The following is a 56,298-nucleotide window of genomic DNA, read 5'->3' as shown; positions in this document are numbered from 1 at the left end:
GTCGACGGCTGCAAGCTCTTGGGCGGAGAGGGTTCCATCTCCCTCCCAGGGACGCCGGGCCTTTCCCTTCCGGCCGGTGTGTCCAAGCTGGATGCCGGCTGCAGCGCCGTTCGACTTGATGAAGCTCGCGATGTCGCGAAGCGGCGCGATGAACTTGTCGTCCCAGATGCCGAGGTCCCCGACCGTCCCGCAGCCGCGGCGCTCGACCTTGGTCGACTCGACGATGACAAGGCCCGCGCCGCCTGCGGCGAACTTGCCCGCATTGGTGATGTGCCAGGGGGTCGGAAAGCCGCGGTCTGCAACGTATTGCAGCATCGGCGGGACCACGATCCGGTTCTTGATCTCGACATCACGGATACGTAGTGGTGAGAACAGCAGCGTCTCGTTCATCCGGCCTCCCTTGTTGATTTCAGATTAGGGAGCTGGCCCACATATGCCAATGCACGTCAGGGACGGCATCGCATTTCTATGGATGTGAAAAGAGGGGCTGACGATACCTTGTTGGCTGGACGGCGTCGTTCACGCGACCGTTGACCTCCGCTATTCTGTGTCCGGATGGTCTGCAAGAATTGTCGCCAACGCTTTTCCCGATTTCGCGAGAATCTTCTGCCTTGCTTCCGCGATCTGCTCCAGGGGGTGTGCGATCTCCCGCAATCCCATCTCGACCCCAAGATCGTTGAGGGCTCTCTGGTCGAACGCGATCGAGTCGTCGGCCCAGCGGTTCATCTGCTCCGCCCAGAGCTTGCAAAGATCGTTGGCGGAGAGTTGTTCGTACCGGCGGCCGCGTACGAGATAGGATTGCCGATTGTCCAATTGCCGATTCTTGAGCAGCAGCTCGACAGCTTCTCGCGCCTGATCGGTCATGGACCACCATTTCCCGAAACGTGTCGTCGAGATCCTCAATTCGGGTTCGTTGCGAGATAAGCATAAACTCTGCGGGACCGGAAGCCAAGCCGGCCACTTCATCCCGATCGAGCGGTGGAAGCCGCGCCCTGAGCGGCAGCCCAGTGCTGCCGCTCAAAGATCCTTCACGAAGCCTGGAGATCAGGACTTCTTCATCAGCGAACACTTGCTCTGTTCGCGGGGAATGTTGGCGTCTTCGGCCGGGACCGTTGCGACGACGTCGTAGAAGTCCCACGGCCCCTTAGACTGCTCCACCGTCTTTGCCCGCAGCAGGTAGTAGTCGTGGATGTGCATGCCGTCCTCGCGAACGTAACCCTTCTCCGAGAAGAAGTCGCTCACGGGCATCGAACGGAATTTTGCGAGCACGGCTGCGGTGTCGAGGGTTCCAGCAGCTTCGACGGCCTTCAGATAGTGCAAGGTGGCCGAGTAGATGCCGGCCTGAACCATGGTCGGCATGCGGCCGACCTTGTCGAAGAAGCGCTTCCCGAACGCGCGCGAACCGTCATTCCGATTCCAATAGAAGGCTTCCGAGGTGTACAGACCCTGCAGATTGGGAAGACCCACCGACTTGGCATCTGTGATCTGGAACAGCAGAGCCGCGACCCTCATCTTGCTCTTCTGTCCGAGCAGGCCGAACTCGTGCGCCTGCATCAGCGAATTGGTTGTGTCGCCGCCGGCATTGGCGAGAGCCAGCACGTTGGCGCTCGAGTTCTGCGCCTGCAGCAGGAACGACGAGAAGTCGCTGGTGTTGAAGGGGTGCCGCACCGAGCCGACCACCTTGCCGCCGGACTCCTTGAGCACGGCGGACGCATCGTTCTCGAAAGCTTGTCCGAAAGCATAGTCGGCCGTCAGGAAGTACCATTCGTTGCCACCCTGTCCCAAAAGCGCCTTCGCGGTGCTGCGCGCCAGGGTGTAGGTGTTGTAGGTCCACTGGAAGGTGTTAGGAGAGCATTTCTCGTTCGTGATGGCGGATGCGCCGGCCGACGACACGATCATCATCTTGTTCTTGTCCCGGACCAGATCAGCCAGAGCCAGCGCGACCGCGGAGTTTCCGATATCGAGAATGACATCGACGTTCTCCGTGTCGATCCATCGCCTGGCGATGCCCGAGGCGATGTCCGTCTTGTTCTGGTGATCGGCGAACACGAGCTCGATCGGCCGTCCCAGCAATTTTCCGCCGAAATCGGCGATCGCCATCTTGGCAACTTCAACGGCTGCAGGCCCCGCGGCATCCGCATATTGGCCCGACTGATCGTTGAGAACGCCGAGCTTGACCGGCTTCGACGCAGGCGTCTGCGCGTGAGCCGAAGCAAGACTGAGGAAAACCATCGACGCAGCCAGTACATTTCTCATTTTTCACTCCCCTTTGAATTTTTTTTAACTTTCGAGATCAGGATTGATCTTGCGACACCAGCCGCGCTGGCGGCGGATCTATTCGGCCGCCTGGCGGTATCGCTCGACCCCGTCCAGACTTTCTCCGGCGGCACGAAGGGCTCCGCCCCATTTGGCAAGCCACCAGCTATATTGCTCAGGCCATTGCTCGAAATGACCGGTCAGCCCGAAATGCTCCGCGGCGTGAAGCGCCCAGAACGGATCGTAGAGCATCTGGCGGGCCATGAAGATGAGGTCGGCCCTGCCGTCCTGCAGAACCTTCTCTGCAAAGTCCGGGGTCCGGATCATGCCAACCGCGCCCGTCGCAATGTCGGCCTCGCGGCGAATGCGTTCGGCAAACGGCACCTGATAGCCTGGACCGCGACCGAGATTGGCGTTGGTCGATCCCGCGCGAAGATTGCCGCCCGTCGAACAATCGACCAGATCGACACCGAGCTCCTTCAATTTGCGGGAGAAAATGATGCTGTCTTCGATTTCCCAGCCGCCGTCGATCCAATCGGTCGCGGAGATGCGCACGAAGAGGGGCGTGGACGAGGGAAGTGCAGCCCTCACGGCACGCGTCACTTCGAGCGGAAACCGCATCCGGTTTTCGAGGTTGCCGCCGTATTCGTCGGTGCGGAAATTGGCGAGCGGCGACAGGAACGATTGCAGGAGATAGCCGTGAGCCATGTGAAGCTCGATGATGTCGAAGCCCGCAAGCACAGCCCGACGCGCCGTGGCGACGAAGGCATCGCGTACGCCGACGAGTCCGTCCTTGCTGAGAGGGATGGGAGGCTGGAAGCCATCAGAGAATGCCACATCCGACGGCCCCGTGGGCACCCAGGTTTCCTCTCCCATTTCGATATCGCGGTCCGTCAAATGGCTATTGCCCCGGAACGCGCGCTGCTGGCTCGATTTGCGTCCGCCGTGATTGATCTGGATCGCTGCCTTTGAGCCGTGCGACTTGATGACATGAACGATCTGACGCATGCCGTCGATCTGGCCGTCCTCCCATAGCCCGGGATCGCCGTTGGTAATGCGCCCCTTCCGGGAGACCGACGTCTGCTCGACGAAGACGAGCCCGGCCCCGCCCTGGGCAAATTTGCCATAGTGAACCAAGTGGAACGGCGTGACGTAGCCGTTCACGGCCGAATACATCCCCATCGGCGAAACGACGATGCGGTTGCTCAGCTCGACGCCGCGGAATGCAATGCTTTCAAACAGCTTGACCATTGTGATCTTCCCCTGAATTGGCGGACCGGGGCATTCGCCCCTCGACGTTCGTCATTGTTGTGCAATGGCGCCGGAGCGGCGTAGCTCATCAATCTCGCTGCTGGACAGGCCGAGATATTCCGACAAGACCTCGCCATTGTGCTGACCGAGACGCGCGGACGGAACGTACTCGGGCGTCGCCGTATCGTGCAGCACCAGCGGGCTGCGATGAACGAGGATGTCGCCGTATTCCGGATGCGAGATCTCGCGCAACATGCCGCGGGCGTGGAGGTGTTTGTCCTCGGTTACTTCGCGCAGGTCGCGAACGGCGGCGCAGGGCACCCTGTTGACGCGGCAAAGCTCGGTGATCTCGTCGCGCGCGAGCTGCGAGGACCAGTCGGACACGATCTGGTCCGTCAGATCGATGTGCTTCAAGCGGTCGAGCACGGTCTTGAACCTGATATCGTCGGCCAGCTCCGGCCGTCCCATCGCGCGCGTTAGTCCGGTCCAGTGGGATTCGTTGACGCTGATGATGGCGACATAGCCGTCGGATGCCGGATAGACATTGTAGGGCGCTTCGGCGAGCCCGCCGTGACGATTGCCGGTGCGGGGGGCCGCCGCCTTGCGGTTGAAGACATCGGCCAGGTTCGAGGCCATCGCCGGATAGACGGTCTCGACCATCGCGATCTCGACCAGCCGGCCGCGGCCACTTTTCTCCCGATCGTAAAGGGCCGTGAGGATGCCGGCGTAGAGATGCACGCCGCTGATGAAGTCGGTGATGGCTGGACCAGCCTTGACCGGAGGACCTTCGGCAAATCCCGTTACGCTCATGATGCCTGACACGGCCTGGATGGTGAGGTCCATGGCCAGATTGTCCCGGCTGGGCCCGGACAGGCCGTAACCGGTGGCCGAGCCGTAGATCAGCCGCGGATTAACGGCGCTGAGTGCAGCATAGCCGACGCCCAGTCGATCGAGCACGCCGGGGGCGTAGTTCTCGATCAGCACGTCGGCCTTCGACGCGAGCTCCTTCAGGACCCTGACGCCGTCGGGCGACTTCAGGTTCAGGCTGATGTTGCGCTTGTTGGCGTTCAGCATTGCGAACGGGACGGCGTTGCCCTTGCTGATGCGGGCGCGATGACGCACCGGCTCGCCGTTCGGCGGCTCCACCTTGATGACGGTCGCGCCGGCCTGCGCCATCAGGAAACCGGCATACGGGCCCTGATAGACCTGGCCGAGGTCGATGACGATCACGCCGTCGAGCGGCAGCTTCTTGTTGTTGTCCAAGGTGTCCTCGGTCCTGTCAGAAATTGTAGAGCCGCGCCGGGTTGGCGATCAGGATCCTGCGGCGGGTGGCTTCGTCGGGAACGCAGTCGTGCAGCAGACGAAGCAGGTCCTGGAGATCGGGCATCGTCTCGGCGCTGTGGCCGACATGGGGCCAATCGCTGCCCCACACGACCTGGTCGGGCGCTGTTTGGACGATGGCGCGCATGAAGGGCGCCGTGTCCGCATAGGGGCGGCCGACGCGCGTGTTGCGGTCGGCACCGGAGATCTTGGTCCAGTAGCGCCCGGTCTTCAGTCGGTCGGTGAAGGCGCGGAAATCCGGATGATCGTGTCCCTTGTCGGCCATGGTCCGTGACATGTGGTCGATCACGTAGTTCAGTGGCAGTTTCTCGAGCTCGGCCGCGGCGGCGGCAAGATCCGAGCTCTCGATCCAGAGCTGCGCATGCCAACCCCGCTCCGCGATGCGGGGGGCGAGCTTGACCAGATCGTCGTAGCTGGTGCCGAGCGTTGAGACCGGCTTGCCGTCCTGCCGGATCATGGTGACGCGCACCGCCTTGAAGCCGATGTCGGTGAGTTCATCGAGCCGCCGATCCGAGACATCGGGCCGCAGGATTGCGACGGCACGAAGCCTGTCGGGGTAGCGGCGCAGCGCATCGTAAGTGACGGCGTTGTCGTCTCCCGATCCGACCGCATGGACGATGACACCGCGCGTGATGCCGAGCTTGTCCCAGATGGCAAAGGCGTCTTCGATTGTGAATGGCTTTGCGGCGGTGAAGCGGCCCTCATTTCCAGGCGGAAAGCGATCGAAGGGGCCGTAGATGTGAAAATGACAATCGCAGCTGCCTTCAGGCAATCGGTAGTTCATGGAAGCAAATCCCTGTTCGGTCTAGGTGTTGCCGCCGCTGCACACGATGGCTTGCGAGCCGTCGCCGAGCGCGATGGTTGATCTCTGGAAGCATGGTCGCGAAGGGGTTGGGTTCAGCGGCGGGAGCCAAGCGAAGACAGGTCGAACCGGACGACATCAGTCGATAGCGATGGACAAATTCATTCCCGGCTTCATCACGCCCTCCCTGCAAGCGTGCGCCACCTTGGCGGGGCGCTTTTCATTTCTTGAACGGCTGCTACGCCGCGGCCTTTCCGGCCGCTGCAAGACTAGAGGCAGGGCGTTTCTGAGTCCATCATGTTACATATGCATAGTTCTATTTCTATATATGTATAAAATGCTTGTTGTCATAGGAGGGAGGGGCTAAACTGCGGCCGATTTCTGCAATCGGCTCGACCCATCAAGGTACCTGTCAGCCAATTACATTCCAGATATGTGTAAATGATGAGCTCCAGTATCAAATCGGCCAAGCGGATCTTTGAAGTCCTCGAGTACTTCGAGGAAGTGAAGCGTCCGATTTCGCTGAAGGAAGTGGCGACGAAGTGCGACTATCCGACGTCGAGCGCCGCGGCCTTGCTCAAGAGCATGGCGATGCTGGGGTACCTGTTTTACGACAGCTACAATCGCACCTACATGCCGACCATGCGCATCGCCCAGATGGGCCGCTGGCTGGACAGCGGGTTGTTCGGCGACAGCGCAATCCTTGCGCTGGTCGATTTCGTCCATGGGAAACTGGACGAGCTCGTCAGCATCAGCACGCAGTCCGATCTGCATGCGCAGTACATTCACGCGTTACAAACCAGCAAACGCCTGCGGTTCGAAGTTAAATCCGGCGACGTCCGGCCGCTTGCGATCAGCGGCATCGGACGCACGCTGCTCAGCGGCCATACCGACGTCGAGATTGAGCGGCTCCTGCGCCGCATCAACGCTGTCTGCCCCCGGGAAGAGCACTTCGAGCTGAATGCGCTGATGAAGATCGTCAACGGCATCCGGCGCGACGGCTACATGTTCTCAAGACACATCATCGTCCAGGACGCTGGCGTGATCGCCGTCCTGCTGCCGAAGCGCGATTTCGGCCGCGACCTGGTCCTCGGTGTCGGCGGCCCGGTGTCCCGTCTCGAGGAGCGGCAGGACGAAATTTTGGCTTGTATCCGTGAAGGCATCGCGCGTTTCCTGTCGTGACGTCTGCCCTTCGGCCGAGCCCAACTTGCTCACGACACAAACGGACCTCAAGCCGAGCCCGCCGGTCAAGTCACCACCGGGGCGCATCGGCGGCAGCAGGACCAAATCAGATTAGACTGCCTTCGGCGTTGGAAGGATACCTACACTTCGAAGTATGCTGAGTGCTGTGTGGGACTGGCGTCACCAGACGAATCGAGCATCCCCGTGGGGCAGCCGCTTGGCCCGTGTGACTCGGGCACGCACGCGAACAGGTTGGTCCTAAGTCTCCCAAGCTTGTTCTGTTTTGATGATGCTTCGAGATTTCGCCCGCGTCCTGGCCCCGATGGAGTCAGTTCGCGACTGATAAGGTTTGGCAGAGGGAGTCGGTCTGCGAACTGGTAAGCTTTGGTCGCAAATGGAGTCAGTTGGCCGACTGATATGGTTTCATACGATAGCTTATCAGTCGGGGCTGGCGTGGATCGGGACGTATTGGGGCGCCCCCAGGCACTTGGCAGAAGGGCCAGAAGCGAACAACGTGCGGGCGCGTCCGTGGTACGCTAGCCTGCGATATCGGCTTCTGGTCCTTGTTCGGATTAGCACAGCGGCATCAGCGGCGTACGCGTACGCGTAAGATGAGACGTAAAGCTCTTCACGGCTATAGCGTGCGATGGTTGCGAATGGCTCGCCAAAGCTTTTCGCTAGTGAATGGCGGATCGAGATGCAGGATTCCGAGCGGCGCGAGCGCATCGATGATGGCATTGGCGACTGCGGCCGGCGATCCGGTAGCGGCGGCTTCCCCGACCCCCTTGACGCCGAGCGGATTGTCGAGCGCCCGCGAGGGCTGGATGTCCGTTGCGATATATGGCAGGTCAGTCGCCCGTGGCAACGCATAATCGCTGAGCGAACCGGAGAGGAGTTGGCCGTCGGCCTCGTCATAGACGATCTGCTCCATCAGGACCTGGCCTACGCCTTGGGCCATGCCACCATGAAGCTGGCCGATGAAGATCATCGGATTAATGACAACTCCCGAATTCTGCGCGATGGCATAGGTGAGCAGGCGAGCCGTCCCTGTTTCCTTCTCGATCTCAATCTCGCAAGCATGGCACGAGCCGGCGACATTGTGTCCCGACCCGGCGAACGCCGCACCTGCCGTGAAGTCCGGCGCGTGAGCGAAGATATCGTCCCAGCGGACGTAGCGATCCGTGCCGGCCACGCGAAATCGACCCTCGGCAAATTCGATGTCGTTAGGCGAGACCTCGAGGAGTTCGCCGGCGATCTCGCAGGCATTCTCGATAGCTGCGGCCGCTGCCAAATGCACGGATGAACCGGCGAGGGTAGTGGACCAGGACGCGGCCGTTCCGACGCCTTCGCTCATGCGTGCCGTATCGGACTGCACGAAGCCGAGACGCTCCATTGGCAGTCCCAGACGCTCCGCGGTCATCTGGAGAAACGTCGTTTCGTGTCCATGACCGGCCGAGCCCGTCCCGACGACTAGCTCCAGTCGCTCGCCGCTCCACTCAAGGCGTGCGGGGATCGGCTCGTTGGAGCCGTGGAGATCTTCCGCGAACAGCGCGACACCGAACCCGCGCAACCACCCTGAGCTAGCACTCGTTCGCCGCCGTGCGCGGAAGTGATCGTAATCCAGCCGCGCCAGCGCCGCTTCGAGCAGGCCGTGGAAGTCGTGACCGTCGAAAGTGGTACCGAGCGGCGATGTCAATGGCTGCTGCTTGCTGCTTAGGCAATTTGCACGCCGCCATGCGATCGGATCCTTGCCGCAGGTTCTTGCGACGACGTCGACAAGACGCTCGCAGGCATAGACATTCTCGGGGCGGCCAGCGCCGCGATACGAGCAGGTCGGCGCAGTGCTGGTGAAAACACCATCGACACGCACGTGAGCTTGAGAAACAGGGTAGACACCCGTCAGGTGCGTCAGGCCGTTCTGCACCGGCACCATCGATCGCGACGATGCGTAGGCGCCGAGATTCATTCGTCGAGTCGCCTCAATTGCCAGGATGCGGCCTTCATCGTTGAGGGCAGCGGCAAGATGAAAGTGATTGTCGCGCGCGTGACACCCGGAGCTGATCGCCTCGCTGCGCTCGGGTATCCATTTCACGGGACGAGAGAGGCGGCGCGCAGCCTCAAGGCACAGGACGTATTCAGGGTAGACACCGTTTTTCTGGCCGAAGCCGCCGCCAGTGTCAGGCGCGACCACGCGCATGCGTTCACGGGGCACATGGAAGATCCGGTCTGCCAATGAGCGCTGCAGGATTTGAACGCGTTGTGTCGAGACGTGCAGCGTAAAGGTATCATCCTGAAATTGGCCGAGGCAGCCGCGCGGCTCCAGCGGTAGCGCGTCGACCCGGTGCACAGGAACGTCGAGCTCTACAATGCGCCGGGCAGTTGCCATCAGCGCTGTTACAGCCTTGGCATCGCCTTCCTCGTACGAAAAGTCCGATGCGCCGGCCGACAGGCTCGGCAATGGGTCGCATGCCTCCATGTCGATGATGAGCACCTCGGCAGCGTCTTTTGCCGCCGCTATGCTCTCGGCAACAATGAAAGCAAGCGGGTCGCCGACGTAGCGTACCTCCTCGATGGCCAGAACCGGTTGCGGGCGAGCGTGCCACGTGTCGAAAGTCGCGCCCGGCGGCGGTAGGTCAACCGGAACATGTGCCAGGCCAGCGGTCGCGAGATCGCTCCCGGTGAGGACAAGATGCACACCGCACATTGTCCGCGCCGCAGAGGCATCGATTGACAGGCCGCGACCGTGTGCGCGGAGAGAGCGGACGACAACCCCATGCAGCATCCCTTTGGGCCATAGATCGTCAGTATAGCAGCCCCGCCCAGTCACGAAGCGAAGGTCCTCCCGGCGCCGCACGGGGGTACCGATCAATGACCCGGTCGGCGGGCTGGTCATGCTTCGCTCGCGAGCGTCCACACGGTATCGGCAAGGACACGCGTGCCGGCGGTGAGGTCGTCTGGCTCGCTCCATTCGGCCGGGTTGTGGCTGATGCCGTCGCGGCATGGCACAAAGATCATGCCCGTCGGGCAGACATAATGCAGCTGTCGCGCGTCGTGACCGGCTGCCGAATGAATATCCTGATGCGGAATCCCGAGCACCTCCGCGCAGCGCGCGATTGTGGCACGGACCGCGGGATCGAAGGTCAGCGACGGCGAGTGCTGGATTTGTTTCAGCTCGACGGTACAGGGGCCGCGCTCACGCTCGACGATCTTGCGGATCTCGGCATCGAGCCGGTCGACTACTGCATTGTCGGGATGACGCAGGTCGATTGAAAACAAGGCGTCCGCCGGTACTACCGAGGGGGCATTGGGCTTGATCTCGAACAGGCCGACAGTGAGCTTGGTGTCGGCAGGGCTCGATGCGGCCGTATCGATGGCGGCGATCATGCGCACTGCAGCCATTAACGCGTCCTTGCGCTCGGCACGGTCGGCGGTGCCCGCGTGCGCCGGCTCGCCGTGGACGCGCACGCGGTAGCGCCGGGTGCCCTGGATGCCCGTGACAACGCCAACCGGAATGCCGGCGCGTTCGAGGAGGGGGCCCTGTTCGATATGGGCCTCGACGAAAGCTGCGACCTCAAATTGGAACGGCCTGTGCGGGATATCGACATCGGCACCAAGAACGCCGGCGAGTGCGTCGCCGAGCCGGACCCCCGCGGCGTCGGCGTCGCTTTCGATGATGGTGAGCTGACGCGTGCCGGTAAAGAGATCCGAGCCGGTCATGCCGGGCGAGAAACGAGAGCCTTCCTCGTTGGTCCAAGCCACCACCTCGATGGAGCGTCGGGGCTGCAAGCCGGCGTCACGAATGGCTTGCACTGTCTCCAGCGCGGCGATCACGCCGTAGGCGCCGTCGAACTTGCCACCGGTCGGCTGGCTATCGATGTGGGAGCCCGTGAGGATCGGCGGCAGTGACGGCTCCGCGCCGTCGAGACGCAGAAAGAGATTGGCGGCGGCGTCAGTGTAGGGACGAAGGCCGAGTTCTCGTCCCCAGCGCACCAGCTCGGCGCGAGCGAGAATTTCAGCGGCTGTGAGTGCCTGGCGATCGACGCCGCCATCCTCGCGCGCACCAAAGCGGGCGAGATCCATCAGCCGTGCCAACAGCCGCGCGCCATCTACGCGATCGGACGGGCGCATCGCCTCAGTCCGTCCGCATGATCTGCGCCGGATTGGCGCGTGGGTCGCGCTCTTTCCAGCGACCACTTTCGACCTGACCTAGGAATTCCGACAGCAAATGGTTGAACAGCGCCGGCTCCTCAAGATTCAGCGTGTGGCCGCTCTTCGGAAACACGGCAAGGCCACAGGCCGGCACGGTCTTCTTCAGGAAAACGCCAGGTTGGAGGCAGTGGTCGTCCTCATCGCCGACCATCACGAGCAAGGGCGGCTTCATTTTTCTGAACTCGGTCTCCAGGTCATAAAGCGAAGGTCGCTGCATCTGGACGCCGCGCATGGTGTTGGCGGCGCCCTTCGATGAATGCTTACCCAGCCGTTCGGCAAACAACCCCCAACCGCGCGGGTCCTTCTCCTGAAACTGCACGCGTGAGGCGCCCTCGGCATAGGTCTTCGCGAAAAGCTCCGAGCCCTGCTTTTCGAAGTTCCTGGCGACCTGCTCGGAGATACCCTTGAAGTACTCTTCATGGGTTTTTTCGGCGCCATACCCGGCGCCCGCTGCGCAGACCGACAGGACGCGCTCGGGCCGGCGCAGGCCAGCATGCAGAACGGCGAAGCCGCCCATGGACAAGCCGACCAGATGAGCCCTGGCCAGGCCGGCGCAGTCCATGATGTCGAAAATGTCATCCGCCGCGCGCGCCTGCGAGTAGGACGTTACGTCTTGGGGGATTTCAGACGGCGGAAATCCGCGCGCAGCGAAGGTCAGACACTGGTGACGCCGCGTGAAGAAGCTCATCTGCGGCTCCCAGCTCCAGTGGTTGCCGCCGAACTCATGGACGAAGACGATTGGCGTGCCGGATCCAGCCGTCTCATAATGCAGCTTCACGCCATCGGATGTTGTCGCAATTGCCATGGCAGAATCCTGCTGTTCAGTTTAATCAAACGACGGAGCGCCGTGAGGCGATCCCGCCGTCGACTGTGACGATGGTGCCGGAGGTGTAGCCGGAGCGGAAGGAGGCGAGAAAGAGGAATAAATCGGTGATTTCGTGGATCTTCGCCGGGCGCTTGAGCGGATATTTTGCCAGCAATTCGCCATACCGTGCCGGATCGCCCAGCGTATTCTCCGCGAACTTCCGCAGCATGTTGTAGATCCGCGTCGTGTCGACCGGACCTGGATTGACGCCGACGACGCGGATATTGTCGTCGAGGCTGCGACCGCCGAGAGCCCGCGTCATCGCCATAATTGAGGCGTTACCCGCGGCACCCTCAATATATTGCGGATCGCAGATCTCGCCGCCATTGCCAATATTATTGAGAATGACGCCGCCGCCGCGCTCCTTCAAGCGCGGATAGACGAGGCGGATCATGTCGGCATACCCGAAGCCTTTGAGAGCCCAGCCTTCGCGCCACTTCTCCGGCCCGATGTCGAAGATCGTGCCGCTGGGAATGACGCCGGCATTGTTGATCAGGATGTCGACGTTGCCTGCTTCGTCGACGATGCGCTCGGGGGCCCCGGATTCGGTCATGTCGACGGCGGTCGACGTGATGGTCACGTCGTTACGCTCGCGGATCTCGCGCGTCAGCGTGGCAAGCTTCTCGGCCGACCGCGCCGTGAGGTGAAGATGGCATCCCTCGCCGGCGAAGGCATGGGCGAGACCTTCGCCGATGCCCTGCGAGGCGCCCGTGATCACAACCTTTTTGCCACCTAATTGCAAATCCATCGCGCCGACCCTCAGCTACAGTTGTCAGAACAGCGGCGTGTCCAGGTTGATGCCGCGCGCCCGCTCCATCATCGCGGGCAGCAGTTCAAGGAATTCCTCCACCCACACCTGCGGCACCGATGTCGATACCTTGACAAAGCGGTCGCCGAAATTCGGGGTGTGGTAGGCGCCCTGGCGGATCATGATCCCGCGCTCGCCATAAGCGGCGGCCAGCGCCTCCGGCTGCACCCCGCTTGCGCTGCATTCGACCACGATAAAATTGCCGTTTGAGGGATATACGGGCATCGAGAGGCCTTCCACGCGGGGCAGGGCATCGTAGATCATCGCCTGGTTGCGGCGGGTGATATCCAGTACCTGCGGAAACCACTCGGCCTTGATCGCAAGACCGGCGAGGGCAGCCCGCTGCGACAAAATGCTTGAGCCGAGATTGTTGGGCGGGGCGGCTGCAAGTTGCTCGAGGACCTCGGGATCCGCAATGATTGCGCCGACACGGAGCCCGGCAAGACCGAGCCATTTCGAAAAGCTGTAGATTGTGATCGTACGCTCCGGATAGATCGAAGCGGCGAGGTGATGCTCGTGCGCGAAGTCGCGATACGTGCAGTCATGCACCAGCCATGCTCCGGCCGTGCGCGCGATCTTAGCGACCTCCTCGATCTCAGCCTTCGTGCAGGCTACGCCGAGCGGATTGTTCGGATCGACGATGTAGATCATCTTCGTGCGCGGTGTGATCGCCGCGGCGAGACGAGCCGGATCGAGCCGGTAACGGTGCTCCGCGCCATAAATCGGGATCTGGGTCACCGTGGCGCCGACCGAACGAGCAAACGCCATCGGCCAGTTCCAGGTCGGGTCGGTTGTGATGAATTCGTCACCGGCGCGCAGCAGGGTGTGGCAGACGTGATAGAGCGAGGCGACGGCCCCATCCGAGACGAGGGCGGCCTGCGCGGGTAGCCCCACATCGGCAACGATGCCAGCGCGCAGCGACTCGAGGCCGGCAGGCGGGGCATAGACGTGGAACTGCTCGTCCCGCGCGCAGGCGACCATGGCGTCGATGACGGCCGGATGGGCGGGAATGTGGTTGGTGTTCTGGCCCAACCATTTCAGGCCAGGGGTGTTCACCAGCCGGTCGAAATGGGCGTTGCGGGTCTCAAAGCGCTTCATGGGACGGGGCCTCGACTTTCGCTCTGTTTAAGCTGAAACGTGCATGCCAACAAGCGTTTTTGGCATGCAAACGCGTGCGAGGTGGTTTTTTTGGCTGCGGCGATGTACAAACATGCTCTACTTCGAATCCCTCATTGCAAGGCTTGCTGCGCCTCATGACTGCACGCACCACTGCCCAATCCAGCCGTCCGCGTCGCGCGCGGCCAGTCGCCGAGACCAATCCGCCTGCGAAACAATCGCCGAAGCCGTCGCGCGGCGAGGATTCCTCCCTGGCGAGCGACATCGCCGAGCGGATGGAAGAGGAGATCCTGCGGGGGCGTGTCCGTCCTGGCTCGCGGCTCGACGAGCGCGAGCTGTCCGATCGCTACCAGGTTTCCCGGACGCCGGTACGCGAGGCACTGCAGCGGCTCTCGGCGAGCGGTCTTGCCGTCGCGCGTGGGCGCCAGGGACTTCAGGTCGCGCAGATGTCGGTTGCGGACCTGCTCGATGCGCTCAGCGTGGTTGCCGAACTGGAGGCGCTGGCTTGCGTGCAGGCGGCGCGCCGGATCACGCATGAGCAGCGTGATGTGCTGCGCAAGGCGCACGAAGCCTGCGGTAAGGCGGCCATCAGCGGCGATGCCGATGCCTTCTATGACGCCAATATCGATTTCCACAATGCCATCGCTGAGGCGTGCCATAATCGCGTGCTGCAGGATGAACTGCGCAGGCTGTCGCTCAAGACCGCGCCGTACCGCCGTACGATTACTTTCCAGCCCGGACGGATGATCTCCTCCCAGCTTGAGCACGAGCAGGTGCTGCGGGCAATCATCGACAATGATGCCGCCACTGCCGGTACCCTGATGCGCAATCACTTGGCCATGCTCAGCGACGGCATCGCCGATTTCCTGCACTTTGTGCGGCGGTCGGAACATTCTGGCCTCTTTCTTGAAAACCCTTAGCGCCGGGAGCTCGTCCGATGCGCCTCGAACTCCTTCTCAGGGGTGGACGGATCTGCCGAGAAGGCGCAAGCGCGCCGGAGCTCCTCGACATCCGGATCGGAAAGAACGGTCGCATCTCCGCAATAGGGCGAGCGCTGCCCGCGGACGGCGCGGAGGTGATGGCCCTTGAGGGCCGCCTCGTGGTGCCGGGTCTCGTCGACATCCACCAGCATCTCGACAAGTCTCGCACCCGCGCGCTGATCAATAATCCGGCAGGAACGCTGGAGGGCGCCATCGCGGCGTACAGGGGCATCGCGCCGACGATCACGGCGGAGGACATGATCGCGCGCGCGCTGCGGACCGTCGAGAACTGCAGCGCCCTCGGCACGGTTGCAATCCGCACGCATACCAATATCGATCCGCAGACTGGACTGCGCGGGATCGAGGCGATGGTCGCCATGCGCGAGCGATGCCGCGACCGGATGCACATCCAGGTGGTGGCGCATCTGACCGGCGAGGCGCCCTCGATGCTCGTTGAAAGCGAAGAGTGGCTGTCCGCTGCGCTGGCGCTCGGCGCCGACGTGATCGGCGGCGTGCCAGCCTATTCTCGCGAGCCGCTGGCCTTCATGGAACTGCTTTTCGACACGGCAGAGCGTACCGGCCGGCCGCTCGACATGCATATCGACGAGCATATTGATGCTGGCAGGGTGCTGTTCGACGCACTTGCCCGCATGACGCGTGAGCGCGGCCTCGCCGGGCGCGTCGTTGCGGGGCATTCTTCCGCTCTCGGCGCGATGCCGCGCGATGATGCGCTGCGCACGATCGACCTCCTGCACGAGGCCGGGGTTGCCGTCGTGACGTTGCCCGCGGCCAATCTCTTCCTGCAGGGGCGCAGCGCCGATCGATTGGTGCCGCGGGGGCTCACGCGTGTTGGCGAACTGATCGCGCGCGGCGTGCCGGTGGCAGCCGCTTCCGACAATATCCAGGATGCTTTCGTGCCGACAGGCTCCGGCGATCTTCTCGAGATTGCGCGCTGGACCCTTTTGGCCGGTCATCTCGGCATCAACGATCTCGGACAAGCTTTCGACATGGTAAGCCGCATCCCGGCCGGGTTGATGGAGCTCGATGCTGGCTTGCGCGTGGGTGCGCGGGCTGATCTTCTCGTTGCGCGCTCGGATGACGTCGAAAGCCTCGTCGCCGGTGGGGCACGCGAGCGCACCGTACTGTTCGGCGGGCGAGTCGTGGCTTCGACCTTTTCGGTTGCCGATACGGATCACGCCTGATCTCCGAGCTTCAACCAGAACCGATGGCTTGCAGGGGGCGGAACGGAAGGGGGCGGCCGGCACCCGCACGCAAGCGAGAGTCCGGCGATCAATAGAGTTTGTGCCGATCGGCAGGAAAGCCGGGCTGGCTCGGCACCGAGGGCGTTTCGGTCGGACGGGGCACCGCGAACGCTTACGCGTCTGCCGAGACGATCTATCGCGGTCGATCTGCTCACGTTATGTCCTCAACCGAGTTTCCGCATCTCGGAGCTCACCCGCTGCAGAAACGGAGCGTGATCCCGCGCCTCATGCAATGCCTCGCTACGATGCAGGTTGTATAGCGGCAGGTAACGAACGCGAACATCCTTCGCCATGAACCAGCGCAGATAGCGCGTGATGATGCGTCGCGGCGGATCGCCGATATACCATGCGTCGAGACGCGAACGGCCATACGTCGTCACGCCGACGAGATGGCGGATGTGACGTAGATTGGGATGCATGCGACCGTCATCCCCGAGCGCGAAGGAGACGCCCGGGATCAGGACCCGATCCATGAATCCTTTTAGGATGGCCGGTGGCCCGAAGCACCACACCGGAAAGCAAAGGATCAGCGCCTCGGCCGCGAACAGGCGCTCGACATAGTGCTCGACGCCGGTACGATTGACCGCAGGATCGAAATAGCGGCTGCGCATGCCCGCATCGAGAATGGGCTGGAAGTTCTCCGCGTAGAGATCGCACACATCGACTTCGTGTCCAGCGTCATTGAGAGTCTGGACGATCGTCCTGCGTAGAGCGCAATTGAAGCTCTCTTCAAGAGGATGAGCCGTGACTACGAGTGCACGCATGTGTTGATGACCCAGGAAAGGGCGGCCCAATCAGGTGCGGCCGTCCGTGAATGCGAGATAGTCGATGCCGGTGAGGCGGGCCGCGCGTTCGATAACCCTCTCGGCTGCGCGATCCGCAGCAGCTCGCAGTGCCTCTTCGTCCTGCCGAAGCAGTTTGCCGTCCACCACCAGCGGCGTCCCTCCGACCATGGTGAGCGAACTCATGGTATTGTCTCCGGCAAGAAGCAGTCCGGACAGAAGGTCGGCGCGCGCGCCGGCGAAACCGACGCCGCGCATGTCAAAGGCGGTGATATCGGCCTGCATGCCGGGCGCGATCGCACCGATGTCGCTGCGGCCGATCAATGCGGCCCCGGTGCGCGTGGCCATTCCGAGCACGTCCTGTGGCGTCATCCAAAACTCCGGCGCGACCTCGCCGCCACCATCGGCGAGACGGTGCAACAGCAAGGCCAATCGCAGTTCATTGAGCATTGAGCCGCTATCATTGCTGGCGGCGCCATCGACACCGATGCCGACCGGCATGCCGGCCGCACGCATGCGGTGAATATAAGGAATACGGGCGCCCAGGCGCATGATCATGCGCGGGCAATGGGCGACACCGACGCCGCGCTCGCCCAGCAAGGCGATCTCGCTATCGTTCATCCGCGTGGCATGGGCGAACCAGGTTCGCGGTCCCAGCATGCCGAGGCTATCAAGCCATTCGACCGGACCTTTTTCAAACTGATCCCGGCACAGCATCCGGTCGGTACTCTGCGGATGCACGTGCATATGGATCCCGACGGCGAGCTCGTCGCTCAGCTGCGCTACTGCTCGCATGAAATCCGGATCGCCCCAGGTCGGTGTCGTTGGGCCGAGCGCGACGGTCAGCATCGAACCCGCCGATGCGTCGTGCCAGCGTTCCACTGCCCGGCGCATCGAGGCGAGTACCGGTGCTGGGTCATCGATAATACCGCCGGCGCGTGGGCCGAGCGTAATGCTGAGGCGTGCCTCCAGATCGCTTTCGATCGTCGTCATGCTGCCGCGCACGAGATGGAGTCGGATGCCCATGCGGCCCAGCGCCTCGACTTCGGTCTCTAGATACGCGTCCTCGCAGCGCGGAACGAGATAGAAGTGATCGACGGTGGTGGTCGCACCGGTGAGCAGCAGCTCAGCTGCGCTGGCTGAAGCCACTGCAGCGAGATCTTCCGGCTGCATCAGGCCCCAGACGGGGTAGAGTACCGATAGCCAGTCGAGCAGGTGACCGCGCTGAGCCCGCGGCAGGGCGCGCGTCAGAGTCTGGAAGAAATGATGGTGGGCGTTCACCAGTCCAGGCATTGCCACCGAGCTGGACAGATCGATTCGCTCATCGAAGTCGCCGGCGGGGGGCGGGCCGTCGCCCAGCGCTGCAATTCTGCTGCCCGCGACGACGATCCACGCGCGGCGCAGCACGCGGCCTTCATCGTCGCAGGTGTGTAGTGTGTCGATGTTCTCGATGAGGCGGCGCATGAGAATCAAAACCCCAGATAAGCGCTGCGGATTGCCGGGTCGTTCGCGAGTTCGGCGGTCGATCCTTCGCGGGACATCAGCCCGTTCTCAATAACGCAGGCCCGACTTGTGGCTGCAAGCGCGAGGCTGGCGTTCTGCTCGACTAGAAGGATGGCGGTGCCGGTGCCGTTGACGCGCCGGATAGTGGTGAGCACTTCCTCCGTCACCTTCGGCGCAAGACCAAGAGAGGGCTCATCGAGCATGAGCAGTCGTGGGCGGGACATCAGCGCCCGCGCGATAGCGACCATCTGCTGCTGGCCGCCAGAAAGTGTGCCGGCGAGCTGATGCCGCCGCTCGTTCAGAATCGGGAACAGTGTGTACATCTCGTCGATGTCCTGGGTGCCGGCACCGCCGCGAATGGTTGCACCGAGCTCTAGATGTTCCAGAACCGTGAGGTTCGGCCAGATCTTTCGCTCCTCCGGGCAGTGGGCTACGCCGAGCCGCACGATCTGCCGCGGCGTCGCATTGCCGATTTCCTTGCCATCGAAGCGGATAGAGCCGGCGAGCACCCTGTTGAGGCCCGAAATTGCGCGCAGGATTGTGGACTTGCCGGCACCATTGGCCCCGATCAGAGCCACGGCCTCCCCGGCAGCGACCGTGAGATCGACACCATGGAGGGCGCGGGCGCGGCCATAGCCGCTTTCGACTTTCTCAAGCTGCAGCAAAGCCACTTCCACCAAGATATGCATCAACAACGCGCTGGTCACGGGCAATGACAGAAGGCGTGCCCTCGGCGATCTTCTCACCATGATGCAGGACGATAATGCTGTCCGAGATCCGCATTACCAGTTGCATGTTGTGCTCGATCAGGATTACGCCGACGCCGTCCGCCCGGATACTGGTGATCAGATCTCCGAGCCGGCGGGCCTCGGTCGGATTGAGTCCGGAGGCCGGCTCGTCGAGCATCAACAGGCGCGGTCGCGCCGCAAGGGCGAGTGCGATTTCGAGAATGCGCTGTTCGCCATAAGACAGCGCGGCGCATGGCTCACCGGCGACATCTTCGAGGACGCACCTCTGCAGAATGCGCCTCGCTTCGTTTCGGGCCGTTTCGCGCGCGCGACCGATGGCGCCAGGCCATACCGTCTGCCACATCGGGAAGTCCCTTCCACAAGTTGTGCCGATCTCGACCGCCCGCTCCACAGTGAGGCCCTTGAATACCTCCGTCTTCTGGAACGTACGCACGAGACCGAGGGCGGCGATCCCGCTCGGCTTCAGCCCAACGATGCTCCGATCGGCGAAGACGACATTGCCAATGTTCGGCTTCTGGAATCCCGTGAGGACGTTGAACAAGGTGGTCTTGCCTGCGCCGTTCGGGCCAACGACGCTTGTAATGTCCCGTCCCTCCGCACGAAAGCTGACCGCACGCACCGCATGGACGCCACCGAACGAGACGCTGACATCCATCGCCTCAAGCATCCTGGACGCTCCCTTGCCCAGCGAAACGTCGCCGAATTCGTGCAAAGAGGCCGATCAGTCCTTCGGGCGCGAACACGACGAGAACGAGGAGGATGGCACTGAAGGTCATGAGGCGGTAGTTCGCAGTGACGCGCAAGGCCTCGGGCAGGATGGTAAAGAGCACAGCGCCAATGACAGGCCCGATGATGGTGCCCTTGCCACCCAGGAAAACCATTATCAGCATGGTGGTGGTGTAGGTGAAGTAGAAGAGGTCGGGACTGACGAAACCAGTGTAGTGCGCATAGACGGCCCCGGCTAGCCCGGCGAAAAAGGCGCTGGAGACGAAGGCCGTGGTTGCGATGCGCCGCGTGTCCACGCCGCTCGCCTCAGCGAGGGCTTCATTCTCGCGCAGGGCCAGCATGCGCCAGCCGATGGGGGAATGGGTAATTCTCCAAATGATCGTCACGCAGGTCGTCGTGACCACGAGGGCTAAATAGTAGTAGGCCTCGCGCGAGCTGAAATCGATGCGCGGCAACCCAGGTAGATCGAAAACAGGGGGGCGAATTCCAGACAGGCCGATCTGGCCCTGCGTGAGGTCAGTCCAGTTGTAGGCTATCAGCCGACCGATCTCGGCGAAGATTACGGTGGTGATAATAAAGCGATGGCCGCGAACGCTGAGCACGAGCAGGCCGAGCAGCCAGGCGATCGACGCCGCAAAGACGCCGCCCGCGAACATCGTCAACCAGAGCGACATTTGGAAGTGCAGAAACAGGAGCGCCGCCGCATAGGCGCCGAACGCGAAGAATGCGGTGTGGCAGAGCGATAAGAGTCCGCTGTAGCCAACGAGGATGTCCAAGCTGGTCGCAAGAATCACGAACACTAGCGAAATGATGGCGATGTGCAGGTAATAGTCCGTGCCGATCAGCCGTGGCAGTACAAGAAGGATGAGAGCAGTCACGGAGAGTGCAAGCCAGGACGGCAGGCTGACACGCGACTTCATGAGCGTTTCCCGAACAGGCCGTCCGGCTTGTAGAGCAGGACGAGCATTACCAGAATGAAGCCGACCGCGTCCTTGTAGGCGGGCGAGATGATCGCGCCGAAGCTCTCCGCCAGACCCAGCAAGAGACCCCCGGCAATACCACCGGCAAAGCTGGAGATGCCGCCTAGCGTGACGACGATGAAGGCCTTCAGAGTGGCTATACCACCCATCGCCGGCTGAACCACGAAGATCGTGCCGAGCAGGACACCGGCGAGCCCCGCGACGCCGGCGCCAATGGCGAAGGTCAGCGTATAGAGGCGGTCGATGTCGATTCCGACCAGCGCCGCGGCCTCGCGCTGCTGGAAAGTGGCGCGGATCGCCTTGCCGGTCTGGGTGTGCCGCAGCCCAACATGCAACAGGATCACGATCACGACCGTTACCGCGAGCATTAAGAGTCGCTCCGGCGTGGTGAAGACCCCGGCGAATTCGATGCTGCCGGTTTCGAACGGCGTCGGGATCTTCTGGGGCCGGGGACCCCAGACGTTAAGCGCGAGGTTCTCGAGAAATATCGAGAGCGCAATAGTCGCTAGTACGCTGCTGGACAGAGAGGCCCCCCGCAAGATGCGGAACAGGGTTCGCTCCAGCACGACACCGACGATCATGACGCCCATCACGCTGCCGACGAGACCGGTCCAGAAATCGAGGCCAAGCAGGCGCGTCAGCGTGTAGGCGAAGAACGCCCCCAGCATGTAGAACTGACCGTGAGCGAAGTTAGCTATCTCCATCAGCCCGAAGATTGCGGTCAGACCGACCGCGATCAAAGCATAGCTGGATCCGACGACCAGGCCGTTGAAGATGTATTGAGGAATGAGATCCATGGCCCGTCGACGTCATCCGGCTCAGGGTTTTGCGATCTGTGCCGTGCCCTCGATCATTGGAGCGGCGTTCTCGTTGCGTGTTAGAAACACTGTAAACCCGTAGCCCTGTCCCTTTTCATTGAACTTGATATCGCCGGCGGGCCCGGGCGTTGTGCTGGTTGCGATTGCGTCGCGGATCGACTGAGGGTCGATCTTGCCCGAGGTCTTGATCGCGTTGGTGATGATAGTGAGTTCCTCAAAACCGGCCGCCGCATTGTTGTTCGGCAATTCGCCATAGGCTGCCTTGTACATCTCAACGAACTTCTTGCTCATGGGGCTGTCATAGGTCGAGACATAGGGCATCAGGCCGTTGATGCCGTCGCCCTTCTTGCCGACAACGTCATAATAGGACTTGGCGGTGAAGGAGCCTTCGGCGAACAGCCGGGACTTTATGTTCATCTGCCGCAGTTGCTCGGTCACGGTTACCGCGTTCTGCGTATTGGCGGCCATCATAATCGCATCGGGTTCGGCGCGTTTGATGTTGGTGATGTAGGAGAACAGGTCCGTTTCGTTAGCATCGAAGATCTGCGTGGAGACCGGCTGCGCGCCACTGCGCTCCAGCGATGTCTTGTAGTATTGTGCAATCGAGCGTCCCCAATCGTCGTTGACGACCAGGAACGCGATTTTCTTGCCGCCGGCGAGTTCCATCATCTTTGGCGCGAAGGCATCAGCGAGCATCTGTGAAGTAGCCTGGATGCGGAAAAGGTATGGATTGCCGCGCTCGGTCAGGTTTGGCGCGGTAGACACGCCCGAAACCATCGGCACTTTGTAGCGGAGGGCAACGTCCATCGTCGCTCCGGTGGAGGAACTGCAGAAGGCACCAGCGAGGGCCACGACCTTGCTCGAGGATACCAGCTTTTCGGCGGCCGCAACGGACTGTGCCGGAATGCAAGCGCCATCCTCGACCAGCAGTTCGATCTTGTCGCCTTTAAATTCGCCGGCATCGTTGAACAGCTTGACCGCGAGCTTGGCGCCCTTGAGCACGGTGGCGCCGTCTTCGGCGACGGGACCCGTCAGCGGATAGACCGCGCCGACCTTGATGGTGTCCGCAAGGCAGGCACCGCCCGCGAGTAGCAGCGTCGTCGTGACGGCGAGGGCTTGCGCCCGCAGAACGAATTTCGACATGAGAGTGCCTCCAGCAGCTAAGGGATCAAGGTGGTCGTCACACAAACCGTTCAAGACAAAAGATGTGTCGACGATGGAACGCGAGGAAGAAGCAGGACCTGCATGCCAGGTCTGGCAAGACGTGTGCCAGCGATCGTGCCACAGGTTGAGATGTATCGGGAAGCATGATCGGTGTCATCTGGCGGCGCGGGTGTGGCCGCCGGCCCTGTAGAATTCTTCGAGAGTCGCCTGGGAGCGCTCCAAAACCGGTTTTAGCGCGCGGGCCCGCTCCGCACCCCGTCTAGTCTGCGCGATCACTTCCCGCTCGATAGCGGGAAGATCCACGCCCGTAACCTTGCCATCGCGCACGATCTCGCGCCCGGCGACATAAAGCGATTTGACGTGGCGGGAGCTGGCTCGCGTGAGAACGACTTCGAGCGGGTCGATCATGTTCTCGATCAGATCGTAGCTGAGCGCCTCGTAATCGAGCACGAGAATGTCGGCGGGCGCCCCGGGCGTGAGCCTGCCGTAATCGTTGCGGCCATTCACTGCGAGGAAGCCGTTCTGATGCCACCCGCGAAACAACAGCTCCTGGGTTAGAGGCGCGTCGGTGTCAAGGGGTGAGAAGACCCAGTGGCCGATACGCAGCTCGCGCAAGGCATCGTCGTCATCGTCGAAACCAAAGGAATCCACGCCGAAACTGAAAGGCATGCCGGCTTTGATATAGCTGTCAACCGGCGCAACACCGGAGCGTAAACGGTAATTCGAGCTCAGGTTGACGGCGATCTGGGCGCGCCGCTCGGCCATCAGCGCGACTTCATCCGGCCTGAGCCAAACGCCGTGGGCACCGGTGAAGCGTTCGCTGATCACATCCATGTCGCACAGGCGTCGGATGAACTTTCCGGGATAGCTCGCATCGGCCCATTTGCGCTGAATGGATGTCTCGAGCAGATGCGTGGTCACGCGACGGTTCTCGCGCGCAGACGCGTCGCCGATCGCCTCGAGTAGCCCATCGCTGCAGGCCTGGGGGCTGTTGGGCCCGAGCTGGACTGTTACGGTTGGCCTCTCGATGGCGCGGGCCACCTCGCGCACGAGCTCCATGTAGCGTTCGGGCGAGGGAAAGGGATATAGCCAGGTCTCCTTTACGAACGCCTGGTCGCGCGGATCATGCAGCGCGAGCAGCTCCTGGTCCGGGCCATAGCCGAGAGTTTGAACGTCCCGCAGCGGCACGACGAAACCGAGGCGAATCCCCACGTCGCGTGCGGCGCGGGCGATCGCCCGCGCATCATCGATCAGCCGGTCGACCCGGATGGAAGAATAGACGTGCATCACAGATCCGACGCCAGACTGGGCCAGACGTCCGAAAGCAAGGGCAGCGTTGAGATAAGGATCGATCGGCGGCTGGGCATACAGCGCAGCGCGCCACAATTCGAACTTTTGGTCCTTCGCGCCGAAGCCGATGTGATGAAACCCTCGCGCATGGTCGTGGGCATCCGCCAGCGCGGGCATCGCGAGGAGCCCGCCGCGGCTGCTGACAGCGGGTTTCACCTCAGCGATCCGGTCCCCGGAAAGACTTATTGCTCCGCCGGCTAGCGGGGCGTCCCGGCCGGGCGCCGCATAGAGATACTGGAACGACAGGTCCAGCGCGGTCATGGGCGAAGCTCGATGTATGCAGAGAACAAGATCTGGCATGCACGTTAGCTGAATTCATTCGGCTTGACCAGCACCCCCGCTAGGCAATAGCTGCGGGATTTCTGGGCAGAGAAGCGTAATACCGAGCGTCAGAAGAGATGCGAAGCGTAAGGACCACTATAGAGGCGGATCAGGCGCGTTTCCGAGGTCATCCTCTCTAAGCCCTTCAGATCGCCGAGCAGCCTCAAAGGCAAGTCGGCGCTGCCGAACGAACGCGTTCAACAGCCCGTTCCCGGAGTGAAATTGCAGGCCTGATCTCCTCTGGCACAATGCTGCGCTTTGGGCAGCGATTAGCCTCAACCTTGCGCGGACGGCCTCGCGTTCGGTGCCGTCATGAGGCCGCGAGAAAGACCGTGCCTAAGGCGGTAGATTGCCTGCGCCCCGTTCGAAGAAGGGTAGCTATATCAGCCGGGTTGACAAGACCACCCTCGATCCGAACCCACCGAACCTTCAGCGCTTTACGGCTCAGGTGCTGCGCCTTACATCGTTTTTGCCTCGACTTATAAACTTTGGTCGCAAATGGGACTCAGTTCTCCAACCGATAAGGTTCTATGCAAAAGCTTATCAGTCCAAGGGCCCGTCTGGCTAACCCGTTCGGGCCGCGCCGCATAGTCTTCACGTCGTGGCGTGCGGTAGCCGTTCTAATTCCAACCACGGCGCTCATGTGGGGCGCCCGCCGGTGGCGGAGGCCTAGCGCGTAGGCGCTACAATACCAGTATTCGTATTACCCAAATCCTGCACAGCCTTGTTCATCGTAGGATCGTTGACGTAGCCGCTGGCGGGGGTTGAAGAGCCATTGTTCTCATTCCTAGCCGGATCGCCCAGCCGATTTCCCGTGGTTTGATGGTTGAGAGCGTTGCTCGTGTTAGGTCCGGGCGAACCACCCGTACCGTTCGCTGTGCCACTGCTCGACATCGAGCCGGCCGCTGCGCTGCCTGAGCCTGTTCCTCCTCCCGAAGCTCCACCTGAACCACCTCCGCCAGCTTGCGCCAAAGCCGAGGTGCTGGTCAAAACGAGCGCCGCTACCAAGAGAAATCTGGAAGATCTCATTCTGAACTCCTATGCTGCAAGGAACAAACGCCCCAGCTCGATCCCGTTCCAAATGGAAGTCGCACCAGGACAACAAGGCGCTGAATCAGATTACTTGGGGGAGCATGATCGGATTCTGCAACCAGCGCGGGGCGCCATGCACTTCCGCCGAGCAGCTAGGTAGGGACGAAATGCTCTTGGTACAGCTGCGCTGATGATCTGCAACTGGGAGACGACGTGAATGCCTCTAATGCGTCACCTCATCGTCGAAGGTTCAAGCTCCAGTGTCGATAATGGCGGGGCTAGGACGATATCGTACCACACCCTCTACCTACCAAACGCTGTCCATGAGACTAGTCAGCAATGCTTTGCGACGGATGGTGCTCTTCTTGCAGATATGCTCGGCCGACAACCGTCAGTGATCGCCGCATTCAAAGATGTCCCGAACATCCTGTTCGTTCAGGCCGGACAAAACGATCTTCGTTCGACTGACGCTTCAGCGTGGCTTGCTGCATTTGCAGGGTACTTGGCCACTTTCCAGGATGCAATTAAATCCTCACGCAAAATCGTGCAGCTCGGAATCAGCACTCACAATCCTCGTAACGAAGGTCTCTTCAATGTTAATCGGGCCACCGCCGATGGGGGTCTGCGACGTTTTCCGAGTGAAGGAAAGTGCGACTTTGTTGTCGATTGGGCTGCCGATCCGACCTGGGGCCCTGACTCCGCTGCCGCAAACCAAGCTTTATACCCTGACGGCACGCATCCTTCGCAGGGCGGACAAAGCAACATGGAGGCAAATTACTTTCGACCTGCGCTCAACTCCCTCTTTCCCCTCGCTTGATTCATCGTAGAATTCGTTCTCATTCGCTAGACCTGCAGGCTGTAATCGACTTCAACATTTCCCGAGGGCGCTGGGCGAACGAGCTCAAGTGTGCTGATGGAACTCTATAGCCCCTTGATCTTTGCGTTAGGCGCCGAAGTGAATAGGCAGACGATGCTCCGCTGGCTTAGCTCAGATCATCAAAAGATCCGAAGCGATCGAAAGCAGCTTGAAGTGAGGGCTCGCCGCCTGCTGCAGAGTTACCTGACGGCCAATGAGTGGCAAAAGCGCCAATACTATCAGGCCATCGCCGGCGCGGCTTCTGCATGTCAGCCTGGTATTGATGATCCGAGCTTAAGTAACGAGATGCTTGCTGAATTAACCGCTCAGGCGGCAACAAAAGTCGTCCAAGCACGTGATCGGAAAGCCAAGGATGCGCACGACCATTCAGCTGTACTGATCACGGATGCATACGCAACCGTTGCAATCGCCTATCGACGAGCGGCTTCAGCCTACACTGCTGACAAGGAAATGGAGCAGCTGGGCACCGCCGCAGTACACCTGGTCACGATAGCGAATTCATTCATGAATGCTGAATCGGTGCGGTCACCGACAGAAATGTGACGGGGGCTTCGGCAAACCAGCCTCGCACTTTTGATCAGGCGTATACCTTGCGCAAACCCTTTCTCCTAAGCTGGCCGTAAGACGTTGCTTGTACCGTCCTCACCAACAAGAAAAGGCGGGCGGCATGTCGATTGCATTTCGAATCTCTGTTCTCTTGTTCTGTGCTTACGCCGGTTGGGAAACCCCAAGCATTCAATTCGGCGATTTGCGAGAGCCTCAGCAGCAAGGGCGTTCTCCAGCCGGATAAGTAAGGAATGAACAAAACAACCCTTCACCTGGAACGTCCGCAACCAAACCACGTTCGGCGTGCTGACCTCGCGCCGGCCACCGGCTTTGCGATGCTCGTCGATGGTCGCTTCAAGACTGAATTTCTTGATCAGGACGCCGCGACTAAAGCGGCCCTTGAATTGTTGGCCAAGTATCCGATGCTGAAGATCGAGATCTACGACGCAGCATCGAAGTCACGGACGCCCGCGAGATAGCCACTTTGCATCGCAACGTGCGTAGTAACCATGTCTTCCGTTTTAATCTACCTTTAGCTTTTTGCTAACAAACGAGGCCGCAAGGTCGTCCCCAAACGGAGGCGGCCTGTGCCTTTGATGAAATACTTCGGATTCGTCGGCAGCGCTCTCGTCCTGTTGATGATCGGAATCGGCTGGTGCCTGCCGCAGCAGGCGCTGGGCCCAGGGAACAGTGACGTAGAGCGACCGTCCATAAGGATCAGCTCAGTTGAGCGGGCACCTGAACGGGTAATAATCGATACCAGTTTGCCGACGCTTGTGGCTCCGTCGAACATCAGTCCTTCTACATCGACGACGTTGGTGCAATCTGCTCGGCCTCTGCAGAGCGCATTCTCCGAACTTGACGTCGCCGGGAAGCCGGTCACTCCGAAATCAGGCGGCGAGGTCTTGAAGCCGAAGCATGCGGCAAAAGGCGAATCTGGGAAAAAAGCCTCTAACCGCCGAACAGCGAAACCGTTGAATATTATTCCCGCACCCGCAACGGGAGCGCAAGCTGCGGCGCCTGATACAAGACTGTCGTTACTGGAAACGCTCAAGGAGCGGCTAGGGCAGACGTTTTTCAAGCTGAACTGATGACGGTGCCGACTATAGGACCTCGGCGAGCGCCATTCACCGCGGACGCGCCCCAGGCGTCGCCCCGCAGAGGCGAGGAGCTCGGACGTACGCCTTTCCCCGGGCTAAAATTCGAGCCACGCTCATGCGGCGACGCCACAGCGGTCTCGTCCATTGCAACCACAACCTTGGTGTTGAAGAGTGTTGCGTGATCTGTCCGGTGCCACCTAGGTGTATTGGCTTATTGATTTCGGAGTGCTGCCCTGATCGATTTGGCACTTGAAATCGGCAGTACGGTGAACCTCTTCGTCGTCTGCCCAGTAGGCCGCTATTCGGCTTGAGCGATAACCCAAGCACTGGGGCGTTCCAATGGTAGCTATTTTGTCTCAAAGAATGCAATTCTGGACCTCCTTTTCATCGACGCAGCCTTGGAGGAGAAGGGCCGAAGAGCCGAGGACCGCGAGGAGAGGGTAGAACAGGCCGCCGCGTTCGGATTGATTCTCCGTGGACTGACGCTGCCGGGACGCGCGGGAAAGCTCGCAACACTAAGGTGGCGCGACGTACAAGCCTTTAGGCTCGATGGAATTCCACTGCCCGCTGTTTCAGTGAAACTCTGGCCGTGAAGCCTGCCTGCAGCCACGCCATCGCCTGCGTGTGCCCAGCTTTGCGCGAACTCTCATTTCCCCACCAGGCACTGAACTTGTAAGCTGACGGCGGTAACGGCCTCCCAAGAATTCCCTCGATTTCCGAGAACGTGAGCCGAATAGTTTGCGCCCTTGTGCGCACCAGCTCCCTCAATAGCGGATCGTAAACGGACATGACGCTCGGCTCGTCACGTTGGTCTATCATCGCCGCTCGCGGGGATGTTGAACCCCCGGGCGGCAAGTTCCAGCTCGAGCTCAGTGATCCGCTCGAAGATGCGAGCAGCAATCGCCTCGGAATCTTCAACGCTTAATGATTGCATGCCCCTTAAAGATAGCTCGTCCCTGAGAACCTTCGCCACAAGCAATTGAATTGCCATTGGATCAAATCCTAAAAAGACGATCCAACCGCAACCGAAGGGCGAGTGCAAGTGTTTAGGTGGTGCTGCCGTGCTTCGGCTAGTTGTCTCCGCTCGGAATGCTGAAGCTGCGCAGCTGCTCGCACAAGCCTTTCTGCCGCAGCCCTTAACAGCAAGCCGTGTGCTCCATCGGGTGTCCTACCCTGCGTGATCTGTAGCCGCTTGGCCGTCTCGCTTTGCTTGGGCACGAGTCTTTAGCCTATCCAGCTTCGATTGCTCCTCGCTCAGACGTCTTTCGACATACTGCCGTTCGAAGTCCGTCAGAGTGGTATGCAATAAGAGGTGATAGCGTTGAATATTGTTGCGATGTGCCCGGACCAAATCGTCGTCAATCATCGTCGCCGCCTTTTCCGCTACCGAGACAACAAACAATTCATCATCAAGCCGGATGGGCAGACGACCGGGCAACAGCAGGCCGGAGCATCTCCGCCGCTCTCTCCATGGTAGCGAGCTTTTCTTTCCCAATCTGTGAACTATTTCACACGGCCTTTGCGATCACACCTAGCTGGCAGCGGACACACTGCAGTGGTTTAATGGGCGTGGGTCGGCTTCATCCAACCCGATGACGGCGGTAGAGCCTAGCGCAGTGCAGCGCGCCGGTTCATCGGGCTTGGCTGAAGGCCAGAAGGTCTTTTATGAAGTCCAAGTCGTTCGAAAACGCCGGAAACAAGCTGCGAAGTCTATGCGTCTGATAAGCGCCAATGGCGTGGCGGTTCGATCACTGCATTTTCCGCCCGAGGTCTCTCAGCAGCGTGTGGAGAAAGTCGCTGGCATGGTCGTATTGTGCATTGCCGTTCGTGATTTGACGGACGTGTGGATCCATTACGCGGCCAACGGTTTCGGAGCCGAGCAGCTCAGCTCTGTCCGACCACTGCTGCAGCAAAGCATCGGGTATATCGTCCGCAGATCCGAACATCCGCAAAAGGGAATGTTCGGCCTCGGGCTTGTGGTCGTGATGAGCCTTCGCCGCATAGAAAGCGAATAGTCCCCGGAAGGCATCACGGGAAACGGCAGGTTTTCCCATCGCAATGTCCCTGAAAAAATTACGTTCTCAATGGACGCAAGTTTGACGCCCCCGTTCGGGAAAAGCTAGAAGAAACTAAAACCCTGTGCTCAACCGTTTCCGAAGAATTTGCCGTTGGACGCTGAGTGCAATGCCAACCCGTCAATGATCTTGACCGATTTTGACGACGGCCTGGTTGGACATTCGAGGGGCTCTCTGGCTCTTGTTGTTCCCCAGCCGCCCCATTGGCTGAAGCGTAAGCCGGCGGAGGGGCCATTTTGTACAAAGCCAGCACACAAGTTGCGCCGAACGGGCGGCTTGCACTAAGCTTTATTCGATTAAATCAGAATGTTTTTGTGGAGTAGCGTCATGTCGAGTGCGATTGAGTTGATTGTGGATGGCTACGCAAGAGTGAAAGACCGCCAGTCGCTTGAAGAGCTGAGGATCCATCGCCGGCGACTTGCCGGAGACCTGAAGGCCTGGGTGGGCTTTGACTGCAGGTTGTCGATTGCGCAAATCGAGCAGGACATCGCGGCAATAGAGGCGGGACTGGAGACGTTGTCGGGGCCGGTCGGCGGCTAGGATAAGGAGTCAACCCGATGACGGCGTGCGCGCAAGGAGGGCAAGTGCTGCGATCGTTCGTAATGGCTGCCCTCGTACTGGTCTGGGGATCCTCGTCCGCGCTCAGCCTGACGTCGGAGGAGATCATCGCCAAGATTCGCGCTGCCGGCTATTCACACATCCAGGAACTACCAGCCGGAAAGATAAAGACCTACAAGGCCGTCAAGGAAGGCACCGCGCGCTCGCTAATCGTCGACAGCACCGGCCACATCGCAGAGGTGGCGAGGTAGCTAGAGGGGCAGACGAAGCCAGACGTCTTTACTGGACAGTGTGCCTGTTGGCGTCGCAATCTCCATATCGACGACGCGAAACGAGCCATGACTTTCGTAAACGTAGCGAAGGTGCCAGACGGGGCCGGGTTCCGGCGAGATGGCGAAGTCGTCCAAGGCAGACGCAACGTATCGAACGGCATCGCGTCGCTCAACCGAGGCGGAGAACATCGCCTCTATCAGCGCGGCCAGGCTCATGCCGCCGACCAGCATGGCTCGTGCCGTTTCGTCGCCGCAAGTAAGCCGCAGCGCAGTCACGACTGCCGCAATAGCGTCGGGGTTCTTCAGAGCCACGGTAGATCCGCTTCGCCCAGCAAAACCATAATGCGGATTCCGCCCCTTTCGTGCAATCGGCATCGATTCGGGGCCACTGTCCCAATGGCTAATGCCCAGGGCGAGCCGCTCCTGCGAAGCTCAATCAGCGGAGCAGACGGGAAAGCTGCGGCTGGAGATGCTTGAGCCGTTCTCACAGTCCTCCGACTCTGAGGCGCCAACGACAGGGCGTACCTTGAGGGGCGCTCGCCGGTTCACGCTGGCCTGCCGTGCGGCGAAGGCCGCAGCGGGAGGTTAAATCGCTGCGGCCCACGCGTCGTCAAATGAAGCCGGGTCAAAAATACCAAGTGAAATATGCAGCCAGCCCCGGTAGCAAAAATTCTGCCCCAACTTTGTCTCTTTTGCAAACACAATTTCGGCGGAACCGAAATCGACCTGGCGGGCATTCTGTTCCGAGGACGGAACAATTCTGCTTCTATTGCTGCCAAGCGAGAGGGGAGCTGCACCGAGACCCATCATGGTGGGTCTGTGAGACCCGGCTACTGGCATCTCGCCGATAGGACCGACTGCGGACGCAAGAGTTGCCTCGAGTCCTCAGCCCATCGCTGAAATTAAGCTTTTCGGCGACTTGTTTTTGACTGTGCGCGTTTGAGCGCGTTCACTCCATAATGTTGATGGAGACGGACGTGATCAGTTGGTTGTTAGTGATCATAATCGCGGCAAGCGTTGCGGTTCTAATAGCTCACGCGATTGACGCCATCCGCTCCTGAAGACGAGCGCAGCGGCGGAAGGTGGCGCCTCATCTGATGACAATTTAAGGACGCGGCATCAGTCGGCTTGCTTGTAACGATCCGAATTGGAGACGGTTCTAGACTGATAAAGATTGTCGGCAAACCTTATCAGTCAGCGGCAGTTGATATTCGACAAAATCCGGGTGGCGCATCCTCGGCGAGAAGCGCCCCGGCTGTGTTTCGGATCAACTTCGCCTGAGTTAAGCAGAACGGCCGCAGAAGCTAGATGGCGACTATGTAGCCGTCGAATGACTAGTTCTTGTACTTCCAGATCGAGCGGGCGCAGCGTTGCTTGGCCTCGAACGAGACAGCCGAAACAGGGCAACAGCGGTCCTACAGTGATGAGCAGGGCCAATGAAGCCGCAGGATCGCTCAGTGTCATGCAAACGGAGGCGGTTCGCCGCCAGTACGCTTCAACTAAACGGGACCCATATCATCGACTGATCAGCTTTCGAAACGAAAGCCTCTTCAACATGAAGAGAGCGCGGGTGCTAAGGCTCCTTGCAAGGGAGCCGCCAGCTTCCGCGATCAGATCACACGATTGTTTTTAGATACAGACTGGGATCGAAATATTTGGTTGCCGGCGTGGAGTCCTTGATGCCTGCGTTGGCCATGAAGAAATCTGTCGACTGCTGCAGCCAGTTGGTGACCGTCCCGTCTGAGTACATTCGCTTCCACTCCCTGGACGTGAACATCTTCTGGGCCTTGAACGATTCGTTGATGTCGGCCAGCGGGGTTTGGCTATAGTGACCCTTCTGCAGCTTCTCCATCGCTTCGGTGCTGTTCGCGACAATGTAGTCATTCGCATCCGCCCAGCCACGGATCAGCTTCGCCAGCGTTTCCTTGTTTGGCTCGTAATAATCGTTGGCCGCCGCCCAGCCGCCGATGATAGCGGCCTTTGGATAGTAGGCTGACGCATCGGCGAGCTTGACCGCCCCTGGCACCTTGTCCCGAACCGTGACGTTGAAGGGTACCCAAAGAGCGACGGCCGGTACCGCGCCCGAGATAAAGGCGGTCACGGCCGCTGGCATGGTCTGGTTGACGAGTTCGACCTCCTTCGGATCGACCTTGTTGGCGCGAAGCGCGGTATCCAGGAACACATGCGCGGTGGTACCGGTCGCGGTCGCGATCCGCTTGCCCTTCAGGTCCTCAAACGACTTGATGCCCTGGTCGCCGCGAACCCAGAGCTGTGCGGTCGCGACCTCAATGTCGTTGATCAGGAACACCTTGCCCTGCCCCCGGGCAGGGAAGTTCGAGAGCACGGCGCCCGTGGCCAGTACGTCGAGGCTGCCGCCGATCAGCGCCTGGAAGATCTCGAGGCCGGTGTTGAACTGTCGCAGCTCGAGATCGAGGCCCTGCCTTTCAAAGGAACCGCGATCCATGCCGGTCCAGATCTGGCCGTCGACCGCGACGGTGTGCAGATAGCCGACGCGGACTTTCGTTTTCGCTTGCGCGATCGCCGGTGCTGAGGCCGTGAAGGTGCCGAGCGCAAGGCCCGCCGTCGTGGTCAGAAATTGTCTGCGGTCCATGGTATCCTCCGTTTTGTTTGTTATTCCGCGAACGATGCCGGACGCATTTGCGCCTGCTGGGCGCGATACTCATCCATCACCAGTCGCCTGATGTAGCTTCGCAGCTCCCCGAATTCGGCTCGCTCCTGGATTGATTCGTCGCGCGGATAGGCGAACGGCACGTCGATGATCTGCCTGATCCGTGCCGGCCGTGCGGTCACCACCACGATGCGGGAGGCGAGGTAGATAGCCTCTTCCACGGAGTGGGTGATTAGCAAGACAGTCTTGCCTTCGGTCTCGAGCACTTTCAGCAGTAGGTTCTGCATGTTGGATCGGGTCTGGGCATCGAGCGCGCCGAACGGCTCATCCATCAGCAGGAACTGCGGCTTGACGGCATAGGCACGCGCGATCGCGAGCCGCTGACGCATGCCGCCGGATAAATGCTTCGGATAGGAGCTGGCGAAGTCGGACAATCCCATCAGGCCGAGATAGTGATCGCAGATGGCATCGCGCTCACCGGCCGGGACGCGGTTGGCGCTGAGCTTCAGGCCGAAAGCTATGTTCTGCTTCACGGTCAGCCACGGGAAGACGCCATATTCCTGAAAGATGACGCCGCGCTCGGGCCCGGGGCCCGCGACGGGACGTCCGTCGAACAGCACATTGCCGGTCGTCGGCCTCTGGAAACCCGCGAGCATGCTCATCATCGTGGTCTTGCCACAGCCGGAGGGGCCGATCACCGCGATGAAATCCCCATCGTTGATGTCGTAGCTTACGTCCTCGACGACGTTGAGGCGGCCCCTCGGAGTTTCGAATGACAACGAAACATTTTCGAACTGCGCACGCTTCTTCATGCGATGACCCGATCCTGCCACACCAGCAACCGCGCCGTGATCTTGCGCAGGATCATGTCCATGAGCAGAGCGATCAGGCCGATACAGATGATGCCGACATAAATGACATCGAGCAGGAAATAGGTGGAGGCATTCTGGATCATCGCACCAAGTCCGCGCTGGGCCGCGATCAGCTCGGACGCGACGAGAGTTGCCCAGGCCACGCCCAATGCGACCCGCAGTGCGGTGAGAATATGCGGGACGGTGAGGGGAATGATGACCTTGCGGAAGATTTCCGCCTGAGTGGCGCCGAGCGTCTGCGCTACGCGGATGTAGAGGGGCGTGATCTGCGAGACGCCTTCATACATCACGATCACGCCGGAGAAGAATGAGGCGTAGAACAGGATGACCAGTTTTGCGACCTCGTCCACGCCGAAATAGACAATCACCAGCGGGATCAGCGCGATTGGTGGCAGCGCGCGGAAAAAGTTGATCATCGGGTCGGCGAAGGTGCGGGCCGGGCGATACCAGCCGAGCAGGAAGCCAACGGGCACCGCTGCAAGAATCCCGAGCGCGACGCCGAAGAAGACGCGTCTGGTCGAGGCGAAGATGTCGACGAGGAGGCCTTCCTTCGTGAGAAGCTCGAAGAACTTGGCGGCGACCTGGTGCGGGGCGGGGATCAGCGAGACGTTGACGAAGCCGCTCCATCGGACCGCGTACCAGAGCAGGATTGCACCGATCCACGGAATCAATCCGAGACCAAAGCGTCTTACGCCAGCTCCGTTCATTCGACGCGTCCACCCGGATAGCGGTTGATATTTCCATGGTCATATTATAAATAGGATGACCATACAAGAGCGCCTTTGGTCATAGGCGTCGCAGGCCTTCTGAGCATGACATCGTCGCCTTTCACCATTCGCAGCGTCCAGGCTTTCGGCTATCGCTATCCGTTGACGACACACGTCATCACCTCGTTTGGGCGGATGGCGGATCGGCCTGCCGTTTTCGTTTGCGTCCATGATACGGACGGTTACGTGGGTTGGGGCGAGGTGTGGTGCAATTTTCCGGCGCCGGGCGCCGAGCACCGTGTTCGGCTGGTCAACGAGGTTCTCGCGCCAGCCCTTATCGGATTTAGTGCGCAAGACCCATCAGCCGCTTTCGAGCGCCTGACGCAGGGAACCTCGGTGCTCGCGCTACAATCCGGCGAAGCGGGTCCGTTCGCGCAGGCTATCGCCGGCATCGATCTTGCTATCTGGGATCTCCACGCGCGCCGCCAGAACGTTGCGCTGTGGAAACTGCTCGGCGGATCCCGGAACAGGATCAAGGTATATGCCAGCGGCATCAATCCCGCAGGGTCAGAGCGAGCCGCAGAGGCATCCCTCGCGCGTGGCTACCGCGCTTTGAAGCTGAAGATAGGTTTCGATCCGGTGGCCGACCGTGCCAATCTGGCGGCCCTGCGGCGGCTTGTTGGCAAAGGCCTGCTCGCCGCTGACGTTAACCAGGGCTGGACCATCGCGCAGGCGCTTGAGCTTGCTCCGCAGCTGGAGGCGTTCGACCTTGGCTGGCTCGAGGAGCCGATCCGCGCCGACCGCCCGTGGCAGGAGTGGAAGCAGCTCCGCCAGTTAATCAGCTTTCCGCTCGCGGCGGGCGAGAACATCGCCAGCCACGCCGGATTTGCCGAGGTGCTGGATGAGCCGGTTCTCGGCGTGGTCCAGCCGGACATCGCGAAATGGGGTGGACTCTCGGCGTGCGCGGGCATCGCCCGCGATATCCTGCAGTCAGGCAAGATGTTTTGTCCGCATTATCTTGGTGCCGGCATCGGACTTCTCGCATCGGCCCATCTTCTGGCCGGCATCGGCGGCGACGGGCTGCTGGAAGTCGATTGCAATGAGAACCCGCTGCGCGATCGCTTCTGTGGCCCCGTGCTTGATGTCCGGGAGGGTGCGATCGAACTCAGCGACGCGCCAGGTCTTGGGCTCACGCCTGATCTTGCGTCGATCGAACAGTACCGGACCGCGTGATGTCACCCCAGGGCTACGATTACATTATCGTCGGCGCGGGCTCCGCCGGCTGCGTGGTCGCAAACCGGTTGTCAGCCGATCCCGCCTGCCGCGTGCTGCTGCTGGAAGCCGGTGGATCGGACCGGAATTTTTGGCTCAGGCTTCCGGTCGGGTACTATCGGACCATCTACAACGAACGTTTCTCGCGCCTGTTCAGGACCGAACCGTCGGAAGGCAGCGGCGGCCGTTCCATCGTCTGGCCGCGCGGCCGTGTGCTCGGCGGATCCTCGTCGATTAACGGGCTGATCTTCATCCGCGGCCAGCACGAGGATTTCGACGACTGGGAACGCCTTGGCGCCGATGGCTGGAGCTATCGTGACGTCCTGCCGTATTTCCGGCGCTACGAACGCTACCGCGGCGGCGAGAGCCAGTTTCACGGCGGCCTCGGCGAGTTCGAGGTCTCCGATCTCCGCAATGACAATCCGGCATCCAGGGCGTGGGTCGAGGCAGGCGCGCAGTTTGGCCTGCCACGCAATCCGGACTTCAACGGCGCAACCACGCTCGGCGTCGGCACCTACCAGCTCGGCATCGGGCGTCACTGGCGGACCAGCTCCGCCTCTGCGTTTCTGCAACCGATTGCGGGCCGTCGAAACCTCTCCATCGTTACCCATGCGCATGTCAGCAAGGTCGTTTTCAACGGGCGCGTCGCGACCGGCGTCGAATGGATCAGCAAGGGACAAGTGCACCGCGCGACAGCGGATCGCGAGGTCATTTTGTCAGGCGGGGCGCTGCAGTCGCCGCAGATCCTTCAGCTTTCCGGCGTGGGTCCGGCTGATCTACTGCGCAAGCTCGGCATCACCGTCGTTGCCGATGCTTCGGAAGTCGGCGCAAATCTTCAGGACCACTATCAAGCCCGGCTGATCGTCCGCCTGAAGGAGCGGATCTCGCTCAACGATCAGGTCCGAAATCCGGTCGAGCTTGCGAAGATGGGCCTGCAGTGGATGCTGGCAGGCAGCGGCCCGTTGACGGTCGGCGCAGGGCAGGTGGGCGGCGCAGCCTGCACCGAATACGCGGTCGGCGGCAGGCCAGACGTGCAGTTTAACGTGATGCCACTTTCGGTCGACAAGCCCGGTGAGCCCCTTCACACCTATTCCGGATTTACTGCTTCGGTCTGGCAATGCCACGGAAAGTCGCGCGGCCGGCTTGCGATCAGTTCGACCGATCCGTTCGAGCAGCCGCGGATCGCGCCCAACTATTTCGCCGAGCAGACCGATCGCAAGACCATGGTTGCGGGCCTGAAGATCCTGCGCGAGATCTATCAACAGAAGGCGTTTCGTCCGCTGTGGGACGTCGAGGTGGTGCCGGGAGACGCAGCAAGGAACGATGGGCTGTGGGATTTCGCGCGCAACACGGGTGGTACCGTGTTCCACTGTGTCGGGACCTGCCGCATGGGCCGTGATGAGCGAGCGGTGCTCGATCCGCAGCTGCGCGTGCGCGGCGTCGAGCGGCTCCGCGTGATCGACGCCTCGGTGATGCCGCAGATCACTTCGGCCAACACCAACGCGACCAGCCTGATGATCGGCGAGCGCGGTGCAGCTCTTGTCATGGCCTGATCGGTTCATTATCTTCTGGAGGCGAGATGGAATTGAATTCCGACAGTCACGTCCCCAAATACGCGCAGATTGCCGACATCTTCCGCCAGCGGATTGCGCGCGGCACCTGGACCCGCGGCTTTCGCCTGCCAGCCAATGAGGAGCTTGCGGCCGAGTTCGGGGTGTCGCGCGTCACGATCCGTCAGGCGGTCGAGCTGCTTGCCCGCGACGGCGTCATCGGGGCCCAGCAGGGACGCGGCACGTTTGTCACGGGCTCTTTGCGGCAGGATCGCTGGCTCAAGGTCGAGACTACGCTGTCGGACCTTGCGGACATGTACCGCGACACCTCGCCGGAGATCATCAACATCTCGGAAAGCCGCAGTGATGCGCCGCTGCTTCCCGAAGACGGCAAGCCGGCCGAGAAATACGTCTTTATGCGCCGCCTGCACTCACGCCAGAAGCAGCCTTACTGCGTCATTTCCATCTATCTCGACGAGAAGATCTTTCGCAGGTCGCCAAAGCGCTTTCGCAACGAGACCGTGATCCCGATCCTCAACGATCTCAGGGATCCCGCGATCGCCAGCGCCCGTCAGACGCTTACGATCGGTACCGCGGATCTCGAGGCGGCGCGGCTGCTTCGCGTGCCCCTCAACTCGCCCGTGGCCGAAGTCCGTCGTGTCTTCACAACCAGCGACCGTACAGTGATCTATCTCGGCGAGGTCACCTATCGCGGCGATTTCGTGCGTATCGACATGGACTTGCGGCCGTAAAAGCGCGATGCGGCTTTCCGGCCAGGTCATGCTCAAACCTGGACTTTGACCGTCTACCGGGAAAACAATTCCTGGTTCCGACGCTCGAGTTCTTCGCCATAGGTGCGCAGCACGTGGGATTCGCTTAGCGTTCCGATCGCTGTGCGACTGTCGCCGCGGTCAACGACTGCTAGGACGTCTGCCTCGCTGCGTTCGAAGGCTTTCAGGATCTCACGAACGGACGTAGTCGGAAGCAGGCATTCATCCTGTTGCTGCGCCAGCGATCCGAGCGGCTCGTCGTCCCGGTTGGCGACCGAATGCAGCGTCGCGGCCGGAACGATGCCGGCATAAGCGTCGTTGGGATCGAGCAGCACGACCTGCCGGACCAGCGCCGGCGAAAACAGCCTTTGCGCCTTGCCGATCGGCATCGTCGTCGGGGCGTTCTCGAAGTCCGTGCGCATCAGGGACGCCGCGCTCATTTGTCTGGCCCAGCCGATGTCTTGCGGGCCACGGATGACCTCGCCCCTCAAATGGAAGCGCCACGTCGCAAAGCTGTAGCCGAAAAGCTCGCGGACAATGAGCGCGCAGACCGATGATGCGACCACCGCGCCAACCGTGACGGAGAAGTCGCCGGTGATTTCAAGCGCGAGACAGACCATGCTGAACGGCGCGCCCAGCACGCCGGTGCCCAGCGCAGCCAGCGCGGCAATGGCAGCGGTGCCCGGTTGCAGGGCGAGCGTAGGAAGAAGGCCGGTCAGCACGATGCTGTAGAGCTGCCCGATCAGCGCGCCGAGCAGTAGTGAAGCGAAGAACAGACCGCCACGGAAGCCCGAGCCGAGCGAGATGGCTGAGGCAAGAATCTTGAATACGATAGTCGTGGTGAGCAGGAGCCAGGTCGGATTGCTGACGAGAAGGATCTGCATCGCGCCATGGCCGGCGCCCAGCACGGTCGGCGTCAGCAGGGCAAGACCGCCGAGCAGCAGGCCTCCGAGGATCGGCCGTACGAATCCCTTGAATACCGTGATGCGCTGAAAGCACCGTTCCGAGAATGCGACTGCGAGCATGACGATAATGCTGACGAAGGCGCAGATGACGCCGATCAGCACGGTTTGCCCGATCATCTCGACGGACACCGGTGAGGGGAAGCCGGGCACCATCAGGAACGACTGGTGCGTCAATTGCCGCGCGACCAGCCACGCAGTAACGGCGCTAGCGGTGACGGGAACAAGTGCCGCGGAAGTGTACATGCCCAGCACGACCTCGAAGGCGTAGAAGGCGCCGGCCAGAGGTGCAGAAAACGCAGCGCTGATCGCACCCGCGGCGCCGCAGGCGACCAGGAGCCGCATGTCGTTACGTCGTGCGGCGAGGCGCTGCCCGACATGAGAGCCGAACATCGCGCAGATCTGGGTGTATCCCGCCTCCAGTCCGACTGATCCACCGAAACCGTTTGAGAGCAGCGTCTGCATCGAAATCAGGAGGCTGCCGCGAAACGACAGCCGGCCGCCATAGAGCGCATTCGCCTCAATCGCGTCGGCGAGCTGCTGGCCCTTTACGCGTCGGGCGAAGTAGAGCCCGATCAGCGCCAGCACCAAGCCGCCGAGCATCGGGATCAGCAGTGTTCGCTGCCACGAAATCACGCCGGTGGCGCTGAGATGTGCGTCGACAGGAATGTCGAACAGCAGTGCGTGAGAGACCTGGCTGAGGCTCGAGATCGCGGCCACGAGCACGCCGCCGAGCAGTCCGACGACGATGGCGACCAGCACGAGGCCAGTCTCGCGATTGCGCACGAAATTGCGCAGGAACAACGGCAGCAGGCGGACGCCGGGCGTACCGGCCAGCTTCGCAGGATGAGGTGCCGACACCATAACTACGCCGGATCCCGCAACGGCTCGGTACGCACGACGCGGAAGCCGATATTGCTCGACGAGGAGTTGGGCGTATTGGAGCTTCGCGCCGCGACGCGGTAGCGGTTGCAGTAGGATTCCTGGCAGAGGAAGGATCCGCCGCGCATCGAACGGTTCGGAGCCGGTTCGCGGTTCAAGGGATCGTTAGATGTGGTGAGGCGGTGATAGCTCGGCGAAAAATAGTCCTCGCACCATTCCCAGACGTTTCCGGCCACATTTTGCAGACCGTATCCGTTTGGGGCGAATGCATGAACGGGCGCTGTACCAAAATAGCTATCATCCATGGTATTGCGGTCGGGAAAGTTGCCCTGCCAGATGTTGCAGCGATGCTCGCCGTCGGGCTGCAGCTGGTTGCCCCAGGGATAGGCGGCCTGGTCCAACCCGCCGCGCGCGGCCATCTCCCATTCCGCTTCGGTCGGCAGCCGCGTCCCTGACCATGCGCAGTAAGCCTGTGCGTCGTTCCAGGAGACGTGGACGACGGGGTGGTCGAGCCGGTCGAGAATGCTGCTCGCCGGTCCCTCTGGCTGTGCCCAATATGCGCGCAGCACCGCAAGCCACCATGGTGTCTCCTGAACGCGTGTCAATTGGACGGTGCGCGTCTCTTCCGGCAACAAGCCTTCAAAGACAAAACTCCAGCCGTAGCGTTCGGCCTCGGTCGTATAGCCCGTAGCGCGGACGAAGTCGCCGAACTGCAGATTGCTCACGGCATGACAGGCGATGGCGAACGGCGACAAGGTGACCGGCCGCACCGGGCCCTCGCCATCTTCGACAAACCTTTTGTCGGCCGAACCCATGTGGAAGGTGCCACCGAGCAATGAGCTCCAGCGGCGCTGGATCATCGTCGGACCAGGGGGGATAGCTCCTTGCGCCTCGCTGGACGGCGCCGACTCCTTGCCGGCGTCGCCTCGGGTGCAGCAATGTGAACGATCCCCGGTCATGAGTTATTTCTGCTTCTCTTCTTCCCAGAAGGCCGTGCCGCCTTCCGCCTTCATCAATTCGAGAATCTTCTCGCGCGGGATCACGCCGCAACGATTGGCCCATTGCTGATACTGCGCCGTCAACTCGCGGACGCGATCCGGATGTTGCGCGGCCAGATCGTTCATCTCGGTGCGGTCGGTTTCCATGTCGTAGAGTTCCCAAGGGCCAGGATATTTCCGCACCAGCTTCCACTTGCCGGTGCGCACAGCCGCATTGCCTTCGTGCTCCCAGAACAGCGGGCCCCGATTGCCATAAGCTGCCCCGAATGATGGCACCAGGCTCTCGCCCTCGCAGGGCAAAATAGTGTTGCCGTTGTATTCACTGGGGTAGGTGGCACCGGTGACGTCAAGAATGGTCGCCATCACGTCGGTGAGCTGGCTTGGATTGTGCCGCAGGCCGCCCTTTTCGGAGATGCCGCGCGGCCAGTGCACAATGAACGGCGTGGCGATACCGCCCTCGTGAACCCAGTGCTTGTAGAGCCGGAACGGGGTGTTGGAGAGATTGGCCCAGGCGGTGCCGTAGCTCTGGTAAGTGTCCTCGCCGCCGGGCATAAGGCTTGGATCGTTGCCGAAGCGCACCGGCCTGCCGTCGCGGGTCTTTGCCTGCGCGATCATGAGCTGGTCGACCAGCTCCTTCGCAGTGACGCCTTCCGGAATGTCCTCGGCGCAGGCGCCGTTGTCCGAGAGGAAGATGATCAGCGTGTTGTCCATCTGGCCGGTTTCTTCCAGCGCCTTCAGGATACGCCCGATGCCCTGGTCCATCCGGTCGATCTGGGCCGCGTACACCTCCATGCAGCGCAGCGTCCATTCGCGCTGCTCGGCGTCGGTCCACGCGGGCTGGGTCGGATCACGATCGGTGAGGCGCCAGTTCGGATGGATGATGCCGTCCTCCACGAGGCGCTTGAGGCGCTCCTCGCGTAGCTTGTCCCAGCCGGCGTCGAAGCGGCCCTTGTATTTTGCTATGTCCTCGTCATGGGCGTGGAGCGGCCAGTGCGGGGCGGTATAGGCGACGTACTGGAAGAACGGCGCGCCGGGCTTTTCCGCCCTGTGCTGACGGATGAAGGTGGCCGCCTGGTCGCTGATCGCATCCGTATAGAAGAACGACGGGTCCTTAACCGGCTCGTGTTCGATATTGTCGTTGCCGCGGGTTAGCGTATTCGGGTGATAGAAGCTGCCGGCACCGATGATGGTGCCATAGAAATGGTCGAAGCCGCGCTGCATCGGCCAGGCGTCGGTCGGCTCGGTGAGGCTGCTGGCGATATGCCACTTGCCGCTGAGATAGCTCGTATAATTCCTGCTCTTGAGCGCTTCGGCGATCGTCACGCAACTCTTGTTCAGATTGCCGGCATAGCCTTCCGGACCGTTGCTGTAGGTGAGGATGCCGATCCCGGTCTGGTGCGGATGCAGGCCGGTCAGCAGCGAGGCGCGAGACGGGCTGCAGCGCGCGGTGTTGTAGAACTGAGAGTAACGCAGCCCGTTCGCCGCAAGACGATCGAGGTTCGGCGTCTGGATCTCGCCGCCGTAACAGCCAATGTCCGAAAAGCCCATGTCGTCGTTGAGGATGAGCAGGATGTTGGGGCTCTCGGAAGTTTTGGCGCCATTCGGCATGTTTGTGTCCTCGTTTTTGGCGTGTGGCGATCTTAGTGGCGGCGCGTCAGGCTGATGCTCAGGCGGAAATATTTCGGCAGATAAACGGCGCGGAGAAGCTCCAGCGCCCGTCCGTCCTTGCTGAAGGTGACGCGCTCGATCGCGAGCAGGGGCGATCCGACCTTCACGCCGAGCAGTTTTGCGCTGCTGGCATCAGCGAGATCGGCGCTGATGGTCTGCTGCGCGTCCTTGATGGCGAAGCCGAGTTCGTCCTCGAAAACGCGATACATAATGATCGATATCAGATCCCGTTTCTCGAGCTCGAGACCGATGTCCGGCGGATAGAAGGCGTGCTCGATCGCGATCGGTGTGTCATCCGCGAACCGCAGACGCCTAAGTTGCCAGACGGCGCGCTCACGCAGCTGCTCGCGAACGGCGGGATCATGGCGGTTGGTCATACCCTGCTGCAGGATCTTTGCACCGGCCTGATAGCCAGCGTCGCGGATGGTTTCCGAAAAACCCATGAGGTGGCCGACCCAGTTTTCGGGCTGGTTCGAGCGCAGAAAAGTGCCGCGGCCGCGTGAGCGGTCGAACATGCCTTCGTTCACCAGCGGCGCGATGGCATTGCGGATGGTGATGCGGCTGACGCTGAAATGACGGCCGAGCTCGGCCTCGGTCATCAGGCGGCCGGTGGCGTCGATCAGCTTGCCGTCCCGAACCTGACTGCGAATGGACTCGCGAATCTGGACGTGCAGGGGCGTCGAGCCTTCCGCGACATCGCTGCCGAGCGGAGCGGACTTCTTCTTGTGGGTTTGAACAGCCATGGTGTCAGAGCCGCATGCGGGTCGTGGGATCGAACAAGTGAATGTCCTGGGGACGGGTGGTGATCGAGATGGTCTCGCCTTCGCCGGGGATGTTGCCGTCGCTGACGCGCATGCGGATCATGATGCCGGCGCAGTCGAGGTCGAGCACGGCGGTATCTCCGAGGTCCTCGATCAGGTCGACGCGCGCGCCGAGTCCGCCCTCCGTCATGCGCAGGGCGCCGGGACGAAACCCGACCACCACATCACGCTCGCCCGCGGTTGTGGTGGTCGTCTTGAGACGATGCCCGGCAATGATCACGTCGCCGTCGACATAGCGGGCGGGGACGAGGTTCATCGGGGGATTGCCGATGAAGCCGGCGATATCAATCGAGTTCGGGCGCGCGAACACTTCTGCAGGCGTGCCGATCTGCTGGATCTCGCCTGACATGAACACCGCCATGCGGTCGGCCAGCGTCATGGCCTCTTCCTGGTCATGGGTGACGTAGACCGCGGTGACGCCCAGGGAGCGCTGCAACTTCTTTAATTCGGCCCGGGTCTCCAGCCGAAGCTTGGCGTCGAGGTTGGAGAGGGGTTCGTCGAGCAGGAACAAGCGCGCCTTGCGCACGATCGCGCGGGCGAGTGCGCAGCGCTGCTGCTGACCGCCCGAGAGCTGGCCCGGCTTCCGGTCCAGAAGGTGGTCGATCTTCACTTTTCTTGCTGCTTCGTGCACGGCGGAAGCAATCTCGGCCTTCGGAAGCCTGGCCATCTCGAGTGGGAAGGCGATGTTCTCGGCGACGGTCATGTGCGGATAGAGCGCGTAGCTTTGAAACACCATGGCGATGTCACGATCGCGCGCGTCAGTCGAGGTGACGTCCTTGTCGTCGATCAGCACTCGGCCGGCGGTCGGCGCATCGAGACCGGCAAGGATGCGCAGCGTCGTGCTCTTGCCGGAGCCGGACGGGCCGAGCAGGGCAAAAAACTCGCCCGGCTTGATTTCGAAATTGACGCCCTTGAGCGCGGCGAACTCGCCGTGCATCTTGACGATGTTGCGAAAACTGACCTGACCCTGGCCGCTCATCGGCGCCCTCCGCCTTTGACTGCACCGACCGTCAGACCCTTCACGATGTGCTTCTGCGCGACTACTCCGAGCACGACTACAGGAAGCATGGCCAGGACCGAGACAGCTGCGAGCTTGGCCCACAGCGTCTGCTCGACGGAGACGAAGTTGAACATGGCGACCGTGACCGGACGCACCGTGTTACCGCTGAGCACGACCGCGAACAGAAATTCGTTCCAGGCATTGAGGAATACGAACACGACGGTGACGGCGATGCCGCCGCGGACCTGCGGGATGATGATGCGCCACAGCGTCTTGAGCCTGCTGGCGCCGTCGAGATAGGCGGCTTCCTCCATCTCGAAGGGAATGTCCTCGAAATAGGATACCAGCAGCCAGATCGCGAAAGGCAGGGAGAACGACAGGTAGATCAGGATGATGCCCTGATAGGTATCGATCCAGCCGATGTTCCGCAGCACCAAGAAATAGGGGATGATGATGCCGACTGGCGGCAGCATCTGTGTCGCCAGGACATAGAAGCCCGCGAACTTCTTGCCGCGAAAGCGCAGCCGCGCCAGCGCATAGGCTGCAGGCACCGCCATCAACATGGTCACGATAGTAGTGCCGACCGAGATGATGGCACTCGAAAGGAGGTTCGGGAGGATCGATCCGGAGCCGAACAGCACGTCGCGATAGGCCTCCAGCGTCGGCGAGAAAACCAGCTTGGGCGGATAGGCCAATACGTCGGAATCGGTCTTGAGCGAGTTCAGCACGCTCCAGATGATCGGGAACGCCCAGGCCAGCAGGAAGACCATGGAAAACGCGAGCAGGGCGATGGCGCGGAGGCGCTTTGCCGTCACTTTGCCCTCCGCAGAGCAAACAGGATGCCGGAGATGATGATGGTCACGATCAGCAGCGCCACCGCCAGCGCCGCACCGTACCCGATTGACAACTCAGTGAAGGATTTCCTGTAGGCGTAGAGGTTGAGGATCTCGGTCGCGGTCCCGGGCCCGCCGGCCGTGACGGTGAAGATCGCCGCGAACGCCGTCAGCGCCACCATCGTCCGCATGATGACGACCATCACGATCGCGGGCCGCAGCAAGGGCAGGGTGATGCGGCGGAAGCGCTGCCAGGCCGAGGCACGATCGAGCCGCGCGGCCTCATAGATGTCCTCGGGCAGTGAGGCCAGCGAGGCCAGCAGCACCATGAACGCGAACGGCGTCCATTGCCAGGTATGGATTGCGATCACCGAGACCATCGCAAGCGTGGGATCGCCGAGCCAGTTCTTGCTGCCGAGACCGGCGTGGATGGCGAGAAAGTCGACGATGCCGAATTCCGGCGCCAGCATGAAGGTGCGCCAGATCATGCCGACGACGGCCGGCGACAGCACGACAGGCAGGATCGCGATGACACGAAACCAGCCCTGGCCGCGCTTCATGTCCATGACCAGCAAGGCGAGCGCCAGCCCGATGATGACCTGGAGCGCGACGGTCGAGCCGGTGTAGACGAGGCTTACCAGCAGCGACGTCCAGAAGCGCTCGTCGGAGAGCAGCACCTGATAGTTCTCGAATCCGACGAAGCCGTTGGTGAACGGCATCGCCAGATCCATCCGGAACGCGCTGGTATAGACCAAGAAGAGCAGCGGAAACGTCGTCGTGGCAAGCAGGGCGAGAAATGCCGGCGCAAGCAAGGCTGCTGCGAACCGGCGCTCGCGCTGCGCCAGGATGCGGCCGAAATCGCTGCGAGGCGCCTCGCTCGCGATCCCGGCCGATGTCACCACTGTGGTCGCCATGGATCAGCCGCGCATCATCGGTTCGATGCGGCGCTGCGCATCGTCGAGTGCGGCCTTGATCGTGGCCTGGCCCGAGAGGGCCGACTGGATCGCAGTTGCCATGGTGTCGCCGATCGCCGGCCATTGTGGCACGCGCGGCCGCCAGTCGACGTCGGTGTCCTCCTGCAGGGCGCCCATCGTAGCCTCGACGAAGTTCTCACCAAAGCCGTTCATCAGCTTGATGTAGTCGGGATCCTTCCAGACTGAGGTGCGGTTGACGCCAGAACGCTTGGTCGGACCTGCAAAACGATGTGCGGTGCGGGCCTGGGTTTCGGCGCTGGCGGCCCACTGGATAAAAAGCCAGGTCGCCTTTCGCTTCTTTTCCGGCAGCGCGGAATTGATCGGGAAGCCCCAGTTCCAGATCGAGGTGGTGCGCTTGCCCGACGGGCCTTTCGGCCAGCGTGCATAGGCGACCTTGCCGATGACCCTGGACTTCTCGGGATTGTTGATAACGGAGGCCGAGGAATGCGCGTCGATGTAGCTTGCGACCGTTCCTTGCGAGAACGCATCGGCAATATCGGGCCAGTTCCAGTTCGCGGCCGCCGTCGGCGCGTACTTCTTCATGATGTCGATATACCAGGCGAGCGCCGCCTCGGCCTCGGGGCCATTGACGGTGAGCTTGCCGCCCTTCATCCAGTCGCCGCCGAACTCTCGAAAAATCGACGGATAGATGTACATGTTCTGGCCGGCACCGGCGACGCCGCGCAGCGCTGCGCCCCAGATGCGGTCGTTCGGCGTGTTCAGCGCCGCGGCGTTGGACATGTAGGCCTCTAACGTGTCGGCCGGCTTCAGGCCCTTCGCGTCATAGAGATCCTTGCGATAGACCTGAATGGTGACTTCGCCGTCATAGGGCATCCCGTAGAGCTTGCCGTCGATGCCGTTGGCGCTGCGCCAGGCTGGAATGATGTCATCAAGCTTGAACCAGGCCTGGTCGGTCAGCGACTTGTCGTTCAGATAGGTGTCGAGCGGCTCGACCCATTTGTTCGCGGCGTAGAGCGCGTAATACATGGGGTCGGCGGCGTGGGTCGCGTAGGTACCGGTCTTCGAGGTCAGGTCGATGACGCTCTTCTGCCGGATCTGCGCCGGGGGGATCTTTTCAAAACGGACATCAATGCCGGTCAGCGCCTTGAACTGAGGCGCCAGCGTGATCAGGTTTTCGAAGTAGCTCGCCGGGATAACCGCGACAGTGATTGTTTCGCCTGATACCTGCTGCCAATCGATCTTGGCGGACTTGTACGGCGCGAGGTCGGCATCCTGCGCGGCGGCCTGTCGGAGAAGAGTAGGTCCAAACGTCGCCAGAGCCGCTGCCGCGGTTCCGGTTTTGATGAGCGTTCGTCGCGTCGGCTTGAATGACGTCATACGGTCCTCCCGAAAATCCGGATTTTGCGCTCCGGTTAGTAAGGACATTTGCCGAAATGTTATAACAAGTCAACCGCGGCAAGGTTGCCACTCGTCGTTGCCATAGGACGTCATCTTGCGCGCCTCGGAACTGCGGCGCTCGCTTCCAGAGATGGTTTGAAGCCGACGATGAGCCGCTTGACGTATCCGTTGATGTCCAGCCGCCGGTGCTCGCGCGACGTCAACCTGCGAGAAACCCGCCATCCACAGCAACGACGGTACCGGTCGCATATTGCGACGCCGGCATGCAGAGGAACGCGACGGCGCCGGCAATATCTTCCGGCTGTCCCCACCGCTTGAACGCGGTGCGGTCGGCGATGCGCTGGTAATGCGCGAGATCAGTCCGGCCGGCGGCGTTGATCGCGGTCTCGATATAGCCCGGCGCAACTGCGTTGACGCGAATGCCCTCTTCGGCCCACTTCAAGGCGAGTGCCTTGGTCAACATCACGACGCCACCCTTACTGGCGCAATAGGCGGGGATACGCGGTAGCGCCAAAACCGCGTTCATCGAGGCGATGTTGACGATCGATCCCTTTGCCTCCGCAAGCAGCGCGCGAAAAGCCATGCAGGTCCGGAAGGTGCCGGTGAGATTGACATCGAGAACCTTCACGAAAGTCTCGATCTCGAATTCTTTGTCGCGGGCGAGAATCCCGGCGCAATTGACGAGCGCGTCGACCCGCTTGTACTTGTTGGCGAAGAATTTGACGGCCGCATCATCGGTGACGTCGAGCGTCCCGAGCGTGAGGCCCGCGCGCGGCTTGAGGAGTGTGCGGGCGAGATCGGCATCGTTGGCGCCGGTTGCGGTCACCGTCGCGCCGAGATCGCAAAACTGGTTGCTGATTGCTGCGCCAATGTCGCCGGCGCCCCCGATCACGATGGCATGAAAGCCGGAGGCTAGAGAGAAATTCAAACTCATCGGGACTGTCTCACTTCAGGGATTTTGGAGGCGGCGCCGTCGACTCGCGGACCACCAGTGAAAAGTCGATCTCGCGGTGCATGATGGTCTGCTCGCCGGCGAGGCTGCGCACCAGATATTCGCCGGCGCGTTGCCAGGTTTCTCCGGTCGGAACGTAAATCGTGGTCAGGCTCGGTCGCAGATGGCGGCTCCAGTCGAGATCGTCGAACCCAACGACCGACAGATCGCGTGGTACCGAAAAGCCGCTGCGTTCCGCCTCGAGCAGCACGCCGTAGGCGATGACATCGTTGCCGCACACTACGGCTGTGGGACGATCCTTGAGACCCAGGAGATAGCGCGCCGCTTCGCGGGCGTCGTCCAGCGTATAGGGCACCTCGACATGCCATTGCGACCGCAGTTCGAGGCCGCTCTCGGTCAGCGCGCGGCGAAAGCCGGCAACGCGAGCGCTGGCACGGTCGTTGTTGCGCTGGAGAGCCGAGACGATCCCGATGCGGCGATGGCCGAGTTCGATGACATGGGCGGCGGCGCGATGGGCGCCCGCTTCGTTGTCGGTGCCGACGCAAGGGTAGGGCCGGTCGGGCTGGTATATGCCCACATTGATGAACGGCACTGCGTTGTCCGCGAGCAGCTTGCGCAAGCCCTCGTGATGGCAGTCGCCGCGCAGCACCAGGCCGTCGACGCCGCGGCTAATCAGATTGCGCGCCTGCTGCAATTCGACGTCAAGATCGTAGCCGCTCGTCGTGAGGAACAGCATGTATCCGACCGACGACAGATAGTGCTGCAGCGAAGCGATGCCGCGCGCGAACATCGTGTTGTCGATGGTCGGCACGATCGCGCCAAGAGTGCGCGAGCGACGTGAGGACAGGATGCGCGCGGGCGCATGCGGGATGTAGCCGAGCGCGTCAATCGCCTGTTCGATGCGCACGCGCAGAGATGGGCTCACCGCATCCGGATTGTTGAGGGCACGAGAGACCGATGCGGTTGAGACGCCGGCGCGGGCGGCTACGGCGCGGATGCCATGTTTCACAGACTTGGCGTCGGTCAGTCCCATAAATGTAACGGTACATGTTGCACCGCAAACCCGGGCGGTGGGGGTAATCGCATGTATTTGCCGCAGATCACGCAGTTTGTCCATCGCTTGACACGGCGAGCGTGAGGTCTATTTTGTAACCGTTTTCAGATGTGCACGAACGTGTTCAAAATGGTCCGCCAGCTTAAGGCGGCCAGCCGGGAGGAGAGTCCAATGAAGGCCAGGATGCTCGCGACGCATCTCGCGTTGCCCGTTCTCGCGATCGCCGCTGTTGGCGCGCCCTCGCACGCCGCCGATTTCGACTGGATCAAGTTTAAGGGCAAGACCGTCACCTTTCTCGCCAACAACAATCCGGTCGCGCAGGCGCTCCTGACCTACAAGGTCGATTTCGAGAAGCTGACCGGCATGACCCTCAAGGTCGACGGTTATCAGGAACAGCAGATGCGCCAGCGTCTGGTGACCGTCATGAATGCGAACAGCGACGAGGTTGACGTGTTCATGACGCTGCCCTCGCGCGAGGGCGAGCAGTTCGCCGCCGCCGGCTGGTATGCCGACCTCACCACGATGGCCAAGAACGAGGTGGCCAAGGACTACGATCCGGCCGGGCTCAGCCAGGCCCTGCTGAAGGCCGCGACCTTCAACGGCAAGCTCACCAGCATGCCGATGAATCTCGAAGGGCCGATCTTCTATTACCGCACCGACATCTTTAAGAAGTGCGGTCTCGAGGCGCCGAAGACCATCAAGGACGTCGAAGCCGCCGCCGAAAAGATCAAGACCTGCGACAGCGCGGTGACGCCGTTCGTCTCGCGCGGCCTCAAGCCCGCGGTCGCCTACACCTTCAGCAACATGCTGCACAATGTCGGCGGCACCTATATCGCCGACGGAAAGTCGAACCTGTGCTCCGCCAAGGGCAAGGAAGCGCTCGAAACCTATAGCCGGCTGCTGCGCGACTTCGGTCCGCCTGGCGTCGTCAATTACAGCTTCCAGCAGATTTCGGCACTCTATCGCAGCGGCCGCGCCGCAATGGCGTTTGAATCGTCCAACGAGCTTCGCACCGTCATGGACGGTGGCGCGCGGTTGAAGGACACCGGTCTTCTGCCGTTCCCGGCGGGTGAGGCCGGCCAGGTGCCGACCACGATCGGCTGGGGCATGGCGGTATCCTCGCACAGCAAGCAGCCGGATGCGGCCTGGTATTTCGTGCAGTGGGCGACCAGCCCCGAGGTGCAGAAGAAGATGGCGCTCCAGGGCATTGCCCCGCCGCGTCCATCGGTCGCCAAGGATCCCGAGTATCGTAAATGGATCGATGAGGAGCCGGTGCGCAAGGAATGGCAGGCCGCTCTCGACGTGCTCGCCACCAAGGGTTCCTCCGAGGTCGGCTATCCCATCGTCGCCAATCCGGAATCGCGCGAGTTCATCGGCCAGGCGGTGCAGGACCTGATCCTCAAGCAAAAGCCGATCGACCAGGCCTGCGCGGATGCCGACAAGGCGCTCGATGCGCTGATCGCCCAGAAGTAAGGACTTCATGCCGGCAGGCTCGCTGCATGCCGGCATTTCTCCCCACCTGAGGACGCGGACGGATGTCTGACTCGGCTGCGACACTCACGCAGGACCGGCAGAAGCTGGAAATGGCGGCGCTTTCAGCGCCGGCCGTGATCTTCACGGTTGCGATGATCGCGTTTCCGGTCGTCTATACGATCTGGCTAGGCTTCCAGACGTTTTCCTCGACCGGCAAGCAGTCCTTCGCAGGGCTTGCCAATTATTCCAAGCTGATCTCCGATTACGAATTCTGGCAGGGGCTGTGGATCACCATAGCCCTCTTCGTGCTGTCGCTAGTGCTGCAACTCGTCTTCGGCGTCTGGCTGGCGTTGGTGCTGTTCCACGCCAAGCGGCTACCGGGCATCGTGCGCTCGTTGTTCATTTCGCCGTTCATGATGCCGCCGGTGGTCGCCGGCATGATGTGGCTGGTAATCCTCGATCCCTCGCTGGGTGCCGCCAACTATGTCTTGCAGTCGTTCGGCCTGCCCTCGTCGGACTGGCTGGCCTCGCCGTCCCTGGTCATTCCGACGGTGGCGCTGATCGACAGCTGGCAGTGGACGCCTTATGTCGCTCTGATCGTGCTGGGCGGGTTGCAATCCCTGCCGCCGAGTGTCTACGAGGCTGCCCAGATCGATGGCGCATCCCCATTCAAGACGTTTCAGCGCATCACGCTGCCGCTGCTGCTGCCGACCATTGTCACTGCCGCGATCCTGCGCAGCGTTGATCTCCTGCGCTTCTTTGACATCATCTACATCACCACCCAGGGCGGCCCGGGCAACGCCTCGAACACACTCAACATTTATGGGTTCCGGGTCGGTTTCGAGTTCTTCAACATCGGCTATGCCAGCGCCCTGATGCTGACACTGACGGCGATCGTGTTCGGCGCCGTGCTCGCCTTCAACCGCCTGCGCGGCGCAGTGGTGTGGTGATGTCATGAACGATGCCGCCAACACCGACCACTGGATCCGCTGGCTCAACACGGTGCAGCTCGTGCTCGCCGGCATCATCATCATGGCGCCCACGGTCTGGATGGTGCTGTCCTCGTTCAAGCCGTCCTTCGAGGTCACCGCCTATCCGCCGACGCTGGTCTTCACACCGACGCTGGAGAATTACGCCGAGCTGACCAAGACCACGCCGTTCCTGAGTTATGCGCTCAACAGCCTCATCGTTACCGTCGGCTCGACCTCGCTCGGGCTGCTGTTCGGGATTCCCGCCGCCTTCGCCGTCTCCTGGACCCGGATTACGTGGCCGGCAATCCTGACGCTGGCGGCGCGCATGGCGCCCGGCACGCTGTTCCTGCTGCCGTGGTACGTCATGTTCCGGCAAATCGGCATGATCGGCTCCTACACCGCGTTGATCCTCAGCCACGCCGTCATCACGCTGCCGATCGTGATCTGGGTCTTGCTGCCGTCGTTCGATGCCATCCCGCGCAGTGTGTTCGAGGCTGCGCAAGTCGATGGATGCAGCGTCACGCGCATTCTCTGGCGCATCGCGATGCCGCTGGTGGCGTCGGGCGTCGCGGTCTCGGCGATCCTCGCCTTCGTCTTCTCGTGGAACTACTTCCTGTTTGCGCTGGTGCTCTCCAACGGCGACACCAAGACGCTGATCGCGGCGGCCTTCAACTTCATCGGCGAAGGCTCGACGCAATGGGGCGCCCTCATGGCCGCGGCGACGCTGATCGCCTTGCCGCCGCTGGTGCTGGCGGCCCTGGTTCAGCGCTGGCTGGTGTCCGGACTGACGCTCGGCGCGGTGAAAGGCTAGGTATTTGATGAATATGTCTCCCCACTCGAATTCGATCATGCAGGCCGCGGTCTTCCACGGCGGCGACCGAATCACCATCGAGCGTGTGGCGATGCCCGAAATCGGCGCCGGCGAGGTGCTGGTCCGTGTCTCGCGAACGGCGCTGTGCGGCTCAGACTTCAAGCTCTGGCACAAGGGCGCCGAGTTCACCGCCGGCCACGAGATCTTCGGCGTCGTCGAGCAGCCAGGCCACAGTCTGCATGGCCGCCGCTGCGCCGTCTACATTCCCTTGCACTGCGATCACTGTGCCGCCTGCAAGCGCGGCGATACCCAGATGTGCCTCGAGGTCTCCAGCCTGATCGGCTGGAACAGGCCGGGCGGCTATGCCGAATACGTGCCCGTGCCGGAAAATTGTTTGCTGCCGGTACCCAATGATATCGAGGACAGCCTCGCGCCGCTGTTGCTCGACACCATCGGCACATCCGGCCACGCCGTACGGTTCGTCAGCCGCGTGGTGCCGGCGAACGAGGCCGGTCCGGCCCTCGTGATGGGGGCGGGGCCTGTCGGTCTCGGCGTCGTGCTGGCGCTTCGCGCGCTTGGCTACAACGACATTCATGTCGCCGATCCCAATGCGGCGCGGCTGAAGATCGCACAGTCCTTCGGCGCGAAGGCGCACCCGGTCGGCGACACCTCGAAGCGCTTCGCGCTCATCATGGAATGCTCAGGCGCCCATGCGGCGCGCAATCTCGGCATCGAGCTCGTGTTGCCGCGCGGCGCGCTGGTGCTGGTCGGCGAGAACGCCGCGCCATGGACCATCGAGGAGGGCAAGGTATTCCGCCGCAAGGATTTTTACATGATCCGGACCTTCTACTTCCCTGTCTCGGATTTCGAGCAGAATGTCGAGCTGCTGCGCAAGTACAAGGACGAATACCGCGTCCTCGTTGACGGCGAGTTCGGTCTTTCGGATCTCCCTGAAAACTTCGCGCGGTTCGCCAACGGCGAGCTGATCAAGCCTGTGCTGGCGCTGGACTAAGCGATCATGGCCTCGATCTCGATCCGCAATCTCACCAAGCGCTACGGTAATTTCACCGTGATCCCCGATCTCAATCTAGAGATCGCGGACCATGAATTCGTGGTGTTCGTCGGCCCATCCGGCTGCGGCAAGTCGACCTTGCTGCGTATCATCGCGGGCCTCGAGCCTATTTCGGGTGGAGACCTTTACATTGGCGACAAGCGCGTGAATGGCGTGCAGGCGGCCCAGCGCGATATCGCGATGGTGTTCCAGGATTACGCGCTCTATCCACACATGCGAGTCTACGACAACATGTCGTTTGCGCTGGAGCTGCGGGGAACGCCGAAAGCGGAAATCGACGCGCGGGTGAAGCGCGCCGCCGCGCTTTTGCACATCGAGCCTTATCTCGACCGCAAGCCGAAGGAGCTGTCCGGTGGCCAGCGCCAGCGCGTCGCCATGGGCCGCGCCATCGTGCGCAATCCCAAGGCGTTCCTGTTCGACGAGCCGCTGTCCAACCTCGACGCCAAGCTGCGCGGGCAGGTGCGGGCCGAGATCAAGGCACTCTCGCAGCAGTTGAAGACCACCATGGTCTTTGTCACCCATGACCAGATCGAGGCCATGACCATGGCCGACCGCATCGTGGTGCTCCAGAGCGGCACGATCCAGCAATACGACACGCCGGAGACGGTCTACGAGCGACCCGCCAACCAGTTCGTCGCCGGCTTCATCGGCTCGCCCGCCATGAATTTCTTCGCGGTCGAGTGGCACGACGACTGCGCAATCCTCTCGCAAGGTGGTACGGCGGTGCCGGTGGACGGCGAGACCGCGAGTAGTCTGCGACGGGCCGGCAATGCCTTACTCGGCATTCGTCCCGAACATTTCACTGTCGCCACCAATGCTGCCGATGGCATTGCCATCGAGGTCAAGCTGGTCGAGCCGCTCGGCTCCGATACGCTAATCCATTTTGATCTCGCCGGTATCTCCGCGATCGCGCGGATCGACCCGTCGCTGCGACCGAAAGTCGGCGATCGCCTCGCGCTGCGCCCGCAGCCTGGCAAGACGCATCTGTTCGATGCCACCAACGGACAGGTCCTCCGGTGAGTACGTCAGCCAACATCGGCGATCTCTTGGCGCTAGCGGACGTCGGGTCCAAGGCCAGGCCCGTGCACGTGATCTGCCTTGGGCTCTCTGCGCTTGACCAGGTTTGGCGCGTCGATCGGCCGTTCGCGGGTGGAAGCGAGAAGATCAAAGCTGCCGCGTACGGCACGCTGGGCGGCGGCATGGCCGCCAATGCGAGCGTGGCGGTGGCGAAGCTCGGCGCGTCCGTCGCGTTCTGGGGGCGGGCAGGGAATGATGCCGCCGGCCACGAGATGAAGTCCGCTTTCGCCGCCGAAGGCGTCGACGTCGAGAATTTCCGGTTGTTTCCCGATGGCCGCTCCTCTGTCTCCGGAATTATCGTCGACAGCAGCGGCGAGCGGCAGATCGTGAACTTCCGCGGCCTTTTTCCTGAATCCGCGGATTGGCTTCCGCTCGAAGCAATCGGCCGCGCATCCTCCGTGCTGGCCGACCCGCGCTGGGTCGAGGGCGCCGCAACGCTGTTCCGCGAGGCGCGCTCGCGCGACGTTCCGACGGTGCTCGACGGCGACATGGCCGATGCCGAAGTGTTCGAGCGGCTGCTGCCCTTAACCGATCACGCCATCTTCTCCGAGCCGGCGCTTGCCGCCTTTGCCGGCTCCGCCGATGATAAATCTCTCGCAGCCCTCGCTCGCTTCGGCTGCCGCGTCATCGCCGTCACGCGTGGTGAGGGCGGCGTGAGCTGGTACC

General features: G+C 61.7%; 54 protein-coding genes and 1 pseudogene (2 of these 55 only partly in view). 19 read left to right on the top strand and 36 right to left on the bottom strand.

Going from position 1 to position 56,298, the window contains the following annotated elements:
* The 6 genes from ABIB66_RS23060 to ABIB66_RS23035 all read right to left on the bottom strand — a co-directional run.
* Positions 1-390 carry the start of an NADH:flavin oxidoreductase/NADH oxidase gene (locus ABIB66_RS23060; RefSeq protein WP_354208867.1) on the bottom strand. Its footprint begins 780 nt before the window's first position, so only the first 390 of its 1,170 coding nucleotides appear in the window; it begins with the start codon at positions 388-390; the stop codon falls past the left edge of the window.
* 150 nt (positions 391-540) lie between these two features.
* A complete protein-coding gene (locus tag ABIB66_RS23055; protein WP_354208866.1) occupies positions 541-864 on the bottom strand; it encodes a hypothetical protein in 324 nt (107 codons plus the stop codon).
* Between the two features lie 180 nt (positions 865-1,044).
* A complete protein-coding gene (locus tag ABIB66_RS23050) occupies positions 1,045-2,256 on the bottom strand; it encodes an ABC transporter substrate-binding protein (RefSeq protein ID WP_354208865.1) in 1,212 nt (403 codons plus the stop codon).
* A gap of 78 nt (positions 2,257-2,334) precedes the next feature.
* On the bottom strand, positions 2,335-3,507 hold the full coding sequence (locus ABIB66_RS23045; RefSeq protein WP_354208864.1) for an NADH:flavin oxidoreductase/NADH oxidase: 1,173 nt from the start codon (positions 3,505-3,507) through the stop codon (positions 2,335-2,337).
* Between the two features lie 51 nt (positions 3,508-3,558).
* Positions 3,559-4,770: a CaiB/BaiF CoA transferase family protein gene (locus tag ABIB66_RS23040; RefSeq protein ID WP_247300434.1), complete on the bottom strand. Its 1,212-nt coding sequence runs from the start codon at positions 4,768-4,770 to the stop codon at positions 3,559-3,561.
* A 16-nt stretch (positions 4,771-4,786) separates the two neighbouring features.
* On the bottom strand, positions 4,787-5,632 hold the full coding sequence (locus tag ABIB66_RS23035) for an amidohydrolase family protein (protein ID WP_354208863.1): 846 nt from the start codon (positions 5,630-5,632) through the stop codon (positions 4,787-4,789).
* Positions 5,633-6,091: 459 nt separating this feature from the next.
* Here ABIB66_RS23035 and ABIB66_RS23030 point away from each other — a divergent pair, with 459 nt between their 5' ends.
* Complete coding sequence (locus ABIB66_RS23030; protein ID WP_247300438.1) at positions 6,092-6,832, top strand: IclR family transcriptional regulator; 741 nt, start codon at positions 6,092-6,094, stop codon at positions 6,830-6,832.
* Positions 6,833-7,466: 634 nt separating this feature from the next.
* On the opposite strand, the gene ABIB66_RS23025 is transcribed toward ABIB66_RS23030, so the two are convergent.
* The 5 genes and pseudogenes from ABIB66_RS23025 to ABIB66_RS23005 form a co-directional block, all read right to left on the bottom strand.
* Complete coding sequence (locus ABIB66_RS23025; RefSeq protein ID WP_354255775.1) at positions 7,467-9,725, bottom strand: xanthine dehydrogenase family protein molybdopterin-binding subunit; 2,259 nt, start codon at positions 9,723-9,725, stop codon at positions 7,467-7,469.
* On the bottom strand, positions 9,722-10,960 hold the full coding sequence (locus ABIB66_RS23020; RefSeq protein WP_354208860.1) for a M20 family metallo-hydrolase: 1,239 nt from the start codon (positions 10,958-10,960) through the stop codon (positions 9,722-9,724). The genes ABIB66_RS23025 and ABIB66_RS23020 overlap by 4 nt, the downstream gene beginning before the upstream one ends.
* A gap of 4 nt (positions 10,961-10,964) precedes the next feature.
* The gene (locus ABIB66_RS23015; protein ID WP_354208859.1) at positions 10,965-11,846 is read right to left on the bottom strand and encodes an alpha/beta fold hydrolase; all 882 of its coding nucleotides are present in this window, start codon (positions 11,844-11,846) and stop codon (positions 10,965-10,967) included.
* A gap of 25 nt (positions 11,847-11,871) precedes the next feature.
* A complete protein-coding gene (locus ABIB66_RS23010) occupies positions 11,872-12,654 on the bottom strand; it encodes an SDR family oxidoreductase (protein WP_247430561.1) in 783 nt (260 codons plus the stop codon).
* 24 nt (positions 12,655-12,678) lie between these two features.
* Positions 12,679-13,818: pseudogene (locus tag ABIB66_RS23005) on the bottom strand (pyridoxal phosphate-dependent aminotransferase); the annotation flags it as partial.
* Positions 13,819-13,967: 149 nt separating this feature from the next.
* Between ABIB66_RS23005 and ABIB66_RS23000 the strand changes: the two are divergent.
* Together ABIB66_RS23000 and ABIB66_RS22995 are read left to right on the top strand one after the other, a co-directional pair.
* Positions 13,968-14,750: a GntR family transcriptional regulator gene (locus tag ABIB66_RS23000; RefSeq protein ID WP_354208858.1), complete on the top strand. Its 783-nt coding sequence runs from the start codon at positions 13,968-13,970 to the stop codon at positions 14,748-14,750.
* 17 nt (positions 14,751-14,767) lie between these two features.
* A complete protein-coding gene (locus ABIB66_RS22995; protein ID WP_129276111.1) occupies positions 14,768-16,012 on the top strand; it encodes an amidohydrolase family protein in 1,245 nt (414 codons plus the stop codon).
* 224 nt (positions 16,013-16,236) lie between these two features.
* On the opposite strand, the gene ABIB66_RS22990 is transcribed toward ABIB66_RS22995, so the two are convergent.
* From ABIB66_RS22990 to ABIB66_RS22955, 8 genes are all read right to left on the bottom strand, one after another.
* Positions 16,237-16,866 (bottom strand): NAD(P)H-dependent oxidoreductase, encoded by a 630-nt coding sequence (locus ABIB66_RS22990; protein ID WP_354208857.1) that lies wholly within the window; start codon positions 16,864-16,866, stop codon positions 16,237-16,239.
* Entirely contained in the window at positions 16,867-18,318 is a 1,452-nt protein-coding gene (locus ABIB66_RS22985) for an amidohydrolase family protein (protein ID WP_354208856.1), read from the bottom strand.
* A 5-nt stretch (positions 18,319-18,323) separates the two neighbouring features.
* Positions 18,324-19,028, bottom strand: a complete 705-nt coding sequence (locus ABIB66_RS22980) for an ABC transporter ATP-binding protein (protein ID WP_354255835.1) — start codon at positions 19,026-19,028, stop codon at positions 18,324-18,326.
* A complete protein-coding gene (locus tag ABIB66_RS22975; RefSeq protein WP_354255832.1) occupies positions 19,009-19,761 on the bottom strand; it encodes an ABC transporter ATP-binding protein in 753 nt (250 codons plus the stop codon). The genes ABIB66_RS22980 and ABIB66_RS22975 overlap by 20 nt, the downstream gene beginning before the upstream one ends.
* Positions 19,762-19,765: 4 nt before the next feature.
* Positions 19,766-20,752: a branched-chain amino acid ABC transporter permease gene (locus ABIB66_RS22970; RefSeq protein WP_247430581.1), complete on the bottom strand. Its 987-nt coding sequence runs from the start codon at positions 20,750-20,752 to the stop codon at positions 19,766-19,768.
* Positions 20,749-21,609: a branched-chain amino acid ABC transporter permease gene (locus ABIB66_RS22965; protein ID WP_354208855.1), complete on the bottom strand. Its 861-nt coding sequence runs from the start codon at positions 21,607-21,609 to the stop codon at positions 20,749-20,751. The genes ABIB66_RS22970 and ABIB66_RS22965 overlap by 4 nt, the downstream gene beginning before the upstream one ends.
* Positions 21,610-21,630: 21 nt before the next feature.
* Positions 21,631-22,773, bottom strand: a complete 1,143-nt coding sequence (locus ABIB66_RS22960) for an ABC transporter substrate-binding protein (RefSeq protein WP_129276105.1) — start codon at positions 22,771-22,773, stop codon at positions 21,631-21,633.
* A 174-nt stretch (positions 22,774-22,947) separates the two neighbouring features.
* The gene (locus tag ABIB66_RS22955) at positions 22,948-24,405 is read right to left on the bottom strand and encodes an amidohydrolase family protein (RefSeq protein ID WP_354255770.1); all 1,458 of its coding nucleotides are present in this window, start codon (positions 24,403-24,405) and stop codon (positions 22,948-22,950) included.
* A gap of 1,318 nt (positions 24,406-25,723) precedes the next feature.
* On the opposite strand from ABIB66_RS22955, the gene ABIB66_RS22950 reads away from it, so the two are divergent.
* From ABIB66_RS22950 to ABIB66_RS22935, 4 genes are all read left to right on the top strand, one after another.
* On the top strand, positions 25,724-26,314 hold the full coding sequence (locus tag ABIB66_RS22950; RefSeq protein WP_354208853.1) for an SGNH/GDSL hydrolase family protein: 591 nt from the start codon (positions 25,724-25,726) through the stop codon (positions 26,312-26,314).
* A gap of 90 nt (positions 26,315-26,404) precedes the next feature.
* A complete protein-coding gene (locus ABIB66_RS22945; RefSeq protein ID WP_354208852.1) occupies positions 26,405-26,917 on the top strand; it encodes a hypothetical protein in 513 nt (170 codons plus the stop codon).
* Positions 26,918-27,171: 254 nt separating this feature from the next.
* Positions 27,172-27,399 (top strand): hypothetical protein, encoded by a 228-nt coding sequence (locus ABIB66_RS22940; RefSeq protein WP_354255767.1) that lies wholly within the window; start codon positions 27,172-27,174, stop codon positions 27,397-27,399.
* A 108-nt stretch (positions 27,400-27,507) separates the two neighbouring features.
* Positions 27,508-28,011: a hypothetical protein gene (locus tag ABIB66_RS22935; protein ID WP_354208851.1), complete on the top strand. Its 504-nt coding sequence runs from the start codon at positions 27,508-27,510 to the stop codon at positions 28,009-28,011.
* Between the two features lie 549 nt (positions 28,012-28,560).
* Here ABIB66_RS22935 and ABIB66_RS43635 read toward each other — a convergent pair.
* Together ABIB66_RS43635 and ABIB66_RS22930 are read right to left on the bottom strand one after the other, a co-directional pair.
* Positions 28,561-28,809: a DUF7662 domain-containing protein gene (locus ABIB66_RS43635; protein ID WP_502917395.1), complete on the bottom strand. Its 249-nt coding sequence runs from the start codon at positions 28,807-28,809 to the stop codon at positions 28,561-28,563.
* 13 nt (positions 28,810-28,822) lie between these two features.
* A complete protein-coding gene (locus ABIB66_RS22930; RefSeq protein WP_247289126.1) occupies positions 28,823-29,011 on the bottom strand; it encodes a hypothetical protein in 189 nt (62 codons plus the stop codon).
* A 625-nt stretch (positions 29,012-29,636) separates the two neighbouring features.
* Here ABIB66_RS22930 and ABIB66_RS22925 point away from each other — a divergent pair.
* The 3 genes from ABIB66_RS22925 to ABIB66_RS22915 all read left to right on the top strand — a co-directional run bounded on the left by ABIB66_RS22925 (position 29,637) and on the right by ABIB66_RS22915 (position 30,904).
* Positions 29,637-30,035, top strand: a complete 399-nt coding sequence (locus ABIB66_RS22925; protein WP_354208850.1) for a hypothetical protein — start codon at positions 29,637-29,639, stop codon at positions 30,033-30,035.
* Positions 30,036-30,422: 387 nt separating this feature from the next.
* Entirely contained in the window at positions 30,423-30,635 is a 213-nt protein-coding gene (locus tag ABIB66_RS22920) for a hypothetical protein (protein ID WP_129276097.1), read from the top strand.
* Positions 30,636-30,697: 62 nt separating this feature from the next.
* A complete protein-coding gene (locus tag ABIB66_RS22915; protein ID WP_354208849.1) occupies positions 30,698-30,904 on the top strand; it encodes a hypothetical protein in 207 nt (68 codons plus the stop codon).
* Here ABIB66_RS22915 and ABIB66_RS22910 read toward each other — a convergent pair whose 3' ends face one another.
* The 5 genes from ABIB66_RS22910 to ABIB66_RS22890 all read right to left on the bottom strand — a co-directional run bounded on the left by ABIB66_RS22910 (position 30,905) and on the right by ABIB66_RS22890 (position 35,133).
* On the bottom strand, positions 30,905-31,237 hold the full coding sequence (locus ABIB66_RS22910) for a hypothetical protein (RefSeq protein WP_354255764.1): 333 nt from the start codon (positions 31,235-31,237) through the stop codon (positions 30,905-30,907).
* Between the two features lie 273 nt (positions 31,238-31,510).
* Positions 31,511-31,735, bottom strand: a complete 225-nt coding sequence (locus tag ABIB66_RS22905) for a hypothetical protein (protein ID WP_129276094.1) — start codon at positions 31,733-31,735, stop codon at positions 31,511-31,513.
* Between the two features lie 805 nt (positions 31,736-32,540).
* Positions 32,541-33,536, bottom strand: coding sequence for an ABC transporter substrate-binding protein (locus ABIB66_RS22900; RefSeq protein ID WP_129276093.1), 996 nt, complete (start codon positions 33,534-33,536; stop codon positions 32,541-32,543).
* Positions 33,537-33,556: 20 nt separating this feature from the next.
* On the bottom strand, positions 33,557-34,366 hold the full coding sequence (locus tag ABIB66_RS22895; RefSeq protein WP_354208847.1) for an ABC transporter ATP-binding protein: 810 nt from the start codon (positions 34,364-34,366) through the stop codon (positions 33,557-33,559).
* Positions 34,363-35,133, bottom strand: coding sequence for an ABC transporter permease (locus tag ABIB66_RS22890; protein ID WP_354208846.1), 771 nt, complete (start codon positions 35,131-35,133; stop codon positions 34,363-34,365). Before ABIB66_RS22890 ends, ABIB66_RS22895 begins: the two co-directional genes overlap by 4 nt.
* A 105-nt stretch (positions 35,134-35,238) precedes the next feature.
* Here ABIB66_RS22890 and ABIB66_RS22885 point away from each other — a divergent pair, with 105 nt between their 5' ends.
* Genes ABIB66_RS22885 through ABIB66_RS22875 form a run of 3 tightly spaced genes read left to right on the top strand, consistent with a single transcriptional unit; the run spans position 35,239 to position 38,707 of the window.
* Complete coding sequence (locus ABIB66_RS22885; protein ID WP_354208845.1) at positions 35,239-36,366, top strand: mandelate racemase/muconate lactonizing enzyme family protein; 1,128 nt, start codon at positions 35,239-35,241, stop codon at positions 36,364-36,366.
* Positions 36,366-37,958 (top strand): GMC family oxidoreductase, encoded by a 1,593-nt coding sequence (locus tag ABIB66_RS22880; RefSeq protein WP_354208844.1) that lies wholly within the window; start codon positions 36,366-36,368, stop codon positions 37,956-37,958. Before ABIB66_RS22885 ends, ABIB66_RS22880 begins: the two co-directional genes overlap by 1 nt.
* 26 nt (positions 37,959-37,984) lie before the next feature.
* Positions 37,985-38,707 (top strand): GntR family transcriptional regulator, encoded by a 723-nt coding sequence (locus ABIB66_RS22875; protein ID WP_129276088.1) that lies wholly within the window; start codon positions 37,985-37,987, stop codon positions 38,705-38,707.
* 53 nt (positions 38,708-38,760) lie between these two features.
* Here ABIB66_RS22875 and ABIB66_RS22870 read toward each other — a convergent pair whose 3' ends face one another.
* The 10 genes from ABIB66_RS22870 to ABIB66_RS22825 all read right to left on the bottom strand — a co-directional run bounded on the left by ABIB66_RS22870 (position 38,761) and on the right by ABIB66_RS22825 (position 50,207).
* Positions 38,761-40,551: a chloride channel protein gene (locus tag ABIB66_RS22870; RefSeq protein ID WP_354208843.1), complete on the bottom strand. Its 1,791-nt coding sequence runs from the start codon at positions 40,549-40,551 to the stop codon at positions 38,761-38,763.
* Between the two features lie 2 nt (positions 40,552-40,553).
* Positions 40,554-41,528, bottom strand: coding sequence for a formylglycine-generating enzyme family protein (locus tag ABIB66_RS22865; protein WP_354255761.1), 975 nt, complete (start codon positions 41,526-41,528; stop codon positions 40,554-40,556).
* Between the two features lie 3 nt (positions 41,529-41,531).
* Positions 41,532-43,175 carry an arylsulfatase gene (locus ABIB66_RS22860; RefSeq protein ID WP_354208841.1) on the bottom strand — a complete coding sequence of 548 codons (1,644 nt, stop codon included), beginning with the start codon at positions 43,173-43,175 and terminating at the stop codon, positions 41,532-41,534.
* Positions 43,176-43,207: 32 nt separating this feature from the next.
* Entirely contained in the window at positions 43,208-43,978 is a 771-nt protein-coding gene (locus ABIB66_RS22855; protein WP_354208840.1) for a GntR family transcriptional regulator, read from the bottom strand.
* A gap of 4 nt (positions 43,979-43,982) precedes the next feature.
* The gene (locus ABIB66_RS22850) at positions 43,983-45,035 is read right to left on the bottom strand and encodes an ABC transporter ATP-binding protein (protein WP_206736250.1); all 1,053 of its coding nucleotides are present in this window, start codon (positions 45,033-45,035) and stop codon (positions 43,983-43,985) included.
* Complete coding sequence (locus ABIB66_RS22845) at positions 45,032-45,871, bottom strand: carbohydrate ABC transporter permease (RefSeq protein WP_354208838.1); 840 nt, start codon at positions 45,869-45,871, stop codon at positions 45,032-45,034. Before ABIB66_RS22845 ends, ABIB66_RS22850 begins: the two co-directional genes overlap by 4 nt.
* The gene (locus ABIB66_RS22840; protein WP_354208837.1) at positions 45,868-46,803 is read right to left on the bottom strand and encodes a carbohydrate ABC transporter permease; all 936 of its coding nucleotides are present in this window, start codon (positions 46,801-46,803) and stop codon (positions 45,868-45,870) included. The genes ABIB66_RS22845 and ABIB66_RS22840 overlap by 4 nt, the downstream gene beginning before the upstream one ends.
* Positions 46,804-46,806: 3 nt before the next feature.
* Entirely contained in the window at positions 46,807-48,201 is a 1,395-nt protein-coding gene (locus ABIB66_RS22835) for an ABC transporter substrate-binding protein (RefSeq protein WP_164988649.1), read from the bottom strand.
* Positions 48,202-48,421: 220 nt separating this feature from the next.
* The gene (locus tag ABIB66_RS22830; protein WP_027519174.1) at positions 48,422-49,156 is read right to left on the bottom strand and encodes an SDR family NAD(P)-dependent oxidoreductase; all 735 of its coding nucleotides are present in this window, start codon (positions 49,154-49,156) and stop codon (positions 48,422-48,424) included.
* 10 nt (positions 49,157-49,166) lie between these two features.
* A complete protein-coding gene (locus ABIB66_RS22825) occupies positions 49,167-50,207 on the bottom strand; it encodes a LacI family DNA-binding transcriptional regulator (RefSeq protein WP_129276080.1) in 1,041 nt (346 codons plus the stop codon).
* Positions 50,208-50,399: 192 nt separating this feature from the next.
* Here ABIB66_RS22825 and ABIB66_RS22820 point away from each other — a divergent pair, with 192 nt between their 5' ends.
* From ABIB66_RS22820 to ABIB66_RS22795, 6 genes are all read left to right on the top strand, one after another.
* A complete protein-coding gene (locus ABIB66_RS22820) occupies positions 50,400-51,701 on the top strand; it encodes an ABC transporter substrate-binding protein (RefSeq protein WP_354208834.1) in 1,302 nt (433 codons plus the stop codon).
* A 62-nt stretch (positions 51,702-51,763) separates the two neighbouring features.
* Positions 51,764-52,651, top strand: a complete 888-nt coding sequence (locus tag ABIB66_RS22815; RefSeq protein ID WP_354255756.1) for a carbohydrate ABC transporter permease — start codon at positions 51,764-51,766, stop codon at positions 52,649-52,651.
* Positions 52,652-52,655: 4 nt separating this feature from the next.
* The gene (locus ABIB66_RS22810) at positions 52,656-53,483 is read left to right on the top strand and encodes a carbohydrate ABC transporter permease (protein WP_354208832.1); all 828 of its coding nucleotides are present in this window, start codon (positions 52,656-52,658) and stop codon (positions 53,481-53,483) included.
* Between the two features lie 7 nt (positions 53,484-53,490).
* Complete coding sequence (locus tag ABIB66_RS22805; protein WP_354208831.1) at positions 53,491-54,495, top strand: zinc-dependent alcohol dehydrogenase family protein; 1,005 nt, start codon at positions 53,491-53,493, stop codon at positions 54,493-54,495.
* Between the two features lie 6 nt (positions 54,496-54,501).
* Complete coding sequence (locus ABIB66_RS22800; RefSeq protein WP_354208830.1) at positions 54,502-55,575, top strand: ABC transporter ATP-binding protein; 1,074 nt, start codon at positions 54,502-54,504, stop codon at positions 55,573-55,575.
* Positions 55,572-56,298, top strand: the 5' portion of a protein-coding gene (locus ABIB66_RS22795) for a sugar kinase (RefSeq protein ID WP_129276074.1). 233 nt of this gene lie beyond the right edge of the window; the window shows 727 of its 960 coding nt (coding positions 1-727); it begins with the start codon at positions 55,572-55,574; its stop codon lies off the right edge, out of view. Before ABIB66_RS22800 ends, ABIB66_RS22795 begins: the two co-directional genes overlap by 4 nt.

It is taken from the genome of Bradyrhizobium sp. F1.13.3, assembly GCF_040548265.1.
In the GTDB taxonomy this organism is placed as follows: domain Bacteria; phylum Pseudomonadota; class Alphaproteobacteria; order Rhizobiales; family Xanthobacteraceae; genus Bradyrhizobium.
This window is presented reverse-complemented; position numbering and strand designations above follow the sequence as displayed.

What these genes read in the sequence shown, in the direction of transcription:
- ABIB66_RS23055 (WP_354208866.1), bottom strand. Translation starts at nt 864, where the DNA reads ATGACCGATCAGGCGCGAGAAGCTGTCGAGCTGCTGCTCAAGAATCGG.
- ABIB66_RS23050 (WP_354208865.1), bottom strand. Translation starts at nt 2,256, where the DNA reads ATGAGAAATGTACTGGCTGCGTCGATGGTTTTCCTCAGTCTTGCTTCG.
- ABIB66_RS23045 (WP_354208864.1), bottom strand. Translation starts at nt 3,507, where the DNA reads ATGGTCAAGCTGTTTGAAAGCATTGCATTCCGCGGCGTCGAGCTGAGC.
- ABIB66_RS23035 (WP_354208863.1), bottom strand. Translation starts at nt 5,632, where the DNA reads ATGAACTACCGATTGCCTGAAGGCAGCTGCGATTGTCATTTTCACATC.
- ABIB66_RS23030 (WP_247300438.1), top strand. Translation starts at nt 6,092, where the DNA reads ATGATGAGCTCCAGTATCAAATCGGCCAAGCGGATCTTTGAAGTCCTC.
- ABIB66_RS23025 (WP_354255775.1), bottom strand. Translation starts at nt 9,725, where the DNA reads ATGACCAGCCCGCCGACCGGGTCATTGATCGGTACCCCCGTGCGGCGC.
- ABIB66_RS23020 (WP_354208860.1), bottom strand. Translation starts at nt 10,960, where the DNA reads ATGCGCCCGTCCGATCGCGTAGATGGCGCGCGGCTGTTGGCACGGCTG.
- ABIB66_RS23015 (WP_354208859.1), bottom strand. Translation starts at nt 11,846, where the DNA reads ATGGCAATTGCGACAACATCCGATGGCGTGAAGCTGCATTATGAGACG.
- ABIB66_RS23010 (WP_247430561.1), bottom strand. Translation starts at nt 12,654, where the DNA reads ATGGATTTGCAATTAGGTGGCAAAAAGGTTGTGATCACGGGCGCCTCG.
- ABIB66_RS23000 (WP_354208858.1), top strand. Translation starts at nt 13,968, where the DNA reads ATGACTGCACGCACCACTGCCCAATCCAGCCGTCCGCGTCGCGCGCGG.
- ABIB66_RS22995 (WP_129276111.1), top strand. Translation starts at nt 14,768, where the DNA reads ATGCGCCTCGAACTCCTTCTCAGGGGTGGACGGATCTGCCGAGAAGGC.
- ABIB66_RS22985 (WP_354208856.1), bottom strand. Translation starts at nt 18,318, where the DNA reads ATGCGCCGCCTCATCGAGAACATCGACACACTACACACCTGCGACGAT.
- ABIB66_RS22975 (WP_354255832.1), bottom strand. Translation starts at nt 19,761, where the DNA reads ATGGATGTCAGCGTCTCGTTCGGTGGCGTCCATGCGGTGCGTGCGGTC.
- ABIB66_RS22970 (WP_247430581.1), bottom strand. Translation starts at nt 20,752, where the DNA reads ATGAAGTCGCGTGTCAGCCTGCCGTCCTGGCTTGCACTCTCCGTGACT.
- ABIB66_RS22965 (WP_354208855.1), bottom strand. Translation starts at nt 21,609, where the DNA reads ATGGATCTCATTCCTCAATACATCTTCAACGGCCTGGTCGTCGGATCC.
- ABIB66_RS22960 (WP_129276105.1), bottom strand. Translation starts at nt 22,773, where the DNA reads ATGTCGAAATTCGTTCTGCGGGCGCAAGCCCTCGCCGTCACGACGACG.
- ABIB66_RS22955 (WP_354255770.1), bottom strand. Translation starts at nt 24,405, where the DNA reads ATGACCGCGCTGGACCTGTCGTTCCAGTATCTCTATGCGGCGCCCGGC.
- ABIB66_RS22950 (WP_354208853.1), top strand. Translation starts at nt 25,724, where the DNA reads ATGCGTCACCTCATCGTCGAAGGTTCAAGCTCCAGTGTCGATAATGGC.
- ABIB66_RS22940 (WP_354255767.1), top strand. Translation starts at nt 27,172, where the DNA reads ATGAACAAAACAACCCTTCACCTGGAACGTCCGCAACCAAACCACGTT.
- ABIB66_RS43635 (WP_502917395.1), bottom strand. Translation starts at nt 28,809, where the DNA reads ATGTCCGTTTACGATCCGCTATTGAGGGAGCTGGTGCGCACAAGGGCG.
- ABIB66_RS22930 (WP_247289126.1), bottom strand. Translation starts at nt 29,011, where the DNA reads ATGGCAATTCAATTGCTTGTGGCGAAGGTTCTCAGGGACGAGCTATCT.
- ABIB66_RS22920 (WP_129276097.1), top strand. Translation starts at nt 30,423, where the DNA reads ATGTCGAGTGCGATTGAGTTGATTGTGGATGGCTACGCAAGAGTGAAA.
- ABIB66_RS22915 (WP_354208849.1), top strand. Translation starts at nt 30,698, where the DNA reads ATGGCTGCCCTCGTACTGGTCTGGGGATCCTCGTCCGCGCTCAGCCTG.
- ABIB66_RS22905 (WP_129276094.1), bottom strand. Translation starts at nt 31,735, where the DNA reads ATGATGGGTCTCGGTGCAGCTCCCCTCTCGCTTGGCAGCAATAGAAGC.
- ABIB66_RS22900 (WP_129276093.1), bottom strand. Translation starts at nt 33,536, where the DNA reads ATGGACCGCAGACAATTTCTGACCACGACGGCGGGCCTTGCGCTCGGC.
- ABIB66_RS22895 (WP_354208847.1), bottom strand. Translation starts at nt 34,366, where the DNA reads ATGAAGAAGCGTGCGCAGTTCGAAAATGTTTCGTTGTCATTCGAAACT.
- ABIB66_RS22890 (WP_354208846.1), bottom strand. Translation starts at nt 35,133, where the DNA reads ATGAACGGAGCTGGCGTAAGACGCTTTGGTCTCGGATTGATTCCGTGG.
- ABIB66_RS22885 (WP_354208845.1), top strand. Translation starts at nt 35,239, where the DNA reads ATGACATCGTCGCCTTTCACCATTCGCAGCGTCCAGGCTTTCGGCTAT.
- ABIB66_RS22880 (WP_354208844.1), top strand. Translation starts at nt 36,366, where the DNA reads ATGTCACCCCAGGGCTACGATTACATTATCGTCGGCGCGGGCTCCGCC.
- ABIB66_RS22875 (WP_129276088.1), top strand. Translation starts at nt 37,985, where the DNA reads ATGGAATTGAATTCCGACAGTCACGTCCCCAAATACGCGCAGATTGCC.
- ABIB66_RS22870 (WP_354208843.1), bottom strand. Translation starts at nt 40,551, where the DNA reads ATGGTGTCGGCACCTCATCCTGCGAAGCTGGCCGGTACGCCCGGCGTC.
- ABIB66_RS22865 (WP_354255761.1), bottom strand. Translation starts at nt 41,528, where the DNA reads ATGACCGGGGATCGTTCACATTGCTGCACCCGAGGCGACGCCGGCAAG.
- ABIB66_RS22860 (WP_354208841.1), bottom strand. Translation starts at nt 43,175, where the DNA reads ATGCCGAATGGCGCCAAAACTTCCGAGAGCCCCAACATCCTGCTCATC.
- ABIB66_RS22855 (WP_354208840.1), bottom strand. Translation starts at nt 43,978, where the DNA reads ATGGCTGTTCAAACCCACAAGAAGAAGTCCGCTCCGCTCGGCAGCGAT.
- ABIB66_RS22850 (WP_206736250.1), bottom strand. Translation starts at nt 45,035, where the DNA reads ATGAGCGGCCAGGGTCAGGTCAGTTTTCGCAACATCGTCAAGATGCAC.
- ABIB66_RS22840 (WP_354208837.1), bottom strand. Translation starts at nt 46,803, where the DNA reads ATGGCGACCACAGTGGTGACATCGGCCGGGATCGCGAGCGAGGCGCCT.
- ABIB66_RS22835 (WP_164988649.1), bottom strand. Translation starts at nt 48,201, where the DNA reads ATGACGTCATTCAAGCCGACGCGACGAACGCTCATCAAAACCGGAACC.
- ABIB66_RS22830 (WP_027519174.1), bottom strand. Translation starts at nt 49,156, where the DNA reads ATGAGTTTGAATTTCTCTCTAGCCTCCGGCTTTCATGCCATCGTGATC.
- ABIB66_RS22825 (WP_129276080.1), bottom strand. Translation starts at nt 50,207, where the DNA reads ATGGGACTGACCGACGCCAAGTCTGTGAAACATGGCATCCGCGCCGTA.
- ABIB66_RS22820 (WP_354208834.1), top strand. Translation starts at nt 50,400, where the DNA reads ATGAAGGCCAGGATGCTCGCGACGCATCTCGCGTTGCCCGTTCTCGCG.
- ABIB66_RS22815 (WP_354255756.1), top strand. Translation starts at nt 51,764, where the DNA reads ATGTCTGACTCGGCTGCGACACTCACGCAGGACCGGCAGAAGCTGGAA.
- ABIB66_RS22810 (WP_354208832.1), top strand. Translation starts at nt 52,656, where the DNA reads ATGAACGATGCCGCCAACACCGACCACTGGATCCGCTGGCTCAACACG.
- ABIB66_RS22805 (WP_354208831.1), top strand. Translation starts at nt 53,491, where the DNA reads ATGAATATGTCTCCCCACTCGAATTCGATCATGCAGGCCGCGGTCTTC.
- ABIB66_RS22800 (WP_354208830.1), top strand. Translation starts at nt 54,502, where the DNA reads ATGGCCTCGATCTCGATCCGCAATCTCACCAAGCGCTACGGTAATTTC.